This window comes from Thiobacillus thiophilus (assembly GCF_055378705.1).
The window spans coordinates 2370865-2426810 of record NZ_AP042404.1; the positions used below are offsets into that span (position 1 = coordinate 2370865).

Consider the following 55946-nt stretch of genomic DNA (forward strand, 5'->3'; position numbering starts at 1 on the left):
AGTGGCCGAACAGCGCGGTGACGCCGCGGCCGGGCAGGTCGAGATCGACATCGAGGGTGAAGTCCGGGTATTGCAGGAAGAATCCGGCTTGAATGTTGTCGTTCATGGTTTCTGGCTTCAATGTGCGTGCTGGAACACTTTGACGGCGGCGATCGGCAGGATGATCCCTGGTCCGGCCAGCAGCAGTCGGGTCGGCACCCAGCCCAGCAACAGGTCGCCGATGCCGGCGCCGACACGGTCGGTTTGTCCGGGGGTGACTTGGGTCATGGCGTGCCCCGGAGCTTGTTGGGCTTGAAAGTGTAAAGCGCCAGCAGCACCAGAAAGGAGAAGATCACCATGCTGCCGGCCAGCCAGTGTGCTTCGGCATATTCCAGCGCCTCGACGTGATCGTAGATTTGCACTGAAACCACGCGGGTGACGCCGGGGATGTTGCCGCCGATCATCAGCACAACGCCGAATTCGCCCACGGTATGGGTAAAGCCGAGGATGCTGGCGGTGAGAAAGCCGGGCCGGGCAAGCGGCACCACCACGCTCCAGAAACTGTCCCAGGGGCTCGCGCGCAGGGTGGCGGCCACCTCCAGCGGGCGCGTGCCCAGGGCTTCGATGGCGTTCTGGATCGGCAGCACCACGAAGGGCATGGAATAGAGCACCGAGGCCACCACCAGCCCCCAGAAAGTGAACGGCAGGACACCCAGCCCGAGCGACTGGGTCAAGTGGCCGATGGGACCGTTCGGCCCCATCGCCACCAGCAGATAAAACCCCAGCACAGTGGGCGGCAATACCAGCGGTAGCGCCACCACTGCGCCGACGGGCGCTTTCCACTTCGAGCGGGTTCTGGCCAACCACCAGGCGATCGGCGTGCCGATGACGAGCAGCAGAATCGTGACCAGACCGGCCAGTCGCAGGGTCAGCCAAATCGCGGTGAGGTCGGTATCGGAAAAGCCCATGATCCTGGATCAGATTTCGTAACCATAGGATTTGATGATGGCCTTGGCCTTGTCGCCCTGCAGATAGGTCATCAGCGCCTCGGCGGCGGCATTGCCCTTGCCGCTGGTCAGGATTACCGCGTCCTGGCGAATCGGGGTATGCATCTTACCGGGCACGACCCAAGCCGAACCGCTGGTAATCTTGCCGTCCTTCATGACCTGCGAAAGCGCGACGAAACCCAGATCGGCGTTACCCGTCATCACGAATTGGTAGGTCTGGGCGATGTTTTCTCCTTGCACGAACTTGGGCGTGAGTCGATCGAGCAGTCCCATGCCGGCCAGTACCTCGACGGCGGCCTGGCCGTAGGGAGCAAGCTTGGGGTTGGCGAGGGCAAGTTTGTTGAACTGGCCGTTCTTCAGTACTGCGCCATTGGCGTCGACCCAGTCCGCCCTGGCCGACCACAGCACGAGCGTTCCAATGGCGTAGGTGAAGCGGCTGGCGGAGATGGCCAGCCCTTCTTCCACCAGCTTGGCAGGTTTTTCAACATCTGCCGAAAGGAAGACCTGGAAGGGCGCGCCGTTCTTGATCTGCGCATAAAACTTGCCGGAAGAGCCGAACGCCAGTTTGGCCTGGTGGCCAGTATCTTTGGCGAATTCAGCGGCGATGGCATTCATGGGTGCGGTGAAATTGGCGGCCACGGCGACCAGAATCTCTTCGGCGAGCGCGCTGGTCGATAGCAGCGAGGCAAGCAAAAATACGAAGAATTTAAACTTCATCACGACCTTGCCGTTGACTGCGCCTTTCTGAACGGTTTTGACGGTACCGGGAAACTGGTTGCGTGCACGGGTTTGCATGGTTGATTTCCTGATGCGGGGTTCAGAGGGAAATGTGCCATCAAGCGGGCAGAGCCGGATGACGGTGGCCGGACGGAAGTTCGGATGGGATATGCGGCGCGGGTCTGTAGCCGGTCGAATAGCCGTCGCAACTCGTGCAGCCGGGTGGCTTGAGATCGTTCAAACCCAGCTGACGTTGTTGCAGCCATTACATGGAAGACCCCAAGTGAGTGAAGCGTGGGAATTGAAATTTTTTCGATGTAGCCATTGTGTCATATCGAAAATAAAATCTGCAAGCTTTGAATTAACCTGACAGCGGCAGTAGCAGGCGCGCACCGCCAAAACCCGCCGCGTCAGAAATGGCCACCGCAGCAAAGGCGCACAGAAAAGCAGCAGGGCCGCCATCATGGCGACGATCAATGACGTTGGATCAACCCTCGGGGGAATGAGGCAAGGATCCGGGACTCAGGACGAATCGGTATGCGTCGCCAGATGCCGGCTCAATTGGGCCATCTCGGCATCGGTCGCCTTGTGTGCGCGGGCTTCCAGACGGTGATACAGGGCGATGACCTCCAAAGCCAGCGGGGACAGCGCCGCGCCGCCGCCGTGGGCGCCGCCCTTGCTGGCCTCGACCAGCGGACTTTTGAAGCAGCGGTTCATCGTGTCGACCAGATGCCAGGCACGCTTGTAGCTCATACCCATGCTGCGACCGGCAGCGGCGATGGAGCCGGTGTCATGAATGGCTTCGAGCAGTTGCACCTTGCCGGGGCCGAGCGCGATGTCGTCGCCGAGGATGAGGCGGAAGCTGAGGCGGGGCGTCATGCTGCGATGATAGCCGGTTGAATCCCCGGCAGCCGTGCAAAGCTGTCGCGTTTCACGGTTTCGATGAAGTCGGTGACATAGGTGCGCGCCGCGTCGGCTTCACGCACCGCGACGTGCAGTTCGGCCCACAGACCGTGCTTCCCGATACGGCGCGCGGCGACATAGCCACGCTCAAGGTAGGGCGCGACCGCCCACGCCGGCAGCGCGGCCAGGCCGCGACGGCTGGCGACGAGCTGCAGGATGGCCACCGTCAATTGCGCCTCGCGCCGCGCCGGCTTGATCCCGGCCGGTGCGAGCACGCACCGGATCAGATCCAGCCGGTCTTCCGGCACCGGATAGGTGATCAGGGTGTGATCGGCAAAGTCGGCTGGCAGCAGCCATTTTTTTGCCGTGAGCGGGTGGCCCGGCGGTAGCAGCGCCAGCATCTCGAAGCCGAACAGGGGTCTATATGCGACGCCCGCACGCGGCACGGTGTCCGAGGTGATGACGAGATCGGCGCGCCGGTCCAGCAGCAGGCCCACGGGGTCGGCCTGGAAGCCGCCCAGCAAGTCGAGCTCCACCCCGGGCCAGACGTCGCGGTAGCTGTCCATTGCCGGCATCAGCCAATCGTAACAGGTGTGGCATTCCACCGCGATCCGCAATTCGCCGGCGTCGCCGTCCTTCAGCTTGGCCAGGTCGCGCAGCGCGGCGTCCACCTGCGGCAGCGCGGCATGCGCCAGCGCCAGCAGGCGACGCCCGGCGGCAGTGAGCTGCGGCGGCCGCGCCGCGCGTTCGACAAGCGGCAACCCCAGCGCGTCTTCCAGCGCTTTCAACTGGTGCGACACCGCCGACTGCGTGAGGTGCAGGCGTTCGGCCGCGGCGGTCAGCCCGCCCGCTTCCGTTACCGCCTGCAACAGCCGCAGATGACGCAACTCGACATGAGATTTATTCATGCAAATGATTAGGAATATTCGTTTGTCTCATGTTATTCGCATTGGCATGATGGTGTCCATCATTACTTGGGAGCACGCACATGGCACTGGCACACGTATTGGGCGTTCCACGCATCGGCCCGAACCGCGAACTGAAATTTGCGCAGGAATCATTCTGGCGCGGCGAGATCGACGAGGCTGCGTTGCAAGCCGTGGCCAGCGGTATCCGCCAGGCGAACTGGCGACGCCAGCATGCGGCCGGGCTGGATTTCGTGACGGTAGGGGACTTCGCGTTCTACGACCAGATGCTCAATCACGTCGCGCTGCTCGGTTGCGCGCCGCAACGCTTCGGCTTCGACGCGACGCTCACACTCCCGCAATATTTCCAGCTGGCGCGCGGCAATGCCGCGTGCCATGCGATGGAAATGACCAAATGGTTCGATACCAATTACCACTATTTGGTGCCCGAGTTTACGCCGGACACGCACTTCGCGCTCGACCCCGGCTGGTTGTTCGACGAGGTGGCCGAGGCGCAGACGGCCGGATTTTCCGCCAAGCCGGTGCTGATCGGTCCGCTGACCTTCCTGTGGCTGGGTAAGGAGAAAGCGGCCGGTTTCAATCGCCTCGACCTGCTCGACCGGCTGCTGCCGGTCTATGCACAGATTCTGGCGCGCCTGCAGGCGCAGGGGGTCGAATGGGTGCAGATCGACGAGCCGATACTCACACTCGATTTGCCCGACGCGTGGCGGTCGGCTTTCGAACGCGCCTATCACGCCCTCAACAGCGCGGGCGTCAAGCTTCTGCTCGCCAGCTATTTCGGGCCGTTGCGCGAGAACCTGCTGGCGGCGCTGAAGCTGCCGGTGGCCGGCGTGCATGTGGATTGTGTGCGCGGCGGGGACGAGCTCGCCCAGGTAGTCGACTGGCTGCCCGCCACCAAGGTGCTGTCGGTTGGCGTAATCGATGGCCGCAATATCTGGAAGACCGACCTGAACGCCGTGTTCGATCGCTTCGAGGCCCTGCATGCCCGCCTGGCCGACCGGCTGTGGTTGGCGCCCTCGTGTTCGCTGTTGCATGTGCCGGCAAGCCTGGCGGGCGAAACCGCACTGGACGCGGAGGTCCGTGACTCGCTGGCATTCGCCGATGAGAAGATCGCGGCCTTGTCCACGCTGAAAACTGCGTTCAATCAGGGGCGTCAGGCGGCGGCTGCTGAACTGTCCGCAAATGCCCGGGCGCTGGCGTCTCGCCGGGATTCATCGCGAGTGCACGACGCGGGAGTCGCTGCGCGACTGGCCGCCCTGACACCCGTTCACAACGGGCGCAACAGCCCGTTCCCGGTTCGCCAGTCCGCACAGCGTGCGCGATTCAAGCTGCCGGATTTTCCGACCACGACCATCGGCTCATTCCCGCAGACGCCGGAGATCCGGCATGCGCGCGCCCGTTTCAAGGCGGATGAACTCAGCGAGGCCGATTACACCGCTGCCATGCAGCACGAGATCAGGCGTGTCATCGAGAAACAGGAAGTGCTGGAGCTCGACGTCCTGGTTCACGGCGAAGCCGAACGCAACGACATGGTCGAGTATTTCGGCGAGTTGCTGGCCGGCTTTGCGTTTACACAGAACGGCTGGGTGCAGTCCTACGGCAGCCGTTGCGTCAAGCCGCCGATCATCTACGGCGACGTATCGCGCCCGCAACCGATGACGGTGGCGTGGGCACGCTATGCGCAGTCGCTGACCGGGAGGCCGGTGAAGGGCATGCTGACCGGTCCGGTCACGCTGCTGCAATGGTCGTTCGTGCGCGACGACCAGCCGCGCGCCACCACCGCGCTGCAGATCGCGCTGGCGATCCGCGATGAGGTGGCCGACCTCGAGACGGCGGGCATCGGCATCATCCAGATCGACGAGCCGGCTTATCGCGAAGGCCTGCCATTGAGAAAGGCGGACTGGGCCGCCTACCTCGACTGGGCGAGCGGCGCGTTCCGCATCAGCGCATCGGGCGTGAACGATTCGACGCAAATCCACACCCACATGTGCTATTCGGAATTCAACGACATCCTGCCCGCGATTGCAGCGATGGATGCCGACGTCATCACCATCGAGACCAGCCGCTCCGACATGGAGCTGCTGCGTGGCTTCGGCGAGTTCAACTATCCCAACGAGATCGGCCCCGGCGTGTACGACATCCACAGCCCGCGCATTCCCGATGTGGCGGACATGACGCGTCTGCTGGAAAAGGCCGCCCAGGTGATCGCGCCCGACAAGCTCTGGGTCAACCCCGATTGCGGACTGAAGACGCGCGGCTGGGCCGAAACCGAGACGGCCCTGCGCAATATGGTGACGGCGGCACAGGTCTTGCGGCAGCCGCATTGATTATGGCGCTGTCGCCCATCGCACGTCAGACGTAGTGCGTCTTCAGCGCAACGATGCGTGCGGATAACCTGTGTCTGCCTGGGCATGAAAGGCCGTAATGGCTGTGCGTGCGGTCTTGCAGTGCGAAACAGAACTCGTTGAGCGGTTCGCCGTCGGGTCGGAGACTCGTTTAGAATCCCCGCACCTTGAAACCCGTTCCGCATTGCCTTCTTTTGTGCGTATCGCTTGTGCTGTGGCCGTCGTGGGCCCAAGCGTCCACGCTCGTCCTGCCCGAGCGTCCCGGTACCTTCTGGTCGCAAGCGGATGAATTGTCCCTGCCGGCTGCGGCGCCCACGGCGCCCACCGGTGTCGTGCGCTTTGCCAGCCTGGCCGCGCTGACCGATCATGCACTGCACGAGCGCGCGGAGACGCGTGCGGCCTGGCTCGGCATCCAGGCCGAGGCGGCGCGGCTGGATGCCGCCAGCGCGGCCAACTGGCCGACGCTCACGGGGCAATTGAGTTTCACCCAGAGCCGCGCACTGTCCAGCTCGGGCGTGCAGGTGCCCACGCTCGAGCGCTACGGCCCCAGTCTCAGTCTGGCCTATGTGCTGGTCGACTTCGGTGCGCGTGCCGCCAGCATCGATGCCCAGCGCTATCAACTCATCGCCAGCCTGCTGACCGGCAACCGTACCCTGCAGGATACGGTCGCCGAAGTGGAGGCCACTTATTTCGCCTTGCTGGCCGCGCGTGCGCAGGTCACCGCCCAGACCCAGCAGGAAACTGCCCTGCGCGCCAGCCTCGACGCCGTCGATGCGCGGCTGCGGGGTGGGCTGGCGTCGCGTGCCGACCAGTTGCGCGCACGCGCTGCGCTGATTGAGGCCGAGCTGGCACGCCAGGCTACGGAGCGCGACCGGGCCAAGGCGGAAGCCGCGTTGAAACAGGCTGCGGGTATTGCCCAGACGCAAACGCTGGAACTGGGCTGGCAGGCGGTGCCGCCGGATCCCCTGGCGACCAATACCCTGTTGGGCGATCTGTTGCAGGAGGCGCAGCGCAATCGACCCGATCTGCAAGCCCTGCTGGCTGCCGCGACCAGTGCCCACTTCGAGGCCGAGCGTGCACGCGCGGCCTACTGGCCGAGTCTGTCGCTGACGGCCAACACCGGGCGCACACTTTTTTTGGACAGCGACCGCTCGCCGTCGACCACCTATAGCCTCGGCATGAATGTGACGATACCGCTGTTCGATGGCGGGCGACTGGCGGCGCAGGCACGCGCCGCCGAGCGCGACGCCGAACGCCTGCAGGCCGATGCCGAGGCGCAGCGCAGCCAGGTTGCGCTGGCGGTGGCGGAAGCCTATTACGATGTGCGCCAGGCTCAAGCCCAGCGCGAAGGGGTGGGGGCGCAGTTCGACAGCGCCAGCGAATCGGTGCAGGCAGCCGAAGCGCGCTACAAGACCGGCGTCGGCAGCCTGCTCGAATGGCTGACCGCCCAGGCCGATCTGGCGCGCGCGCAGCAGGCGCAGGCCCAGGCCGACAGCGATTGGCTGGCGGCATTTTCCCGTTTGAACTACGCGCTGGGCCGCCTGCCCGTCGTCTCTTCTGCGAGCCCGCCATGAAATTACGCATCCTGTTGATCGTCGTCGCACTTGGATTGATTGTGGGGGTGGCCTATCGTATCCAGCAATCGACGACAGGCGACAAGAAGGGCGGCGGCGATCGCGCACTCAGCGTCAGGACGGTCCCGGTGGCGGTGCGCGACTTTCCACGGGTGATCGATCTGCCCGGTACGCTGGAGGCAGCGCAGCAGGTCGCCATCGTCGCCCAGACCGGCGGCACCGTGCTGCGCCAGCAGGTGCAGGAAGGCGACGCCGTGCGTGCGGGGCAGGTACTTTTTACCCTGGATACCCGTCCGGCGCAGGCGCGTATCGCACAAAGCCAGGCCACGCTGGACGGTGCCCGCGCCGAAACGGCCGATGCCGTTCTGAAACTCGATCGCCTCAGCCCGCTGATGGAATCGGGTTATATCAGCCATCAGGAGTTTGCCGATGCCCAACTGGCGCTGGAATCCGCCCGTGCGCGCGCCGGTACCGCGCGCGCCGAACTGGAGGCGGCGCAACTGGATGTGGCCTACGGACAGATTCGTGCTCCGATCGACGGGCGCGTCGGACGCATCGCCGTACGCCCCGGCACGCTGGTGCAGGCGGGCGGGACGCCGCTCACGACGATCCTGGCGCCCGGTACGCTTGACGTGCGGGCCAGCGTGTCGCAGCAGGACTGGCCCGATCTTGCGGCCGCACGTACGCACGGCAAGGTGACGGCCAGGGTGTTCCGGGATGCGGACCGCATCGCACAGGCGCGGGGCGAACTCGTGTTTGTCGATTCGCAGATCGATGCCACTACCGGTGCGGTACCGGTCAAAGTGCGGCTGGCCGGGACGCCGGCCAGCCTGCTGTCGGGGCAGGGCGTGCGGGTGCGTCTGCTGCTGGGGGTCGAGCCGAACGCCAAAGTGGTACCGGAAGCCGCGCTGCAGCACGCGCAGGACGGCACGTATGTCTATGTGGTACGCGGCGGCAAGGCCGTGGTGCAACCGGTGAGCGTGACGCGCAGTCTCGACGGCGAGGAGGTGGTCGAAGGTGAACTGCGTGCCGGCGAGCCGGTGCTGATCGAGATTCCGCAACGCCTCAAGGCGGGCAGCAAGGTCAGGCTCGAAGGCACGCAGCAATGAATCTGTCGCGGATCTTCATCGAGCGCCCGGTCGCCACGCTGATGCTGGTGCTGGCAATGGCGCTGTTCGGCGCGATCGCCTACAGTCAGCTGCCGGTGAACGATCTGCCGCAGGTGGATTTCCCGACCTTGCGTATCAGCGCCTCCTTGCCCGGCGCCAATCCCGGGACCATGGCCAACACCGTGGCGACGCCGCTGGAGCGGCAACTGGCGACCGTGGCGGGAATCGAGTCGATGAGCTCGCAGTCGGGCCAGGGCTCGACCAGCATCACGCTGCAGTTCGAGCTCGGGCGCGATATCGATGCCGCCGCGCAGGACGTGCAGACCGCCCTCGCGCAGGCGGCGCGCAACCTGCCGCAAGGCATGGACCCGCCCCAGCTGAGGAAGATCAACCCGGCCGATTCGCCCATCATGTATCTGGCCCTGTCGGCCGAACGCCTGCCCTTGACCGAACTCGACGCCATCGCCGATTCGCGCGTGGCGCAAAAGCTGTCCGGTCTGTCCGGCGTGGCGCAGGTGCTGGTGTTCGGCTCGCAGAAATACGCGCTGCGCCTGTATCTCGATCCCGCCAGGCTGCAGCAACGCGGACTGACTTTTGCCGACGTGATCCAGGCGGTACAGGATGCCAATGCCAATCTGCCGTCCGGCGCGCTCGACGGGGCCAGCCGCGCCTATACGGTGAAAGCGCCGGTGGCGCTGGCCAATGCGGCGGACTTCGGCGATATCGTCGTCGCCTATCACGACGGCACCGCGCTACGGGTGAAAGACCTTGGCCGGGCCGAGGATGGCGTCGAGAACGACAAGCGCAAGACCTGGTACAACGGCACCCGCGCCATCGTGCTGGCGGTACAGCGCCAGCCGGGGGCGAACACGGTCGCGGTTGCCGACCGCATTCGCGCGATGCTGCCGCAGATCGAGGCGGAACTGCCAGACGGCATTCGCCTGCAGGTCCATTTCGACCGCTCGCGCTTCGTCAAGGATTCGCTGCACGAGGTGAATTTCACGCTGCTGCTCGCACTGGGGCTGGTGATCCTCGTCATCTTCGCCTTCCTGCACAACCTGCGTGCGACGCTGATCGCGGCGCTGGTGCTGCCCAGCTCGCTGCTGGGGACCTTTGCCTTCATGCAGCTGCTGGGCTACAGCCTCAACAACCTGAGCCTGATGGCGATCACGCTGGCGATCGGCTTCGTTGTCGACGACGCGGTGGTGGTCATCGAGAACATCTCGCGCCATCTTGAAATGGGTAAATCGCGCATGCAGGCTGCGCTCGACGGCGCGCAGGAGATCGGCTTCACCGTGCTGTCGATGACGCTCTCGCTTGCTGCCGTCTTCCTGCCCATCCTCTTTATGGGCGGCATGATCGGGCGGCTGTTCCAGGAATTCGCAGTCAGCATCGGCGTCGCCGTGCTGCTTTCCGGCGTGGTGGCGCTGACGCTCACGCCGATGCTGTGCGCGCGGGGGCTGGTCAACCAGCCGCTCGACAACCGTCTGTCGCGCCTGTTCGATGGCGGCTTCAATCGCTTCCGCGATTTCTACGGAGACACCCTGCGCGCCTCGATGCGCCACCGGGGGGGCATGTTGCTGCTCTCGGTCGTCGTGCTTGCTGCGATGGTGTGGCTGGCCGGTCACGTCAAGCAGGGGTTCATTCCGCGCGTCGACTCGGGGATGATTTTTGCCAGCGTGCAGTATCCGGAAGGTATTCCGTTCGACGAGCTGAGTAAGCGCCAGCAGACACTCGCCGCGCTCGTGCAGAAGCACCCGGCGGTCGAAGGCCTGATGTCGAGCGCCGGTCAGGGTGGCGGCGGGGTGACCGGCGGCAACATCGGACGCCTGGTGATACGGCTGGCCCCGCGCGGCACGCGCAAAAGCGCGGATGAGGTGATCGACGAACTACGCGCGATCACGCGTAAAGTCAGCGGCGTCAACGTCACTCTGCAGAACCCCGCATCGATCAATGTCGGTGCGCTGTCCTCCAGCAGCGATTACCAGCTGACGCTCACCTCGGGCGATTTCGAGGCACTGAAAACGGCGTCGGCCGAGGTCGAAAAGCGGCTGGAAGCACTCCCCCAGATCGAGGACGTCGACAGCAATCTCGAACTGCGCAACCCCGAACTGCGCGTCACGCTCGATTCGCTGGAAGCCGCCCGGCTCGGCATCACCTCCCAGCAGGTCCAGCAAGCACTGTACGACGCGCTGGGCGGACGCCGCATCAGCGAAATCTACGGTACGAGCGATCAGTACGAGGTGAGCGTCAAGGCGCTGCCCGAAGCGCAGCTGGATCCGGCGGTCATCGGCCAGCTGCCCTTGAAAACGGCGGCGGGGGAAATCACGCGGCTGGATGCCGTGGCCCGGGTCGATCCGGGCGTGGGCCCGGTCGCGGTCTATCACTACGGCCAGCAGCCGGCGGTCACCCTGTCGTTCAATCTCACCCCGGGCGCTTCGCTCGATGCCGCGCTGGCCGCGGCATACGATGCCGCCAGCGAAGTCGTGCCGTCCGAGGTGGCACTGGAATTCACCGGCGCCGCCCAGAAGTTTCAGGAATCGACCGTCCAGCTGCCCTTGTTGCTGCTGTTCACCGTGGTCATCATCTACATGGTGCTGGCGGTGCTGTACGAGCATCTCGGCCATCCCCTGACCATCCTCACCGCGCTGCCGCTGGCTGGGTTCGGCGCGTTGCTGGTGCTGCTGCTGACCAATAACGAACTCAATATTTTCAGTTTCGTCGGCATCATCCTGCTGGTCGGTCTGGTGAAAAAGAACGGCATCATGATGATCGACTTCGCGCTGGCCCGGCAGCGCGCCGGACTGAGTGCCGAGGATGCCATCGTCGAGGCCTGCCTGGTGCGCCTGCGGCCGATCATGATGACCACCTTTGCCGCCATCTTTGCCACCCTGCCGATCGCCATCGGCTTCGGCGCGGGTGGCGAGGCACGTCGTCCGCTCGGTATTGCCGTGGTCGGCGGCCTGTTCTTTTCGCAGTTCCTCACGCTTTACATCACGCCCACGTTCTATGTCAGCATGGCGCGGGCGGAAGCGGCGCTGCGGCGCTGGCGTACACGCGTTGTCTGAATGCGGAGTATTTGACCGGAAGGGAAGTGGCTTGAGTACGGGTACATCCGACCATGATCGTGAATCCATGATCAGGAATGAACGGGACTGGTTGAATGGCCTCAAAAGCATCGCGGATGGTCATGAGGGGTACGGCTTCGTAACACGAGCAGTCACGTTGTCCGCCGAGCGGTTAATGTGGGAGGTGAAGGGGCCAATCCGGATGCCGTTTCCATTACGCGTGGCTTGCCGTTCGCCGACGAGCAGAACACCTTGTGGGACAGCCGCTACAAGTCCTCACTGGTCCAGGCCGAAACCTACCTGCTTGCTTGCCAGCGATACATTGAACTCAACCCCGGAATCAAAGGGGCCGGGCCCTGAGGTTTCCCCACGAATCACACAGCCATAGCGCATTGATTGCGGCACTCGCCTGACTTCGCAGCACATGCCAGCCTGGCCAAGCGCTTTTGAGTTTTCGCAACAACGTGGGCGAATCGATCACGCGCTTTGCCAGCATCATCACCGATAGTTCCGCCCGGCCTTTACGGCATGTGCTCGTCAATTGCAGATACAGTTGCGCGCTCTTTGGGGCCTCACCGATCAGTCGTTTAGCCACTTGCGCGATATGACCGATCGGGAGCAGTGCTTGCAAACGCTGCTGTCCATGGCTACGCGACAACGCCAATCCCGCACCCAAGACGGCATTCTTCGTGTCACGAAACGCCTCCTCAATGCGCATGCGCTGGGTATAGAGTCTGATCACAGCCTCAGCGCTTAAATGTCCAAGGCTCGGGGCGCTGCTCAACAGCCAGGGCTCACGGTAGCGGGATGCGATTTTCCGGGCAGTGCTGTTGTTCTTTACCTTGCCGCTGGCGTAGCGATGTTTGCGGCCTTTGGGCGCATGCCTGACCAGAATCAGACGGCACTTGAGCGGACTGTTTCGTACGGTTTCAAACGCGCCCAAATCTGCTGCTACGGTACACGCTTGTTGATACAGAAGCTTTGCGGGTTGCCAGTCTTCCGCCTCGGTCTTGCGCACGAAATCGCGGTTACGCACCCGCCCCAGCCATTGCCAGCCTTGCGCTGCGATCAGTCGAAACCATGTGTTGCGAAATCCGGCATCGGTCATGACGATTGGGGGATGCGTACTCTTGCCAGGCGCTTGATGAAGCGCTTAATCGCGAACCCTGTTTCTTCGGCGAAGAAGACTACCCATTCTTCCATAAATGTTGCATTTGGTTTTTGAGTACGGCCTTCCTATACTTCACCCGCCACCGCGTTCTCAACTCACGTGACGGCCGACAGGCCGTGGAGTCTTGTCCGCTCACACGACCGGGCCTGCGTCCAGCGCGCATTCTCTTCGTACCGCTGGGTGCTCCCATCGGCCACCTCTTGCGCCAAGGAGCCTCGGGATGGACTTGCCGCCGCCTTCGATCACCACGCACAAAGACGAAAACGCCGCGCCCGACACCTCGGTGACGTGGGCTAAGGGGATCTGCGGTATCTGTCCCGCAGGATGTTGGGTGGAGGTGGGTGTCCGGGACGGGCAGCTCGTAGACATCAAGCCGGACACAGGACACCCGCTCGGCATGATCTGCCGGCGCGGATCGCACGCTCCCGAGATCGTCCATTCCGAGCACCGATTGCAATACCCCATGAAGCGCATCGGCCCGAAAGGTTCGCACAAGTTTGAGCGCATCTCGTGGGACGAGGCGTACGAGCTGATCGTCGAGAATCTCAACCGCATCAAGTCCGAGTCCGGGCCCGAGGCAGTCTCGATCTACACGGGCCGAGGCGCGTTCGAGCTGTCACTCTGCGACATGTTCCAGCCCAGGGACGTTGCGGTCTCTTCCGCCACCAACGTGCTGTTTCCGTTCGGCTCGCCCAACACGATGGGCGTCGGCGCGCTCTGCTACGTGTCGTTCGCGATGATCGCCCCGCACGTCACGATGGGCCGCATGCTCATCAACATGTTCGCCGACATGGAGAACGCCGAGCTGCTCGTGGTGTGGGGCGCGAACCCGGCGACCGATTCTCCGCCGCTCGATATGCACCGGCTGGAAGCCGCCGCCAGGCGCGGTGCCAAGATCATCGTGATCGACCCGCGATACACGGACACTGCCAAGCGCACCGGCGCCGAGTGGATCCCGATCCGTCCCGGAACGGATGGTGCGCTGGCCCTGGGCGTGATCGAGGTGATGCTCGACGAGGAGCTGTACGACGAACCGTTCGCCGAGCGCTGGTGCCACGGGTTCGACGAGCTGCGCACCTACGCGCAGCACTTTCAGCCAGACGTGGTCGAAGAGATCACCGGCGTGCCGGCCGACACCGTGCGCTCGCTGGCGCGGCGAATCGCGCAAGCCACCGGCGCCTGCCCGGTCATGTACACCGGGCTCGAATACTCGAACAGCGGCATCCAGGCCATTCGCGGAGTGCAGATGCTGTTCGCGCTCGCGGGCCATCTGGACGTGCCGGGCGGGATCGGGCTCGCGATGCTCGACACCCACTTCCCCATCAACCGCTCGTGCAACCAGCCGAATCCCGATCTTGACCTCGCGATCGCGCGCCAGAAGTTTCCGGTCTACTCCAACTACCGGGGTGAATCGCATGCCAGCGGCCTGGTGCAGTCCGTGCTGAAGGGCGACCCCTACCGAACGCGCGGGCTCATCGTGCACGGTGCGTCGCTGCTCACGTCCTGGCCGCAGACGCCCATCTGGCGCGAGACGCTCTCCCAGCTGGATTTCCTGGTCTGCATCGACCGGCAGCTCACCGCCGACTCGGCGTACGCCGACGTCGTGCTCCCCGCCACCACCATGTTCGAGATCGACTCGTACATGACCTACGGCCCGATCTTCCGCCTGCGGGAGAAGATGATCGAGCCGGTGGGCGAGGCGCGCAACGACTACCTCATCATGGCGGAGCTGGCGGACCGGCTCGGCTACGGTCACCTGTACCCGCAGACCGAGGAGGCGCTGGTCCGCTTCACGCTCGAGGGTTCGGGCTACACCCTCGAGGACGTGAAGGCCGCGGGCGGCTGGGTGAAGCTCTCGACGCCGATGATGGAGTACAAGAAGTGGGAGAAGGGTGGCCTGCGCACCGACGGAAAACCGGGGTTCGATACTCCTACGGGCAAGTTCGAGATCTGGTCCACCACGCTGGAAGAGTACGGCTACGAGCCGCTCCCCAAGTACATCGAACCCACCGAAGGCCCACGCGCCGATCCGCAGCAGGCCACTCGATACCCGCTCGTTTTCAACTCCGGCGCGCGTCCCCACACCGATTTCCGCTCGCAGCACCACGGGATCCGCGGTCTGGTGAAGGACAACCTCGAGCCCACCGTCGAGCTTAACGTCCTGGATGCGGAGCAGCGTGGCATCGCGAACGGCGACCTCGTAGAAGTACGCACACCGCGAGGCGCAGTCCCGTTCCGGGCCAAAGTCACGCGCGACATCGTGGCGGGCGCCGTCGAGTGCAACATGGGCGGCGGCGGCCCGGTAGGACCCACGGCGTGGCGCGAGTGGAACGTGAACGAGCTGACGGACCTCGGGAACTACGACGAGATCTCAGGATTCCCGGTGTACAAGGCGCTGCTCTGTGACGTGGTCAAGCTCGAGGCGGGCACCGCGGCGACCCGGCACGCCAAACAGGCCGATCCGGCCGCCGCGTGCGGCTCGGTGGTGGTGCAGACCGCGAAGTCGTCGCCTCCGGTCCGACGGATCTATCTCGACAACAACGCCACCACGCGCATTGCCGATGCGGTACGCGAGGCGATGCTCCCCTTCCTCGACGCCGCGTACGGGAACCCATCGAGCATCCACGGGGCCGGGCGAGAGGCTCACGAGGCGGTGGACAAGGCGCGGGGGCAGGTGGCCGCACTGCTCCACACGCGTCCCCGCCGCATCCTGTTCACAGGCTGCGGGTCGGAAGCGGATAACCTCGCCATCAAAGGCACCGCGTTCGCCCGCAGCGGCGAAGGCAAGCACCTCATCACCAGCACCATCGAGCATCCAGCCGTGCTCCAGACCTGTCGCTTCCTCGAGCGCCAGGGGTACGAGGTCACCTATCTCCCGGTGAGCGGGGACGGCATGATCGCCCCCGACGATCTGCGCCGGGCGCTGCGCGACGACACGATCCTCGTGTCCTTGATGATGGCCAACAACGAGGTGGGCACCATCCAGCCCATTGCGGAGTTGTGCGCGGTGGCGCACGAGCGTGGGGTCACGTTCCATACAGATGCCGTGCAGGCGGCAGGGAAGATCGACGTGAACGTCGAGGAGCTGGGCGTCGACCTGCTCAGCCTGTCGGCCCACAAGCTTCACGGCCCGAAGGGGATCGGTGCGCTCTACGTGCGGAAAGGCGTCCGACTCGAGCCGCTGATCCACGGCGGCAAGCAGGAGAGCGGCCTCCGGGCAGGGACGGAGAACGTTCCCGCAATCGTCGGATTCGGGAAAGCAGCGGAGCTGGGCCGACTGGCCGTGCGCGACGCGGAGACCCTCACGCGCTGCCGTGATCGGCTCGAAGCAGGCATTCGGACCCTGGTGCCGGCGGCGATGCGTAACGGCCACCCCACCGCCCGCCTGCCGAATACCTTGAACCTGACGTTGCCCGGTCTCCGCGGCGAGTCGCTGGTCGTCGCCCTCGACCAGCACGGGATCTCGCTCTCGTCGGGCTCCGCGTGCAAGTCCGGCTCTCCCGAGCCGACGCACGTGCTGCTGGCCATGGGCCGGAGCGACGTCGACGCCCACTGCGCCGTGCGCTTCTCCCTGAGTAAGTTCACGACGCCCGAGGACGTAGACGAAACGGTCCGCGCTCTGGCCCAGGTGCTGACCGAGCTGGAAACGACGGTCCGGTTCCTGCCGTGTAAGTAGGAGCGCCCTCACCACGCGTTGAGTTGCCCACTGCTCCGTTGCCGGCCGTCGCTCTCCCCGTCGCAATCAATCGCGCTATGGCTGTGTGATTCGCGGGGAAACCTCAGAGCCCCTTTAATCCTTTAATCTTCGTTCGCGGATGCCCCCGGTTTTGTAGACACTTGCTGCGACGAAGCTCAGTCGGGGTGGCCGGTCTGGCTTCCAGGGGGATTGCTTCAAGGCAGTTCGTGGCAGCAAGTATCCGGCACGAGTCGCATGCCACCACGGGTAGCGCGCGCAGCGCCAGGCATCCAGTCGCAGCCGTTTTTCGTTTCAACGCGGCAGCGAAGAATGAAAAACCTGTGGCCACTCCAATCAAAAATCCAGGGTTCCGGTTATCAAAATCCGGCCGGCTCCCGGTCGCGGCTGCCTGCCCCCGTTTACTTGCAGGGGCCGAGCCGCTTGGCGCCCATCTTCTGGTTGAATTCAGTGAGACCTTCCATGGCCGGCTCGAAGCGCCCGTTCATCGTGATGTCGTAACCCGTGGCATGGTGGGTGCCGGTGGAATGGCCCACCATGCTGCGACCGCCATCGACAGTGCAGGAAAAGTCATAGCTGACCGCATTGCCGCTTTGCTTGAGATTGCTGATCTTGCAGTCCTTACTGTTCTGACTGCTGGCGTAGGCATTGCCGTCCACGACGTCCTGCGCGGTGATGCAGTGCCGGAACGTCATCACCGGCATCTGCATCGGCATGCCCTTCATCACCATTTGCACGGAAATGTCGTACAGGCCGGGCTGCATGACGGGTGACGCGGCAGCGGCGGGGAGGGCGCTCAGGGAGAGCAGGACGGCGGGGAGCAGGATGCGCATGGCGGGTTCCTTGGATGATGAAAGGATGGCGAAGTGTTGCACAGCACGGGCCCGAAAAACAATGATTGATGTTTTCAATCGATCATATTCAGATTATCCGTTGGATCAATGTATTGATGATCTCTAACATTGCCTACGTACTGATTGACATCGCACACAACCCGCCAGGAGCCGACCATGCAGAATACCCAGTCCCCCACCATCCAGAACCTCGAAGCCGCCTTCGCCGGCGAGTCGATGGCCCACATCAAGTATCTGTGGTTCGCCCGCCAGTGCCGCAAGGCCGGCGACGAAGCGACCGCCAAGGTGTTCGAGGACACCGCCGCACAGGAGATGCAGCACGCCTTCGGCCACGCCGAGCTGCTCTTCGCCGCCGAAACCATGACCCCGGCCAAGTGCCTGCAGTACGCGATCGAGGGCGAAACCTACGAGTACACCGAGATGTATCCGAAGTTCCGCCACGAAGCGATGCAGGAAGGCCATGATGCCGCGGTGGCCGAGATCGACGAGCAGATCGCCGAATCGAAAGAGCATGCCGAGATGTTCAAAAGTGTGCTCGAAAAGGCCGCCAAGCGCTTCGCCGCGCTGGCCAAGGTCGAAGAGAAGCATGCAAAACACTACCAGGCGCAGAAAGACGCGATTACCGCCTGAACGAGTACTCGAAAATCATTCAACTGAAAGGGCACATCATGAAAGCTTGGCAATGCATCGTTTGCGGTTACATCTATGACGAATCAAAAGGCGACCCGGAGCATGGCATCGCCCCCGGCACCCGCTGGGAAGACGTGCCGGAAGGCTGGGAATGCCCGGACTGCGGCGTCTCGAAGGCGGATTTCGAAATGGCCGAAGTGACCGCCGCCTGATCCGTGTCAATCTGAAGAGGCCGCCTGGCGCGGCCTCACCAAGGAGCCTCCATGCACCCCATCGTCATCGTCGGTTCCGGTCTCGCCGGCTACACCCTGCTGAAGGAAATCCGCAAGCGTGACGCGGTCACGCCGGTCACGCTCGTCACCGCGGACGACGGGGCGTTTTATTCCAAGCCCAACCTGTCGAACGCGTTCACCACCGGCAAGACCGCAGCGACCCTGGCAAGCGCCAGCGCGGAGAAGATGGCGGCCGAGCTGAATGCGCGGGTGCTGTCACACACCCGCGTGACGGCGATCGACACGCAGAGACAGTACATTCGCACCGATGGTGGCGAGCTGGAATACGGCAAGCTGGTGCTCGCTCTTGGCGCCGACCCGTTTCCGCATGGCTGCGCCGGCAGCGGGGCAGGCGGCGTGCTGGTGGTGAACGACCGGGCCGATTACGCCGTCTTCCGCAGCGCCATCGACGGCAAGCAGCGCATTGCCGTACTCGGCGGCGGCCTCATCGGCTGCGAGTTCGCCAACGATCTGGTACACGCCGGTTTCGCGGTCGACATGGTGCATCTGGGCGGCTGGCCGCTGGAGCGTCTGCTGCCGGTCGAAGCCGGCCAGCGCCTGGCCGACACCCTCGCCGCACTGGGCGTGCGATGGCATTTCGGACGTAGCGGAAAGAGCGTCGAGCAGACCGCGAACGGCTACCGGGTCGAACTGGACAACGGCGAAACCATCGAAGCCGATACGGTGCTCTCGGCAATCGGCCTGCGGCCCCGCACCCAACTGGCACAGGCGGCCGGCATCCCGGTCGGGCGCGGCATCCAGACCAATGGCCTGCTCGAAACCGGCGCGGCGAACGTTTACGCAATGGGCGACTGCGCCGAGGTCGAAGGCCTCAACCTGCCCTACGTGCAGCCGCTGATGGTGCAGGCGCACGCGCTCGCTGCCACCCTCGCCGGTACACCGACGGCGGTGGTTTATCCGGCGATGCCGGTGATGGTGAAAACTCCGGCGCACCCGGTCGCGGCGCTGCCGCCGAGAATCGGCGCGGCGGGTAGCTGGAAGATCGAATGCGGCGAGGCCGGAATCTGCGCGCTGCACCTCGACGACAACGGCCGTTTGCAGGGCTTCGCGCTCACCGGCAGCGAAACCGGACGCCGCAACGCGCTGGCGAAGGAGATGGCCGCCTGATCTGGCGACACGGGCATCCCGGTCAGCGCTGCACCGGCAGCCAGCGCTTGATCCAGCCCGGCCCGGCGGCACTGCCCGCTGCATGTGCATGCATGGCAGCGATTCAGTTTCCTTGAGGAGTCCAAGCCGTCAAGGAGATCGTGCCATGCATGCAAAAAACGTCGTAACGCAAGTCATGCGATGCTGTTTACCCCTCATGCATGCCGCGCGCTGGCGTGCCCTGCGTGATGTAGTGGTGTTTTCAGTCAACGGACATGCGCTTGGCCTCGTTGCCCCGGCTGTTGGCACCCCCGCACAATCAGCGTGCGCCATCGCGTCAAATGCGTGGATCGGCTGCTGGGCAATCGTCATCTCGACGCGCACCGTTTCGACCTCTATGCCGCGCTCACGCGGCAATGGCTAACGGGCTTGCCGCAGCGCTTGATCGTAGTGGATTGGTCCAGTCTGACGGCGGACATGCAATGGCATTGGCTGCGCGCCTCCGTGGTCTGTGATGGCCGATCGATCACCCTGTATGAAGAGGTTCATGGCCGATGACCCTGCCCACTACCGCTGGACCAGCTATCGCCATAATGCGCTGGGGCAGGTCAACCCTTACCTGACACCATATCCGCTTTATCGGGCGATTGGGCGGGACGACACGGAAAGGCAGGCGGCTTATCGTGACCTGTTTCGGTCGCAGCTGGGCAGCAAAGCCATTGACGACATCCGGCTGGCGCTCAGCCAGAACCAGCCATTGGGCGATTCCCGCTTCTATACAAAGATCGAAGCCATGACGGGCCAGCGGCGGGAAGCCAGGCCGCGCATGCAGCGCGATGAATCCCCTTCGCACGATGCGGGGCAGGGAGAACTGGGATTGTGATCCTGAATGCAGAGAATATGTGAGCCTGGCGACGACACAAGTCGTGCTTGAAGCCCTGGGCGGACATGCCTTGATGCTGCAAGACTGCGAAGGTGAAGCCTTTGCCGATCCGCAACAGCGACCGGACATGGTGCTGGTGCAGGACGGCCAATCGCAGCGCGTCTACGAAGCGCAGGCGCACTCACCTTCTCATGGCAATCTGCCCGAGCTGGATGCCCGTGCAACCGGTACATGGATTGGCAATGTCATGCGCGATCACACGGTTTTGCCCTTGCCTGTTCGCAATCAGCTGGCGGTGTGTCTGTATGCCGCTGGCCACACCGAAGACCTCAATCAGACGCGCGCGATCACCGCAATCAACGGCTTTGGCCGGGCGGCTGCGTGAATTCGGTGCACGTCATTCATCGCAGCACCTTGATGGTGCACGTAGAGCTGTCCCGCTTCCGGCCTGAGCATTAAGTTGACGTAAAAACAAATGCTTGGATGAGTACTTCAAGCTGGCACAGCCGTTGCTGAGTACAGATTTAAGTATTTTCTGGGCATCATTTTTAAGCGTTTATGTTTGGAGTAACGGGATGGATATGAGTGCCTCCATGGACAAGGGTCCCAGGATGAAGCTGGTGATGGTCGGCAATGGCATGGCCGGTGTGCGCACACTGGAAGAGCTGCTGAAGCTGGCCCCCAAACTCTACGACATCACCGTGTTTGGTTCCGAGCCGCACCCCAACTACAACCGCATTCTGTTGTCACCGGTGCTCGCGGGCGAGCAGACGATGAATGACATCGTGCTGAATCCGCTCGACTGGTACAGCGAAAACAATATCACCCTGCACATGGGCAAGAAGGTGGTGAAAATCGACCGCCGTGCGCGTGTGGTCGAAGCCGAAGACGGCACCCGTGCCGAATACGACCGTCTGTTGCTCGCCACCGGTTCCAATCCTTTCCTGCTGCCGGTGCCGGGCGCCGACCTGCCGGGCGTGATCAGCTTTCGCGATATTGCCGACGTCGATGCCATGGTGCAGGCCTCCAGCCAGTATCGGCATGCCGTCATCATCGGCGGCGGCCTGCTCGGGCTGGAGGCCGCCAATGGCCTGATGAAGCGTGGCATGGACGTAACCGTGGTGCACCTCGGTCCGTGGCTGATGGAGCGCCAGCTTGACGAGCCCGCCGCGCGCCTGTTGCAGAAGAGCCTGGAAGAAAAGGGCATGAAGTTCCTGCTACAGAAGCAGACGGCCGAACTGGTTGCGGGTGCGTCGGGTCGCGTCGCCGCAATCACGTTCAGGGACGGCGATTCCGCCCCCGCCGAGCTGGCGGTGATGGCGGTCGGCATCCGCCCCAACACCGATCTTGCCGAATCCGCCGGGCTGCACTGCAATCGCGGCATCGTGGTCAACGACACCATGCAGACCTTCGACCCGCGCATCTATTCCGTCGGTGAATGTGTCGCGCATCGCGGCATCGCCTACGGCCTGGTCGCGCCCTTGTTCGAGCAGGCCAAGGTGTGCGCCAACCACCTGGCGCAGTACGGCATCGGCCGCTACCAGGGTTCGATCACCTCGACCAAGCTCAAGGTCACCGGCATCGACCTGTTTTCCGCCGGCGACTTCAGCGGCGGTGAGGGCACCGAGGCGATCCTCTATTCCGACCCGCTCGGCGGCGTCTACAAGAAACTCGTCATCAAGGACGACAAGCTGGTCGGCGGCGTGATGGTCGGCGACACCGTCGACGGCGCCTGGTACTTCTCGTTGCTGCGCGACGGCAAGAACGTCAGCGAATTGCGCGACCATCTGATGTTCGGTCAGGACCATTGCGGCAACCTCGGCCACGGTGGCGTCAACAAGGCCGCCACGATGACCGACGACATGGAGGTGTGTGGCTGCAACGGCGTGTGCAAGGGCGACATCGTCAAGGCGATTCGTGAGAAGGGCCTGTTCACGCTGGAAGACGTGCGCAAGCACACCAAGGCCTCCGCTTCGTGCGGTTCGTGTACCGGCCTGGTCGAGCAGATTCTGGCGGTTACCGTGGGCGGCGATTATTCTCCCGCCACCAAGGCCAAGTCGATGTGTGGCTGTTCCGACTACACCCATGAAGAAGCCCGCGCGGCAATCCGGCAAAACAAGCTGCTGACGATTCCCCAGGTGATGACCTTCATGGAATGGCGCACGCCCAACGGTTGTGCCAGCTGCCGGCCGGCGCTCAACTATTACCTGATCTCCACCTGGCCGGGCGAGGCCGAGGATGATCCGCAGTCGCGCTTCATCAACGAACGTGCCCACGCCAACATCCAGAAAGACGGCACCTATTCGGTGATCCCGCGCATGTGGGGCGGCAACACGACGCCGGCCGAGTTGCGCCGCATCGCCGATGTGGCGGACAAATACAAGGTGCCGGCGGTGCATGTCACCGGCGGCCAGCGGATCGACCTGCTCGGCATCAAGAAGGAAGACCTGCCCAAGATCTGGGCCGATCTCGACATGCCTTCCGGCCATGCCTACGGCAAGGCGCTGCGCACGGTGAAGACCTGCGTCGGTTCGGAATGGTGTCGTTTCGGCACGCAGAATTCGACCCAGATGGGCATCGACCTGGAAAAGGCGTTTTTCAAGATGTGGGCACCGCACAAGGTCAAGCTCGCGGTGTCCGGTTGCCCGCGCAACTGTGCCGAAGTCGCGATCAAGGACATCGGCATCATCGGTGTGGATTCAGGCTGGGAAATCTACGTCGGCGGCAACGGCGGCATCAAGACCGAAGTCGCGCAGTTCCTGGTCAAGCTCAAAACTGCCGACGAGGTGCTGGAATACACCGGCGCCTTCCTGCAGCTGTACCGCGAGGAAGCGCGCTACCTCGACCGCACCGTGCACTTCATCGAGCGTGTGGGTCTTGACTACGTGAAGAAGAAAATCCTCGACGACGCCGACAACCGCCGCGCGCTGTACGAGCATCTGTTGTTCGCGCTGTCGGTCGAGCGCGACCCGTGGGTCGAGCGCGCCAGGGACGGCAAGCTCAAGCATGAATTCGAAACCGTCACCGCCTGAAGAACCTGAAGAAAGAGCAGAACATGAATAACTGGACCGACATCCTGGATGTGAACGACATCCCCCCCCTCGGCGCCCGCGTGGTGCGCCACGGCAGCCTGGACATTGCCGTGTTCCGCACCGACGACGACGAAATCTTCGCGCTGGAAGACCGCTGCCCGCACAAGGGCGGACCGCTGTCGCAGGGCATCGTGCACGGCCGCAGGGTGACCTGCCCGATGCACGGCTGGAACGTCGAGCTCGATTCCGGGCAGGCGGTGGCGCCCGACCTGGGCTGCGCGCGCGAATTCCCCGTGCGGGTCGAGAACGGCCGCGTGTGGCTGGACTTCGCCGGCGGCGTGCAGCGCCCCGCCTGTTCCTGCAGCGCCTGAAACCCTACGGAGACAACCATGACACGCGACTTCTGGAAGGCGGGACATCCGCCGACGCTTCTCGTGAATCAAAGGGGGTTTCACCCGCAAATAATTATTGAGAATCAACTGGTTGTCTAGTATTTTCGGCAAAAACAGTGCGTGCATGGCAGTGATCGACAGCAGCATCAGTGCGGCGGCGGCGGTCAGGCGTTGCATCAACACGGAAACTCCAGAAACGCGAATGGAACGGAATGTCCAATTATTTAATCGGATAGAAGTTCAGGTCCGCTCTGACCGGCAATGCCCACCAGCGAGAACCGACACGGTTCGCAAACTTATGTTTGGCATGGCATTCGCGCAGCGATGCATTCGCCCCCACGCCTGCTTGCGGGGCCTTTTCCCCCGACATTTGTTACATTCCGGTTAACTCAAAAAAGCGGAAGCCGGTAGCAGCATGGAACTCGACAAATTCTTGGAGCTGGAACAGGCCGCCAACAAGGGGCGGCGGGAAAGACTCCGGATGGGCACAGCCCTGCTTTTCCTGGTGGGGATCATCCTGTTCATCGCCATGCGCGGCGGCGAAATCAATTACTCCCTGATGGTCGCGGCGATGATCGGCGGCTACATGGCGCTCAACATCGGCGCCAACGACGTGGCCAACAACATTGGCCCGGCAGTGGGTTCCAGGGCGCTCACCCTCACCGGTGCGATCTTTATCGCGGCCATCTTCGAGGCGGCCGGCGCCATCATCGCGGGCGGTGACGTGGTGAGCACCATCAAAAGCGGGATCATCAACCCCGAGGTTATCGCCGACATAGATGTCTTCATCTGGCTGATGACCGCGGCCCTGCTCGCCGGCGCGCTCTGGCTCAACATCGCTACGGCAGCCGGGGCGCCGGTCTCCACCACCCATTCCATCGTCGGTGGGGTGCTGGGCGCCGGCGTCGCCGCCGGTGGACCGGGCATCGCCAACTGGGGCGAGGTGGGACAGATCGTCGCAAGCTGGGTCATTTCTCCGGCACTGGGCGGGGTGATCGCCGCCGGCTTTCTCTACCTGATCAAGCGTACCATCACCTATAAGCCCGACATGCTGCAGGCCGCCAGGAAAATAGTGCCTCTCCTGCTGGCGCTGATGGCCTGGGCCTTCAGCACCTATCTGGTGATGAAGGGGCTGAAGCAGATATGGAAAGTGGGCTTTGGCACAGCTGCGCTGATCGGGACCGGTTTCGCCGTGGTCACCTATGCCATCACGCGATCGAGCGTGGCAACCGTCTCCGTGCGTCTGGAAAACAAAAAGCAGGGGGTGAACACGCTTTTCACCCTCCCAATGATCTTTTCTGCAGCCATGCTGAGTTTCGCGCATGGCGCCAACGACGTCGCCAACGCGATTGGTCCCCTGGCCGCCATCAATGAAGCGATCGAGCACGGGGCGGTCGTCGCCAAGGCCGCCATTCCCCTCTGGGTACTGCTGGTGGGCGCCATCGGCATTTCGCTCGGCCTGGCGCTGTATGGCCCCAAACTGGTTAAAACCGTGGGGTCGGGTATTACCGAACTGGATCAGATGCGCGGTTTCTGTATTGCCATGGCAGCGGCCATTACCGTCATTCTCGCCTCGCAACTGGGGCTGCCGGTCAGTTCCACCCACGTCGCGGTGGGCGCGATATTCGGCGTCGGCTTCCTGCGCGAATACATCAAGGCGAATTACGGGCGGATGATCGAAACCATCGAGGAACACCACGAAGGGCGTGACCGGAAAGTCGTGGAGGCCTATCTGGAAAAATTCCACGCCGCCGATTTCGAGGAGAAGGGCGCCATGCTCGCGCGACTGAAGGCAAGCAAACAGGCCGTCGAAGAAAGCCACCTGACCAAGAAGGAGCGCAAGGGTCTGAAAAACATCTACCGCCAGGAGCTGGTCAAGCGTTCCGCACTGATGCGCATCGTGGCCGCGTGGCTGATTACGGTGCCGGTTTCCGCCCTTATGGCCGCCATACTGTTCTACACCATCCGCGGCATGATGCTTCCCTGATGGCTGTTCAATAGGCAGCCTGCTTGTGTCCGGAACGGCTCACCCGACAATCATGATGTCGCACGCACTGTTGTGCAGGACGTGCCTGACAACGCTGCCCAGTCGCCCGCCATGCTTGCCCATCACAATGAGGTCGAAATGGAGCTTCTCCGTCCAGCGCCGGATCATGGCCGGCGGGTAGTCCATTTCAATCACCCGCGAAATACGGCTGCTTTCCCATTCGTCGGCCAGTTTGCTGACTTCCTGAACGGCATGATCGTAGAATTCCGAACGGGAACGCTTGATCTGCTCCTCGGACGCGCCGAGCTGGCGGAGCTGCTCGGGATTCGGTGCCTGAAAGGCGTGCAACAGGCTGATCGTTGCATTCGGCGCCAGTTCATCCGCCTTGCGGATCGTGACGGCCGACCGCTCGGTGAGGTCTACGGCGACACCGATCTTGGCATAGGGCGCGTCGGCTTTTTGCTTGGCGATCAAAACCGGCCGCGTTTCCCTGGCGAGGATATTCTCCGCAGTCGTCCCAACAAACAGTTCATTGGCAAAATGTTCGCCGTGGCTTCCGAGGACAATCAGATCCGCATTGCAGGACGCCGCCGCTTCGATAATGCCAGCTTCGACTTCGGCGACCTTGACGCGGGGCAGGATCGTTATGGGTCGCTCCGAATCCACCCGGTCGACAAAATCGTAAAGCTGCGAATAAAAGGAATTGGTGAGATTTTCTTCGACGGCCTGACGAGAGTCGGGCAAGAAATTGCAGAGCGCGTCTACCGATGCCGGCGTGATGATATGAAGGATTTCAAGCGCCGCCTGATGCTCGATCGCCAGCAGCACTGCCCGGTCGAGTGCGATGTTCGCGTATCGAGAGAAGTCTGTTGCCACCAAAATTTGTTTCATTTTCTGAATGACACATCTCGTTCACGTTGAAAATCAGCAATCCTGCTAGGGATGTCTCTGGGCAGACGCACAAAACGAGTATGGAATAATTGCGCGCGTCCAGCAACCTACAATGCCGCGCCTGGCTTGATGTCCGCCCGGGGCGTCGAATATTACGGAGACCCGTTGTCGGCCGGTTTCGTGGTGCTTGAAGTTTCAGGGTCGAACAGACAGACTGCCGCGGCACGACGCTCCGGACTTTCCGCACCGGATTTGCGGTGCTTGTTTTGCATGCGCTATATCAATAGAAAGTGGTCCGATCCCGACCGCGGCCAGGCAGAGCGGAGTGGTGCCGAAAGCAGAGGGCGGTGTGGTAGCATCATGGTCATACATTGCGGCACCGAAGAAAACGAGCGGTGCCTACCCATGTTGTCAATGTTTTCAGCCCAGTACGCCGTCCAGACCGGCGAAACCAGCCGCGATACACTGACGGATCACTCCTATACCACTGCAAAAATCCGGATTACGAAGCGCATCCATGCGGGCGCGGGCTTTGGTCAGGCTGGCTGAATCGGGTCGCCTGAAATGAACCCATTAAATAGAGAGACCATCTGATGGAAAAACGACCAGGAATTATTTTGACGTCACTGGACCTCGATCGCCTGGAGACGATTCTGGATACGCTGCCGGAGGAGACTTTTCCGGGGAAGAAAGAGTTGCTGGCGGAACTCGATCGCGCCGAAGTCGTCGAGCCAGAGGATGTGCCGTCCGATGTGGTGACCATGAACAGCAAGGTGCGTTTTGTCCTCGAATCGGGGGAGGAATTTTGCCTGACGCTGGTCTACCCGCAGGACATCGATGGCAGCGCCGACCGTATTTCGATCCTCGCCCCGGTCGGCAGCGCGTTGTTGGGACTGTCCGCGGGCGAACAAATCGAGTGGCCCAGGCCGGGAGGCGGCGTGATGAAGGTGCGCCTCGTGGAGGTCGTCTACCAGCCTGAGCGCGCTGGCGAATTCCGCCGCTAAAGCGCAACCCGGATACATCCATGCGCGACATGTCGGAACAGTTGGCCCATCGCTCGATGCTAAGTTACGACACGGGTGGTCGCCAGCGATCCAGCAAAATCTCTCGTCCGGGCGATGCGAAATCTGCAAGTGACCTGATCGTGCTGGGTCCCGGCAGCACGAGCCTGGTCCGGCGGGCGCTGCTTGGCAGCGTCGCACAGCGGGTACTGCAAACTGCGGCCTGCGACGTCCTGATCTGCCACCCACAGGGTGTCAGAGAATAGTCTGAATCCGGGATACGGCACAGTGACCGCAATCGGGAAATGGATCCGTATACCGATTGCATCCGATAGCGTTTGACCGGCGTCCCACGCCTGGATCACGGCGCGTTGTCGCAGCGCCGAGAAGACACATTGCCATGTGGAACTCGTGGCCTATACTCGAGAAATCATGAGTATTGCGATGTGATCGCGTTGCGAAATACCGGGATACACAGACGCCCTGCAGGCCGGTCATTGCCCCACAGATATCGAGCAGAATGGACAGTCTCTCCCAACCGCCGGCCCCGGAGAAAAACACGGCCGATTTGCCCGCGCGTATCCACCGGGGGATTCTGATTGCCCTCCAGGCCATCATGGCGGTGGAACTGCTGCTGGTATTCCGCGAGAGACAGTGGATGAATGCGTTTCTGGTGATGGCGATCATGGCGGTCATGTTTTCGCCTGCGGTGATCGGCCGCCGCTTCCATGTGCATATCCCGCCAGAGTTTCAGGTGCTGGCTGTGCTATTCGCCTTCGCGGCGCTGTTTCTGGGGGAAATCCACAGCTACTACATGCGGTTCTGGTGGTGGGATATCGCCCTGCACACCAGTTCGGGTCTGTTGATGGGGATTCTCGGTTTTCTGCTGGTTTACGTGCTCAATGCGGACGAACGCATCGATATCCATATGCGACCGCGTTTCATGGCCTTGTTCGCGTTTTTATTCGCCGTGACGGTCGGCACGCTGTGGGAGGTCTTTGAATTCGCGATGGACCAGATCGTGGGAACCAACATGCAAAAGCCCATGCTCGGCGATCCATCGGGCCTGACCGACACGATGTGGGACATGATCGTCAATGCGCTGGGTGCCCTGACAATCAGCGCTTTGGGCGGGTGGCACATGACGCAGCGCGAGCAATCGTTCATCGAAGCCTGGATACGCAAATTCATCGAACGTAACCCACGCTTGTTCCCTCATTGAACCGGCGTGCAGCACTAGCGGCATCGCCTTGCAGCAGCTTATTGGAGGTGCCACGACCATGAATTCACTTGCACAGGATTACCCGGCCATTCTTTCCGGCAGCCATGAAGCGCCTTGTCTGTCCCTGTATCAACCGACACACAGACAACATCCGGACAATACACAGGATCCCATCCGCTTTCGCAACCTCGTGAAAACGATGGAGGAATCGTTGCGTCAAAAATATCCGAAGCGGGAAATCAAACCGCTTCTGCAGCCATTCGAGGCCCTGGCCGAAAACCGGGCTTTCTGGAATCACACCGCGGACGGACTCGCGGTGCTGAGCGCGCCCGGGCTGTTCCGCGTGTACCGGCTGCAACGCCCGGTTGTCGAACTGGTGGTTGTCGCCGACAGTTTCCATACCAAACCGCTGATGCGCATCGCGCAGTCGGCCGACCGCTATCAGGTCCTTGCACTGAGCCGCAACGCGTTCAAGGTTTACGAGGGCAATCGCGACGCGCTGGACGAGATATTGCCGATCGAGGGGGTACCGCAAACGGCAGGCGAACTGCCGGGCAAGGACGCCGATGGCCGTGAAGGCGCCCATCGCGCGTATGGCCCTGCCGGAGGCGCCACATGGCACGGCACCGATGTCAAGCAGGATGCCGCAGCCCGGGACATCGATCGGTTCTTCCGTGCGGTTGACCAGGCGGTATTGCAGCATTGTTCGCAACCCTCGGGAATGCGCCTGATACTGGCGGCACTGCCCGAGCACCATCATCGGTTTCGCAGCATCAGCCGCAACCCGTTTTTGATGAAAGAGGCGATCGACGTTCACCCGGATGACTTGTCGATCGATGCGCTGCGTGAACGCGCATGGCAGCTGGTGCAACCGTATTACCTCGAGCGGCTGGCCGGTTTTGTGGAAGCATATGGCACGGCAGCAGCAAATGGCCTGGGGGCGGATGAGCTTGGCGAGCTTGCCAAGGCCGCCATCGCCGGGCGAATCGCAACGCTGCTGATCGAAGCCGACCGCTTGATTCCCGGAAGCATCGATGCGACAAGCGGCAGAATCACCGCCGGCGATCTGGATCACCCGGAAGTTGACGATGTGCTCGACGATCTCGGCGAGCGCGTGCTCAAGACCGGCGGCGAAGTCGTGATCGTTCCGGCCGAACGGATGCCAACGCAAACCGGCGCCGCCGCGATCTATCGTTTTTGATGCGCCTCCGCAAAGCGTTCAACGACGGTTTTCGAGGCTACTCCGGCAGCGTGTAACGGGCATTTATCAATTCTTCGATCATCTGCCGTGTTTGCCACGGTTCGAGATCGGCGCGATGTTCGAGGCGCGCCGTCTCGTCGGCGAGAAAATCGTCCTTGATCGCGTAGCGGAACCAGCGCGAGTAATCGCCGCAGTGCAGATGGTACAGCCAGGTCGGCTCGTCGATACCCTGCGCGATCTGGCGGAAAACGACGAGGTTCTGCGCTTTCAGGTTATGACGGTTGTCGGGGCCGCGGAAATAGAAACTGTGCCAACGCAAGTTGCCTTCCGCGTACTTGCGGTGGTGACGGATCCGCTCGGCCCGCCCGCGGCGTGCCTGCATCGCGAACGGTGGCAGCCCGTCCTCGCCGAGCCACACGACACGCGATCCGCCTGGTAGACCAGATCCACGGGCCAGACAATCGTTTGTCCCGTCGCTCGGGCAAATTCCTCCAGGGTCTGTTCGGGCGTATCGCCGATAGCCACAACGACGTCGATCGGCGCGAGAATGGCCGGGGCCACATGTTCGGGATGCACGGTGACCAGGAGGGTCTCGTGGAGTCGTTGCGGCAGTACGGATGCTGCGTGTCCCCAAGTGCCGGGTAGCATGTGGTGCGCCTCGTCCACGACCAGCCAGTGCGGCCGCCCGGTTCGGGCGCGCATGGCCTGCAGGTTCGGAATGAGTTGCGCGAAAAAATCCGGCCGGTCGTCCAGCGGGATGCCGAGCAGATTGACGGAGAGATTGATCTTGGGATCCTCGAGGATCGACAGCACCTCGTTGACGTTCGGCGCGCGCCACTGGTTGCCGAGCGCCACGACGTCGCGCAGGGTTCCGTAATCGCCTTCCGGGTCGACGATACAGACCTGATAATCTTTGTCGATGAGCCGCTCGATGATACCGGCGGCGCGCGTCGACTTGCCGCTGCCGGAAGGGCCGGCTACGAGTATGTTGTGGCCGTAGGGAGAAAGCTGCACGGCGCTGCCGTCCGTGCGTTTCCCGAGCAGAATCCAGTGTCGCGGAAGCGCACCATGCAGTCGGCGCAAATCGTTGGCGATCAGCTCGTCTATCAGTTCGACGACGCCGTTGCCGTTCGTGGCCGCCGTCACGAAGGCAGCGATCTGTTTGATGGACGGCGCCGCATTGGCCACCGCCACGGCGCATTCGCAGCGTTCCAGAAACGAATGATCGTTTTCCGCGTCGCCGACGCCCACCACCTCGTGGCGCGAAAGCCCCAGTTCGCGCAGTGCGTACTCGAGCCCCGTCGCCTTGTTGACGCCGGCCGGAAGCACCATCACCGCGCCGCGATTGCCGATCACCTGGGCCTCCAGGCCGAGTTCCCAGATGACGTCCTGGACGGTCGCGCGATGCGACGCATGGGTTGCAACCAGCACCTGTCCGATCTCAAGCGGCGTGACGCCGCGCGCCTGCAGGTTCTGTATCGGCAGTTTGAACGGCGGATTGGCGAGTCGCGTTTCTTCCCTGCTTGCGGGATCATAGACGATCGCACCGTTTCGGCGACGAGGTCGAACAGTTGCGCGCAGGGACAGACCGTCAGCAGATCGTCGAGCTGGCGACCCGTGACCAGGATCGCCCGCCTGCCGGATACCCTCAGGCGCTCCAGGGCACTTACCCCCTCCTCCGACAGCCGGTCATCCGGCTGCCAGGTGTCGTCGGCGTCGAGAAAGGCGATGTAGTTGCCGTTGGCGTGGGCGAGCGCTGCATTGCGCACGGCAAAAGGCCACTGTCGTTCTGGTAGATGAGGGTGATGCGCTCGGAGTTTTCGGCAGCCAGACGTTGCAGGATTTCGGTCGAGCCAGCGGTCGAGCCGTCGTCCGCCGCGATGAGTTCCATCTGCGGGTGGCGCTGCCCGAGCACGCCTGCACCCCCATTCCGGTAACGGCAGAAATCGCCGTTCAATCTTTCTGCAAACTGTGGCGGAATGAAAGATGCCGGTCGTTTCGGTGCCGCTGTGAATGTGTAGATGGCTCCCGGTCAAGTGCAGTGCGGCAACAGCGATAGTCGTCCAGCTTTGGTTACAATCAACCGTCACGCTCACTTGTCCGAAATTCATGCAAACGCTTACCGTCGACCTCGGCGACCGCTCCTACCCCATCCACATCGGTGCTGGCCTGTTGAATCGGGCCGAGTTGATCCTGCCGCATCTGGCGCAAAAACGTGTGATGGTGGTGACCAACACCACGGTGGCGCCGCTGTACCTGGCGCACCTGACGGCAACGCTGGAGAGCGGCGGGGTGACCGTGGCACAGGTGGTGCTGCCGGACGGCGAGGCCTACAAGAACTGGGAAACGCTGAACCTGATTTTCGATGCGCTCCTGACCGACCGCGCCGAGCGCAAGACCACGCTGATCGCGCTGGGCGGCGGGGTGATCGGCGACATGACCGGCTTCGCGGCGGCGAGCTACCAGCGCGGCGTGCCCTTCATCCAGATTCCGACTACGCTGCTGTCGCAGGTCGATTCGTCGGTGGGCGGCAAGACCGGAATCAACCATCCGCTCGGCAAGAACATGATCGGTGCGTTCTACCAGCCGAAGCTGGTGCTGGCCGATACCGACACGCTGAAGACGCTGCCGCCGCGCGAACTGTCGGCGGGGCTGGCCGAAGTCATCAAATATGGCCTGATCCGGGACGTGAAATTCCTGGCCTGGCTGGAAGCCAACATGGAGCAACTGCGCGCGCTCGACCCGGCGGCGATCACCCATGCAATCTACCGTTCGTGCGAAATCAAGGCGCAGGTGGTGGGGCAGGACGAGCGCGAAGGCGGCATCCGCGCCATTCTCAATCTTGGACATACCTTCGGCCACGCGATCGAGACCGGCATGGGGTACGGCAACTGGCTGCACGGCGAGGCGGTGGCCGCGGGCATGGTGATGGCGGCGCAAACGTCGCAGCGCATGGGCTGGCTGACTGAGGCGGACGTCACACGCACCCGCGCGCTGATCCGTGTCGCCGGGCTGCCGGACGTGGCGCCGGATCTGGGCGTCGACACGTATCTGGAATACATGGGCCACGACAAGAAGGTCGAGGGCGGGAAAATGCGCTTCGTGCTGCTGAAGAAGCTTGGCGAGGCGGTGATCACCGGCGATGTGCCGACCGGCGTGCTGGCCGGCGTGCTGACTGCGCCACAATAAAGGAACGTTGATGGATTCGCTTGCGCCCTACGCCGCGCACTCCAGCCAGACCCGTGGACGTCTGCATCCTGAGGCGCCCGCCACGCCGCGCTCCGAATTTCAGCGCGACCGCGACCGCATCGTTCATTCCGCCGCGTTCCGGCGGCTGGAATACAAGACCCAGGTGTTCGTCAACCACGAGGGCGACCTGTTTCGCACGCGGCTTACCCACAGCCTCGAAGTGGCGCAGATCACCCGCACCATTGCCCGCCTGCTGAGCCTCAACGAAGACCTGGCGGAGGCAGTGGCGCTGGCGCACGACCTCGGCCACACGCCGTTCGGCCACGCCGGACAGGATGCGCTGAACGCCTGCATGCACGAGCACGGCGGCTTCGAGCACAACCTGCAATCGTTGCGCGTGGTCGATTTGCTGGAAGAGCGCTACGCCGAGTTCGACGGCCTGAACCTCACCTTCGAGGCGCGCGAGGGCATTCTCAAGCATTGCTCGCTCACCAATGCCGAAAAGCTCGGGGACCTCGGCGCGCGCTTTCTGAACAAGCAGCAGCCCTCGCTCGAAGCGCAGATTACCAACCTGGCCGACGAGATCGCCTACAACAACCACGACGTCGACGACGGCCTGCGCTCGGGCCTGATCACGCTGGAGCAGCTATCCGGCGTGCAGATCTTCACCCGCCACCTGAATGAGGTCCGCGCCAGATACCCGGCGCTGAATGGCCGCCGTGAGGTGACCGAAACCGTGCGCCGCATCATCAACACGCTGGTTCTCGACCTGGTGAGTACCACGCGAACGAACATCGAGCGCAGCGGCGTGCAGACCTTGGCCGAGGTGCGCGCCGCGCCGCCGCTGGCGGCGTTCAGTCCGGCGCTGCTTGACGAGCACCGTGAACTCAAGCGCTTTCTGCTGCATCACCTGTACCGCCATTACAAGGTGGCGCGCATGAGCAGCAAGGCGGGGCGCATCATTACCGACCTCTACACCGCCTTCATCGGCGATGCGCGCCTGCTGCCGCCCGAACACCAGGCGCGTGAATCGCTCGAAGGCGCGCGCGCGGTGGCCGATTACATCGCCGGTATGACCGACCGCTACGCCATGCGCGAACACCGGCGGATTTTCGCAGTGGAAGAGATTTACGACTGAGCGTATCTGCACGATAGCCGTTCCCGGCTGGCGGAGCACCCGCAAGGGGGTTGCGCACGAAGCCGCTAACGCGGCAACCACCATGCAGCGGCGCCCTCACCGCGAGTTTTTCCTCTCGGTTATGGGCTTCAGGCGGCCTCGCCCGGCGCTAGGGTTCGCGCCACCACCCAGGTTTCCACTTCCAGCGCGCCAGCCTGTTTCAGGGTTTTTGCCAGCTCGTCGAGACTGGTTCCGGTGGTCATCACGTCGTCGATCAGGGCGATGCGCCGCCCGCGAACGTCGCCCGTGCAGACGAACGCGCCGCGCACGTTGTGTCGCCGCGCATCGTGTTTCAGGCCCGTCTGCGGCGGGGTGTCGCGGATGCGCTGACAGCTGTCGGTGTCGAGCGGGAGATCGAGCCGCTTCGCCACCTCGCGTGCGATCTCGGTGGCGTGGTTGAAGCCGCGCTCGCGGATGCGTTTTGCATGCAGCGGCATGGGGATCAGGCAGTCTGGCCTGGGGCCGGAGGCCACGCTCGCCGCAAGACATTCGCCCAGTGCCGGGGCGATGGCGAGCCGGCCGCTGTATTTCAGGCGCGGGATCAGGCGGTCGAGCGGAAACGCATAGGCCAGCGCGACATGGCTGCGGTCGAACGCGGGCGGATGCTTGAGGCAGGCGCCGCACACCTGGCCGTCGGGCGTGGGAATGGCGCAGCGCGGGCACTGCGGCTGCCGGTGCCAGGGCAGGTCGGCCAGGCAGGCGTTGCACAGGGGGCCGGTTCCCGCTGTCACGCCGCACAGCAGGCAGGTGGAAGGGACGAGCTGCCTAAAAATTAATCCGATGTTCAATTTTGGGGCCTCCCCAATTTGACAGGGGCGGTGCCTCCCGCGAAAATCCGGGCCATGAATGTAAAACGCGTCATCTCCGCTTCGTCCTCCCGTTTTGCCGCACAGCTGTTCAACCTCATCACCGTCGCGGCGATGCTGATTTCGCTGACCGCGTTGCTGCTGGGCAAGCTGCTCGCCAGCCAGAAAGTCGGTTTTTTGCCCATCGTGATGTCGCTGCCGCCACTGATGATCTGGCTGGCCGGATCGATTTTTGTCTATGCCGGCATCGCCCATCACCCCAACCCGCGTACGGTGCATTTCAACAAGTGGGCAGGCTACCGGTTTTATGGCGTGATGGGCAGCCTGCTGGTGATCGGCCCGGCGATCTACGGCCTGCTTGATGGCTGGCTGGGGCTGATGCTGGTGCTGGGGCTGGCGGTAGCAATCATCGTGCCGTGGGCGCTGTTTGATATTTACAAGGCCGCGCGCGAACCGTGGCAGGACATGACCATCGAGGTGGAAGGAAATGAATGATATGACTCAGCCCGCTGCGCGGCTGTCGATGGCGGGGATCGAGGCGCTATTCGCCTTGCCGTTTGCCGACCTGATGTACCAGGCGCAGAAAGTGCATCGCGACCGCTTCGATCCCAACAAGATTCAGCTCTCCACGCTGCTGTCGATCAAGACCGGAGGCTGTTCCGAGAATTGCGGCTACTGCCCGCAGTCGGCGCACCACGACGCCGGGGTGGACAAGCAGCCGATGATGAAGCTGGATGACGTGCGGGCGGCCGCCAGCGCCGCCAGGGCCGCCGGCGCTTCGCGCTTCTGCATGGGCGCGGCCTGGCGCGGACCGAAACCGCGCGACCTCGAATCGGTGGTCGAAATGGTACGCGAGGTGAAGGCGCTGGGGCTGGAGACGTGCGCCACGCTGGGGATGCTGAAGGATGGGCAGGCCGAGCAGCTGAAGGCGGCCGGCCTCGACTACTACAACCACAACCTCGACACCGCGCCCGATTTCTATGGCGACGTCATCACCACTCGCGACTACCAGGATCGGCTCGACACGCTTGAACGCGTGCGCCAGGCTGGCCTCAACGTGTGCTGCGGCGGGATCGTCGGCATGGGCGAGTCGCGCACCCAGCGCGCCGGCCTGATCGCGCAGCTGGCCGCGCTCGACCCGCAGCCTGAATCGGTTCCGATCAACCTGCTGGTGCGGGTCGAGGGCACTCCGCTCGCCGATGCCGAGGCGCTCGAACCGCTGGAATTCGTGCGCACCATCGCGGTGGCCCGCATCGCCCTGCCGAAAAGCCTGGTGCGACTGTCTGCCGGGCGCCAGCAGATGAGCGACGTGATGCAGGCGCTGTGCTTCCTCGCCGGCGCCAATTCGATTTTCTACGGCGACAAGCTGCTCACCACCGGCAACCCCGAATGGGAACGCGACCAGCGTCTGTTCGAAGCGCTGGGACTGACCTCGTTGTGAGCTTCGCCGCGCTGAGCCGCCTGCAGCAGGGGCTGGCGGCGTTGCAGGACGATCATCTCGAACGGCGGCGCTTGGTGCTCGACGGCACGCAGGGCGTGCATGTCACCATCGACGGCCAGCACGTCATTTCTTTCTGCAGCAACGACTACCTCGGCCTGGCCGCCGATGCGGCGCTGGTTGCCGCCGCGCACGCCGCGCTCGATGCGTGCGGCGTCGGCGCGGGCGCGGCGCATCTCATTACCGGTCACCACCGTTTCCACCACGACTTCGAGACCGCATTCGCGCGCTTCGTCGGCAAGCCCGCGGCGCTTTTGTTTTCCACCGGCTACATGGCCAACCTGGGCGTGCTGACTGCGCTGGCAGCCCGCAAAGGCGGAGTGTTCGGCGACAAGCTCAATCACGCCTCGCTGGTCGATGCCGCGCAGCTGTCCGGTGCGAGTTTTGCCCGCTACCGTCACGACGACCTGGCGCAACTCGAGGGCCAACTGGCAGTAAGCCGGGTGCAGGACAAAATTATCGTGTCGGACCTGGTGTTCAGCATGGACGGTGATATTGCGCCGATCGACGCGCTGCTCGATCTGGCCGAGCGCTTCGATGCCTGGCTGTATCTCGACGACGCACACGGCTTCGGCGTGCTGAACGACGGCCGGGGCGGCCTCACGGAGCGTGCCCGTTCCAGCGACCGCGTGATCTATCTGGCCACGCTCGGCAAGGCGGCCGGCGTGGCGGGTGCGGCGGTGGCGGCGCATGAAAATGTGATCGACTGGCTGATCCAGAAGGCACGTCCCTATATCTACACCACCGCCTCACCGCCGCTGCTGGCCGCGTGCCTGATCGAGAGTCTGCGCCAGATCGGGACGGGCGACGCGCGGCGCGAGCGCTTGCGCAGCCGCATAGCGCAGCTGCGCGAAGGGCTGGCCGGCTTGAAGCACGGCTCGCTGATGCCGTCGGATACGCCGATCCAGCCGCTGCTGATCGGTACCAATGCGGGCGCGGTGCAGCTGTCGCAGGCCCTGCGCGCGCGCGGCCTGCTGGTGCCCGCGATCCGCACGCCGACGGTGCCGGCCGACACGGCGCGGCTGCGCATCACCCTGTCGGCCGCGCACAGCGCCGGCGATGTCGATCAATTGATCGGGGCGCTGCATGACCTCGTCTAAACCCATCCTCGCGCTGGTGCACGGCTGGGGCATGAATGCCCGCGTGTTCGACGCGCTGGCCGTTTTGCTGGCTGACACGTTCGACGTGCGTGCGCTCGACCTGCCGGGACACGGCGGACGCGCTGACGCGGTCGACAACACCCTGCAGGGCTGGGCCGACGATCTGGCGCAACGCTTGCCGGAGGGCACCACGCTGCTCGGCTGGTCGCTCGGCGGCCAGGTGGCGATGCGCGCGGCGCTTGACCATCCGCACAAGATCGCGCGCCTGGTGCTGCTGGCAGCGACCCCGAAATTCGTTGTGGCGGAGGACTGGCCGTGCGGGTTGGCGCCTGCCGACCTGCAGGATTTCGGTGCGGCGCTGCTGGCCGATCCGCAGACCACGCTGCTGCGCTTCTTGAGCCTGCAGACGCGCGGCATGAACGGGCAGAAGCCGCTGCTGCAGCAACTGCGGCAGTCGCTGCTGGCGGCGCCCGCCGCCAGCAGCTCGGCACTGGCAGGCGGGCTGGCGATCCTGCGCGACACCGATCTGCGCGCGGAACTGCCGCAGCTGACGTCGCCGACCCTGGTGCTGCACGGCGCCCTCGACACGCTGACCCCGCCGGCCGCCGGCACCTGGCTGGCCGAGGCCTTGCCAGCCGCGCAGCACATCGGGTTTCCCCGCGCCGCGCATGCGCCGCACTTGTCGCACGGCGAAGAGGTGGCGGTGGCGATCGGACGCTTTGCCCATGGTTGATCCAAACGCAATGCCCAAACCGGCAGGCGAACTCGATTTCGCCGAAGTGCGGCGCGCCTTCGGCCATGCCGCCGCCAGCTACGATGCGCACGCGGTGCTGCAGCGCGAGGTATGCGACCGCCTGCTTGAGCGGCTTGATTACATGACCCTGCAGCCGGGCCGCGTGCTCGATGTCGGCAGCGGCACCGGCTATGGTCTGGCACATCTGCGGTCGCGCTATGCGGAGGCCGAATGCTGCGCCCTCGACGTCGCCCCGGCCATGCTTTTCGCGACGCGTGCGCGCCTGCCGCAACCGACCTGGACGCAGCGTGCCCTGCAACGTCTGAGCCCCGATTCCTCAAGCCTCACCCACCTGCTGTGCGCCGACATGGAACGACTTCCGCTGGCGCCCAACAGCATGAACCTCGTCTGGTCGAGCCTGGCGCTGCAGTGGGCGCACGATCTTGAGGCCACCCTCAAGGGCTTCCACCAGGTGCTGGCGCCGGGCGGCCTGCTGATCTTCGCCACCTTCGGCCCCGACACGCTGAAGGAATTGCGCGCGGCATTCACGGCCATCGACGATGCGCCGCATGTCAATCGCTTCGTCGACCTGCACGACATCGGCGACATGCTGATCCACGCCGGCTTCGCCAGCCCGGTGATGGAAATGGACATGCTGACGCTGACCTACGCCGACCTCAAAAGCCTGATGCGCGACCTCAAGGGCATCGGTGCGCACAATGCCGCGGCGGCGCGCCGGCGTGGCCTGTTCGGCAAATCGGCATGGGCGCGGCTGGAGCAGGCGTATGAATCGCAACGGCTGGAAGGCCGCCTGCCGGCTACCTTCGAAGTGGTCTATGGCCATGCCTGGGCAGGCGACAAGACGCGGCGCGAAGACGGACGTCAGGTGATCGAGTTCGCCATCGGTGAACGTAAAAAGAAATTGGGCCGGGGGTGAAAGGCCTGTTCGTCACTGGCACCGATACCGGCGTCGGCAAGACGCGGGTGGCGCTCGCGCTGATTCATGCCCTGCGCGCGCGCGGCCTGCGCGTGGCGGCGATGAAGCCGGTGTCGGCAGGCAGCGCGCCGGGCGAACTGAACGGGGATGTGACTGCGCTGCTGCGGGCGGCCAACGTCGATGCCGACCTGCGCGATGTCAATCCCTATGCCTTTGCCGAACCGGTTGCGCCGCATATTGCCGCAGAGCGGGCCGGTGTGCGGATCGATCTGGATGTCATCGACGCGGCGTATGGGCGGCTTGCTGCTGCGGCAGACGTGGTGGTGGTCGAAGGTGCGGGCGGCTGGCGGGTGCCGTTGAACGCGTGCGACGACATGGCGGACCTGGCGCAGCGCCTGAGCCTGCCGGTCGTGCTGGTGGTGGGCCTGCGTCTGGGCGGCCTCAACCATGCGCTGCTGACTGCGGAGTCGATTGCCCGGCGGCAGCTGCCGTGGGCCGGCTGGGTGGGCAATCACATCGACCCGGCAATGGCCCGCCAGACCGAGAATATTGCCGCGCTGCGCGCGCGGCTGCCCGATCCGTGTCTGGGTGTACAGCGCTTTCTTCATGAAGAAAGCGCTTCAGGGGCGGCGCTGCAATGGCTGAGTTTGCCTGAATAGCCGACGATGACCCGAACCTGATTCGGGCTGCATGGGTTCTCGTGCCGCTGGTCGTCAGCGCGCGCCACGGCGGCGCAGGCGATGGGAACGAAGTCATTTGCCCGTGCATTGCGGCCAATATCCATTTGATTTGTATGGGGAAATCAGGTCTCTAACTGGATATTCGGACAGGATTGTTTTATATTGAGCCAATTCACTCGCAAGAGCACGAGATGATCCTCTCCCGAACCAGTCAATATGCCGTACAGGCACTGATCTATATGGCCACCCAGTCGAGCACCACGCCCGTGCTGAACAAGGATGTCGCCGCGCAGCTCGGCGTGCCCGCGCCGTATCTCGCCAAAATCCTGCAGGGATTGGCCAAGGGCAACCTGCTGATTTCCTCCCGTGGCCGTCTGGGGGGTTTTTGCCTGCGCGAAAATGGCGACAACATCACGCTCATGCAAATCCTGCTGCTGACCGAAGGCCCGACGTTCACCGAAAATTGCATGCTGGGACTCAAGAAATGCAGCGATGAAACCGCCTGCCCGCTGCATTTCCGCTGGGTGCCGGTGAAGATGAAGATCATCGAAATGCTGCAGGACACCACGCTGGGAAAACTGGCCCAGGCGGTCGAAACCGGCAAGTACCGCCTCGCCGACGTTCCCGGGATGCTGTTCGAGCAGGCCAACATATGAAAGGCCAACGTATGAAAAGCTGGCTCCTTGCCGCCTGCGTCATGGCGGCCTTCACGCTGGCCGGCTGCCAGCCCGCCTCGCAGCCCCCGTCATTTTTGGCGACCGACATCACCGGGGCTACCTTCGCGCGGGACTTCAGGCTGACCGACCATCATGGGCAGGTGCGGACTCTGGCGGATTTCAAAGGAAAGGCGGTGGCCATTTTCTTTGGCTACATCCATTGCCCGGACGTCTGCCCCACCACACTGTCGGATTTTGCGGCAGCACTGCAGCAACTCGGACCGCAGGCCGAACAGGTGCAGGTGATCTTCGTTACGGTGGACCCGCAACGCGACACCCCGGAGTTGCTGAAGCAGTTCGTGCCGGCCTTCAATCCGGGCTTTCTAGGGATGTATACCGATGAGGCGGCGCTGAAACAGCTGGTGAAAGAGTACAAAGTGGTCTATCAAAAGACCGCGGTGAAGGCTGCGGACGACTATTTGATCGACCACAGCGCCGGCACCTATGTTTATGACCGGAAAGGGAATTTACGGCTGCTTATACCTTATGGCAGCGGCCCTGACGCCATCGCCCAGGATTTGAGGACCTTGCTGGCGGCGTCCTGATCCGTGCCGGCCTGCTTGCGGGCGGAGAGTGGCTTCCTTATAATGCGACGCTTTCGCGATTTATACCAAGTACAGTTACTGGTTTAAAGACAGTCACTATTTCGGGTACAACAGGAGCGGTCGATGGCGGTCACAACGTATTCCGGTGCAGAGCAGTACAACTTTGACATCGTTAAAAAGTTTGCCGTCATGTCGCTTGTCTGGGCGGTCATCGGCATGTCTGTCGGCGTATACATCGCCTCCGAACTGGCCTGGCCATTTCTGAATTTCGACAGCCCGTATTTCTCGTTCGGGCGCTTCCGTCCGGTACACACCACCTCGGTGATCTTCGGCTTCGGCGGCTCGGCGCTGTTTGCCACCTCCTATTACGTCGTCCAGCGCACCTGCCAGACCCGCCTGATTTCGGACGGCATGGCCAGCTTCACTTTCTGGGGCTGGATGGCGATCATCGCGCTGGCCGACATCAGCTACATGCTGGGCTATACCCAGGCGCGCGAATATGCCGAAATGGAGTGGCCGATCGACATCCTGATCGAGGTCGTGTGGGTTGCTTATCTCGTGGTGTTCGTCGGCACCATCATGCGCCGCAAGCAGCCGCACATCTATGTGGCCAACTGGTTCTATCTGGCTTTCATTCTGGCGACCGCGCTGCTGCATACCTTCAACAACCTGGCGATGCCCATCAACCTGTTCTCGATGAAGTCCTACAGCCTGTTTGCCGGCACCCAGGACGCGATGACCCAGTGGTGGTATGGCCACAACGCGGTAGGGTTCTTCCTGACCGTGGCCTTCCTCGGCATGATGTATTACTTTGTGCCCAAGCAGGCTGGCCGCCCGATTTATTCCTATCGTCTGTCCATCGTCCACTTCTGGGCGCTGGCCTTCATGTACATGTGGGTGGGCGCACACCACCTGCACTGGACTGCACTGCCGGACTGGACTTCCTCGCTGGCGGCCGCGTTCTCCATCCTGCTGCTGATGCCCTCGTGGGGCGGCATGATCAACGGCATCATGACCCTGTCGGGCGCCTGGGACAAACTTCGAACCGACCCGATCATGCGTTTCATGATCGTGGCGCTGTCGTTCTACGGCATGTCGACCTTCGAAGGCCCGATGATGTCGTTGAAGGAAGTCAACGCGCTGTCGCACTACACCGACTGGACGGTGGGCCATGTCCATTCCGGCACGTTGGGTTGGCTGTCGATGATCACCTTCGGCTCGCTGTACCACATGATTCCGCGCTTGTGGGGCACCCGGATCTACAGCAACAAAATGGTTGAAGCGCACTTCTGGCTCGCCACCATCGGCATCGTCCTGTACATCGTTGCGATGTGGATTTCCGGCATCACCCAGGGCCTGATGTGGCGCTCATTCGACGAGTTCGGCAACCTGCAATACTCGTTCGTCGAATCGGTGGTGGCGATGATGCCCTTCTACGCGATGCGCGCTATTGGCGGCATGTTCTTCCTCACCGGCACTGTGCTGATGATGGTCAACATGTTCATGACCATCCGCCAGGGCAAGCGCGAAAGTGCCGTGCTGGATGCCGGGCTGGCCGCCAGGATGGCACAAGCCTGATTCGGGGACGATTAAAAAATGAACATCAACTTCAAACACGAATGGATCGAAACCAACATCGGCCTGATGGCGGTGCTGACCGTGCTGGCGATCAGCGTCGGTGGCCTGGTGGAGATCGCACCGCTGTTCTTCATCGACAAGACCATCGAGAAGGTCGAGGGCGTGCGCCCCTACACGCCGCTGGAGCAGCGCGGCCGCGACATCTTTATGCGCGAGGGCTGCTACGCGTGCCATTCGCAGATGATCCGCCCCTTCCGCGACGAAAAGCTGCGTTACGGCCATTATTCGCTGGCGGCGGAATCGCAATACGACCATCCCTTCCAGTGGGGATCCAAGCGAACCGGTCCAGACCTGGCGCGGGTCGGCGGCAAGTACTCGAACGAGTGGCACGTGCAGCACCTGACGGCGCCGCGTTCGATGGTGGCTGAATCGGTCATGCCGAATTACCCATGGCTGCTGTCGGCGCCGCTGGATATTTCCGATATGGCGGCTCGCATGAAGGCCCTGCGTAAGGTGGGCGTGCCGTATTCGCTGTCGCAGGCCGAGTACGACGCCAACGTGACCCGGTTCGGCGAGACGGTGGCCAGGCAGCTCCACATTCCCGATGCGCAGAAGAATCTGGTCGAGCAGGCCAACTTCGGCAACTATGACGGCGATCGTTCCGGAATTTCTGAAATGGATGCCTTGGTGGCCTATCTGCAAATGCTGGGCACCATGGTCGATTTCAGCAAATATGCCGACGACGCGTTCGTCAAGACCCGCTGAGTGACGGAGGCCCGGCAATGGAATGGTTAATGTGGTTTTCCAAACCCGAAAACACCAAGCCCCTGGCTTTGATCATTTTTTTCGTCACCTTTATCGGCATCGTGATTTACGTCTACGGTAGCAAAAAGCGGAGCGCGCAACTGGAGTCCTACCGCGACATTCCGTTTCTCGACGACCAGCCAGGCGATCAAGACGACACGAAGGACAAGCAATGAGCGAGCAAAAGCCACAAACGGTTCCGACCACGGGTCATGTCTGGGACGGCGATCTGCAGGAATACAATAATCCGCTGCCGGTGTGGTGGGTCTACACGTTCTACGCCACGGTGATCTTCGCCCTCGTCTACTGGACGATCTATCCATCGTGGCCGTTTGGTAAAGGCTGGATCGGCGGAGTTTCGAAAATCGCCTACGTCAACAGCGAAGGCGAAGCTAAAACGCACAGCTGGAACACGCGTGCACTATTGCTGGCAGATCTGAACAAGGCCGCGATCGCGCAAAAGCCCTACTTCGACAAGGTGGAGGCGATGTCTTACGAGCAGATTGCCAAAGATCCGGAAATGAGCGGCTTTATTCTTTCCGCGGGCAAGTCGCTGTTTGCGGACAACTGCGCACCCTGCCACCAGGCAGGCGGCCAGGGCATGCTCGGCTTCTTCCCCAACCTGACCGACGACGACTGGCTGTACGGCGGATCGTACGAAAAGGTTCATGAAACCTTGATGAGCGGCCGCCGCGGCTACATGCCTGCCTTCAGCGAAGTGTTGAATGGTGGGCAGATCGACCAGCTGGCGAATTACGTGGCCAGCCTGTCGGGCATCGGCCATGACTCCGCCAAGGCCGCTGCCGGCGACGCGCTGTTCCATGGCGATGCCGCGGGCTGTTACGTTTGCCACGGCAGCGGTGCCAAGGGACGTCAGGAACTGGGCGCCCCCAACCTGACCGACAACATCTGGCTGTGGGCCAACGTGCCGGCAGCCGGTTCGCCCGAGGGCAAGATCGCTGCAATACGCGGCGTCATCGCCAGCGGCCTCAACAAGGGCGTGATGCCGGCGTGGTCCGCTCGACTGACCCCCGAACAAATCAAGGTTTTGACAGTCTACGTTCATGAACTGGGCGGTGGGCAGTAGGCCTTCGGATGACGGGATGAGCAAAGCCCCCGCTCGCGGGGGCTTTTGTTTCCCATCCATTTAAGCGATCGCACCATGCAAACAGGTCAAGAAGACCCGCCCGAGTTTTACCAGAAGCGCATTCCCATTTTCACCCGTTCGGTGAAGGGACGTTTTCGGCGTTTCAAGACATCGGTTGTGGCGCTGGCCTATGCGATTTACTTTCTGCTGCCGTGGCTGCCATGGTCGCGCCTGGATGCCCCGGCGCAGGCGGTCCTGTTCGATCTGCCGGGGCGCCGGTTTTTGATCTTCGGGCTGACGGTCTATCCGCAGGATGTCATCTGGCTGGCGCTGCTGCTTTTCATCGCCGCCATTCTGCTGTTCTTCGTCACCGGGCTGGTCGGACGTGCGTTCTGCGGCTACTTCTGCTTCCAGACCCTGTGGACCGACTTCTTCATCTGGATCGAGCACCTGGTTCAGGGCGAGCGCCCGGCGCGGATGCGACTCTACCGTCAGCCGTGGAATGCCGAAAAGCTGGTCAAGATCGGCGGCACCCATGCCTTGTGGATACTGGCTTCGTTCTGGACGGGCCTCACCTTTGTCGCCTATTTCACCTATGCGCCGCAACTGGTGCTGGATTTCTTCAGCGGCCAGGCCGCACCCGCCGCCTACATCACGACGGGTGTGCTGACCTTGTCGACCTACGCCGCGGCCGGCCTGATGCGCGAGCAGATCTGCACCTATGTCTGCCCGTATGGCCGCTTCCAGAGCGTGATGTACGAGCCCGAGACCCTGGCCGTGCATTACGACGCCCGGCGCGGCGAAGCGGCGCACGGACGGGCCCCCGCGCGTGCCGGCCAGCGCACCCTGGCGGAGCGCCACGAAAGGGGGCTGGGCGACTGCGTCGATTGCGGCCTGTGCGTGCAGGTCTGCCCGGTCGGCATCGATATCCGCGAGGGCCTGCAATACAAGTGCATCTCGTGCGGGCTGTGCATCGACGCCTGCAATAACGTCATGGATTCGTTCGGTTTTCCGCACGGCCTGATCCGCTACGATTCGGAAAAGAATCTGGCATCTTCCGTGCCGACTGCGCCGAAGGTGCAATGGAGAAACCTGAAAACCATCGGCTATGGCTTGGCACTGGTACTGATGGCCACCTATCTCGGCTACAGCGTGGCTACTCGCGGCAGCTTCGAACGTGCGGTCAACCAGATCCGCCAGCCGCTTTATGTCGTGCTGTCGAATGGAGACATCCGCAACCGCTATCAGATCCGCATCACCAACAAGGCCGCGCATGACCAGACCTATGTCATCAGCGCACGCGGCATTCCGGCGGGTGCGATCGACCTCGGCAATTTCCGCGAAGTCACCATCAAGTCGGGTCATAGCGGGCTGCTGCAGGCGAGCGTGCGGCTGTCGCCACTCGTTGCGGCGCAAACGCAGCGCTTCGAACTGGTCATCACGCCGCAGGGCAAGCCTGAAGAGGCACGAGTCGAAAGCGTCCGCTTCGACATTCCAGGGAAACGTTCATGAATACGATGACCTCCCTGCTTGGCGGCCTGGCCGCAGTGATTGTCCTCTACCTGGCGGGGGGCGCCATCCGTAACCTGCCGCCGATCCTGCGCGCACTGCTGGCGGGGCTGATCCCGCTGCTCGCGTATTTCGTTCTCATCGTCGGCCGCTGGCCGGGGCTGGACGTGGTGGCCATGCACATCTCGGTATTTCTCGCGGCGGGGCTGGTGCTGTTTGCGGTGACCCAGTTTCGCCGGCACAGTGTCGGGCGCATGCACTGGGCGCCCAAGCTCCTGACGGCATTTTTCCTCGGCCTTATCGTGATCAATGGCAGCCTGCTCTACATTGCCGGCAAAGGGCTGCCTGAACCGCTTGCGGGCTGGTGGCTGGGCAGCAAAGGGAATGCGGTTTACAGCGGTTTTTCCGGCGTGGTCGCGCATGACCAGGCGGCAGCGAAAGCGGTTTCGTCCGAGCTCTCCCAGACCCGGCGCGAGTCGGAACTCGGCTGGCAGGTCGAAGTAAGCGGCCTCGACGGCAATGCCCCCGTGCGCGCGGTCCAGGTTCGCATCAAGGACCGCACCGGCCTGCCCGTCGATCGCATCGAGGGTGAATTGCGCCTGCTGCGGCCTGGCGCCACCCAGGCCGCGCTCACTGTGCCGCTCGGTGCACTCGACGCCGGCACCTATGGCGGGGTGCTGCGCCTGCCCGCCAGCGGGCGCTGGCTGGTCGAGGTGCGCCTGCTGCGCGAGCACAAGCTGCATTATCGGAACACGCAGGAACTGGTCGCGCCATGAGCGGCATCATGGGGTTTTTATTTCTGCTGTCCGGCATATTCGTGCTGCTGATTGTCGTGGGCGTGTTCTGGTCGATCAAAAGCGGCCAGTTCGACGATCTGGAAGGACCGGCCGAACGCATCCTGATGGATGACGATGACCCCTTACTGCCGACCCGCCGCCTGAGCGGTCAGGGCGAATGCCCGGACGCGCGCAAGTATCCAAATGGCCGCAAGTAAACTAGAATTTATCAACTTTTATGGAGTCCGTACGATGAAACAGCTTTTCACTTTTCAGGGTTTTCCCATGGTGGTGGTGGTCGCGCTGATCGTCTGGTCATGGATCAGTATCTTCTCGGTTTTGATCGCCGCTTTTTTCTGACTCGGCTCCCTCAAAACGACAAAGCCCCGCAATGCGGGGCTTTGTCGTTTTGAGCATAGGTATGGCTTACACCGGAATCAGGGCGCGCATTTTCTGCAGGGCGCGCGCTTCGATCTGGCGAATGCGTTCGGCAGAGATGCCGTATTGGGCGGCCAGTTCATGCAAAGTCGCCGCTTCGCCTTCGGTCAGCCAGCGCGCCTTGATGATATGGCGGCTGCGCTCGTCGAGGTTTTCCAGCGCGGTGGCCAGGCCGGTATGGCGCAGACGCTCGGTCTGCTCGCGCTCCAGCAGCTGGGCCGGGTTTTCGTCCGGGCTCGCGAGGAAAGCCAGCGGGCTGTAACTTTCCTCGCCGTCGTCCACCGTCGGGTCGATGGAAACGTCATGGCCCGACATGCGGGTTTCCATTTCCAGCACATCCTTGCGGCTGACGTTAAGCTCGCTTGCCATGGCGTCGGCTTCCTTGAACGTCAGGGCGTTGAGCGATTGCTTCAGGCTGCGCAGGTTGAAGAACAGCTTGCGCTGCGCCTTGGTGGTGGCGACCTTGACCAGGCGCCAGTTTTTCAGTACGTATTCGTGGATTTCGGCGCGAATCCAGTGCAGCGCGAACGATACCAGGCGTACACCCCGTTCCGGGTCGAAACGCTTCACGGCCTTCATCAGGCCGACATTGCCTTCCTGGATGAGGTCGGCCTGGGGCAGGCCATAGCCCACATAGCGGCGCGCCACACTGACCACCACGCGCAGGTGCGACACCACCAGCTGACGCGCGGCCTCGACATCCTGCTTGTTGTGCCAGATGCGCGCCAGACGCTGCTCCTCTTCCAGTGTGAGCATAGGGTAGCGGTTGACGGTCTGGATATAGTTATCCAGGCTGTACGCCGCCGGGACGGGTAAAGATATCGTTTGGTTCATGCTTGTAAAAACCCCCTTTGAAACATATTTTAACACTAGCACTCACGGAGTAAGAGTGCCAAGGTGAAGCAGGGTTCCCCGATGGTTTCCATAAAACCGGGACAAATCAGCGCGCCACCTCGACCTGCCGCAGCGCTCGCGTCACCGAGAGCCAGGCGCCGAGCCAGCCGAACAGGACGGTCAGGCCGAGTACGGCGACGATCTCGATCGTGGTCGGCGGCAGCAGGTGGAAGGCCGATCCGTACAAGCCGGCCAGCCGCTCGACCGGTGCGCGCAATATCACGCTGGCGATGGCCAGCACGCCGCCCGCCGCCAGTCCGCCCAGCAGACCCTGCAGCGCGCCCACGTAGAGGAAGGGGCGGCGGATGTAGCGGTCGGTGGCGCCGATCAGCCGGCTGACCAGGATTTCGTCGCGCCGTGCCAGCACCTGCGCGCGGATGGCGTTGCCCGAGATGGCGACGAGCGCGATGGCAAACAGCCCGGCCAGCAGCCAGACGCCGGTGCGTCCGATGGCGAGGGCGGCCTGCAGACGGTCTGCCCACTGGCTGTCGAGGTGGGTTTCCGCCACACCGGGCAGTTTGCCCAGAGCGACCGCGACCCGTACCAGTTCCTCGCGCGATGCCGTTTTCGGCCGCACCACCCAGGCGTCCGGCAGCGGATTCTGCGTCAGGCCGGCGGTGATGTCGGCCAGATCCTGGGCGCTGCTGAGCGCCGCCAGCGCCTCGTCTTTGGGAACGTAACGGGCTTCGGCGATGTCGGTCTGCCGCAGGCGTTCGGTGATGGTCTGTTTCTGCGCGGTCGACGCCCCGGCGTCGAGGAATACGCTGATTTCCGGCTGCGCGGGCAGGTCGCCGGCCAGCCGGTCCAGGTTGCCGAGCGCCAGGTAAAGCCCGCCCGGCAGGCTGATGGCTACCCCCATCGCCAGCGCGGTGAGGAGGGACGCGACCGGTTGCGCGCCGAGGCGGCGCAGTGCGGCAGTGAACGCATGCTTCTGATGGCGCAGCCAGCCGATCATGCCGAGCCCACCTGAACCTTGCCATGATCCAGATGCAGCGTGCGGCCGCCCAGCGCGGCGATGGCGCGGTCGTCGTGGGTGGCGATCACCAGCGTGGTGCCGACCTGATGGAAGTCGCGGAACATCGCCATGATGTCGGCGGCATAGCCGGCATCGAGGTTGCCGGTGGGCTCGTCGGCCAGCAAGAGGGCGGGGCGGCTGACCAACGCACGGGCGATGCACAGCCGTTGCTGTTCGCCGCCGGAGAGGCTGATGGGGTTGGCTTTTTCGCGCTTGAGCAGGCCGACCTTGTCGATCACCGCGCGTGCGCGTTTCAGCGACTCGCGGCGGTCGAGCCCGGCGATGTCGAGCGGCAGCACCACATTTTCGATCACGTTGCGATCGAACAGCAGTTTGTGATCCTGGAAGATCAGGCCGATGTTGCGGCGCAGATAGGGAATGGCGCGCTGCGGCAGGCGTCCGACGTTCTGGCCGCTGACCGATACCACCCCGCTGGTGGGGCGCTCGATGGCGGCAACGAGTTTCAGCAGGGTGCTTTTTCCGGCACCGGAATGTCCGGTCAGAAAAATCAGTTCGCCTTTTTCGATGGAAAGATCGATGCCGGTCAGGGCTTCATACCCGCCGGGATAGCGCTTGGTGACCTGGCTGAATTGGATCATGCGCTGAGCTGTTTTAAGCAGGGAAAATGGCTTCGACGAACTCGCGCGCATCGAACGGCCGCAGGTCGTCGACAGTTTCGCCGACGCCGATGTAGCGCACCGGGATCGGCCGCGCCTTTGCGATCGCCGCGATGGCGCCGCCCCTGGCGGTGCCGTCGAGCTTGGTCAGCACCAGCCCGGTGACACCGAGCGCGTCGTCGAAGGCCTTGACCTGGGCGACGGCGTTCTGCCCGGTGTTGGCGTCGAGCACCAGCAGCACCTCGTGCGGTGCGCCGGGGATAGCCTTCTCGATTACCCGCTTGACCTTCCTGATCTCCTCCATCAGGTGCAGTTGGGTCGGCAGGCGGCCGGCGGTGTCGGCCAGCACCACGTCGATGCCGCGCGCCTGTGCGGCCTGGATGGCGTCGAAAATCACTGCGGCCGAATCGCCCTTTTCCTGGCTGATCACCGTTACCTTGTTGCGCTCGCCCCAGACCTGCAGCTGCTCGCGCGCCGCCGCGCGGAAGGTGTCGCCTGCCGCCAGCAGCACCGACAGGCCCTGCGCCTGGTATAGCTTGGCGAGCTTGCCGATGGTGGTGGTCTTGCCGGCGCCGTTGACGCCGGCCAGCATCAGGATGAAAGGCTTGTGCGGGGTGACGTCGAGCGGTGCCTGCAGCGGGGACAGCAGATCGACCAGCGCCTGTTTCAGCCCTTCCTGCAGGTCGGATGCCTCGGTGAGATTCTCGCGCCGCACTTTTTTCTGCAGGGTGTCGAGCAGCGACTCGGTCGCGTCGACGCCAATATCTGCGGTAATGAGGATGGTTTCGAGCTCCTCGAACAGCTCGGCGTCGATCTTGCGGCCGACGCCGAACAGGCCGGACAGCTGGCCGCCGAACCGGTCGCGGGTTTTGGCGAGCCCCTGCTTCAGCCGTTGCGCCCAGCCCGGACGCGGCGGGGCAGCAGCCGGTTCGGCGGGTGGCGGCGGCGTGATGGCTTGCGCCTCCGGCTGCTCGGAGGTGGGCGGTTCCGGTGCGGGAGCAGGTTTGGACTTGAAGAAACTAAACACGGATTGGGGCGGTCAGCACAACATGTTTGACGGACGCTGTATCTTATCATCCTGAAAACCGCAGTCGACCGCTTGCGGTTTGCGGAATTACAAACTCATGCAATCAGAGGCGAATATCATGCGCAAGCTATGGGCAATCGGTCTGGCGCTGCTGGCGGGCAGCGCACAGGCGGCTTTGACGGACGTCACGCTGGACAATGGAATGCGGGTGATCGTGCATGAGGATCACCGCGCGCCGGTGATGGTGTCGCAGGTGTGGTACCGCGTCGGCTCGATGGATGAGTTCAACGGCACCAGCGGGGTGGCGCACGTACTCGAGCACATGATGTTCAAGGGGACGGAAACGGTGCCGCCGGGCGAGTTTTCAAAACGCATCGCTGCCGCCGGCGGGCGCGAGAATGCCTTCACCAGCCGCGACTACACGGCGTATTTCCAGCAAATGCAGAAGGACCGGCTGGCATTGTCGATGCAACTGGAGGCCGACCGCATGGCCAATCTCGTCATCAGCGACGAACTGTTCGCCAAGGAGGTCCAGGTGGTAATGGAAGAGCGCCGGCTGCGCACCGACGACCAGCCGCAGTCGGTCGTCTACGAACGCCTGATGGCGACGGCTTTGCAGGTGCACCCGTACCGCCGCCCCATTATCGGCTGGATGGACGATCTGCAGAACATGAGCGCGCAGGATGCGCGTGACTGGTATGCGCGATGGTATGCCCCCAACAACGCCACTCTGGTGGTGGTGGGCGACGTCAAGGCCGACGAGGTGATCGCATTGGCCAAACGCCATTTCGGCGCGCTGCCGGCGCGCGCCCTGCCGGAACGCAAGCCGCAGGCCGAGCCCGTGCAACTCGGCGAGAAGCGCATCGTGGTGAAGGCGCCGGCGCAGCTGCCCTATCTGCTGATGGTCTGGCATGCACCCACCCTCAAGGACTGGGCGCAGGACACCACACCTTACGCGCTGCAGATACTGGCCGGGGTGCTCTCGGGCAACGACTCGGCGCGGCTGCAGAAATCGCTGGTCAAGACGCAGCAGATCGCGGTGGACGCGAGCGCCGGCTACGACGCCGTCGCGCGCGGGCCGGGCCTGTTCATGGTCGACGCGACGCCGATGCCGGGCAAGTCGGTGGCCGCGCTGGAAAAAGCCATCCGCGGCGAGCTCGAACGTCTCCGGCGCGAAGGCATCAGCGAGGCGGAACTCGCGCGGGTCAAGGCGCAGGTGATCGCGGCCGACGTCTACCAGCGCGATTCGCTGTTTTACCAGGCCATGCAGCTGGGCGAATACGCGACTGTCGGACTGCCGCCCGCGGCGCTGGCGGGCCGGGTCGACAAGCTGCGCGCGGTGACCGCCGCCGAGGTGCAGGCCGTCGCCCGCCAATGGCTGCAGGATGAGCGGCTGAGCGTGGCCGAACTCGACCCGCAACCGCTGGACGCGCAGCCGGCTCGTGCCAGGGTACCGGGGGTGCGTCATGCCAATTAAAGCCTTTTCAAATAAAACTATGTCAATCAAGTCTTGTTTTATCGCCCTGTTGCTGAGCCTGCCGCTGTCGGCGCAGGCCGCGCTCGCCATCCAGCACTGGCAGACGCCGCAGGGCGCGCGGGTGTTCTTTGTCGAAAGCCATGAACTGCCGATGCTGGATGTCGCGGTGGACTTTTCCGCCGGCAGCGCCCGCGATCCCGCCGGCAAGGCCGGTCTCGCCCGGCTGACCCACGGCCTGCTCGACCAGGGCGCGGGCGGCCTCTCGGACACCGCCATCGCGCATCGCCTGGCCGATGTCGGCGCGGAGCTGTCGGGGCGCTTCGACCGCGACCGTACCGGGGTGACGTTGCGCACCCTGTCGTCGGCCGCCGAAAAGGACAAGGCGCTCGATATCCTCGCACGCGTGCTGCAGCGTCCCGATTTCCCGCAGGCGGTGGTCAAGCGCGAAAAGCAGCGCCTGATCTCGTCGATCCGCGAGGCCGAGGCCGACCCCGGGGAGGTTGCCGGCAAGGCGTTTTACCGCGCGCTGTATGGCGGGCATCCCTATGCGCACGACGAAGCGGGCGATCCCGCTGCCATCGCGCGGCTGACGCGGGGCGACCTGCAGGCGTTTTATCGCATGCATTACAGCGTGCCCAACGTGGTGATTTCGCTGATGGGCGACGTCACGCGCGCCGAGGCCGAAGCCATCGCGGTGCGGTTGACGGCCGGCCTGTCGCGGGCGGCGGCACTGCCGGCGCTGCCGAAGCCGGTGCCGGCGGCGGCCTCCGGCACGCGCATCGCCCATCCCTCCACGCAAAGCCACGTGCTGATGGGGACGGTGGGGATGGCGCGCAACGACCCCGACTTCTTCCCGCTGTTTGTCGGCAACTATGTGTTGGGCGGCGGCGGCTTCGATTCGCAGCTGATGCGCGAGGTGCGCGACAAGCGCGGCTACGCCTACAGCGTCTATAGCTATTTCCTGCCAATGCAGGTGGCCGGGCCGTTCCAGCTGGGGCTGCAGACCAAACTGGAGCAGACCGACGACGCATTGAAAGTGGCGCAGGCGACGCTGCGGCAGTTCATCGCCGACGGTCCCTCCGAAGCCGAGCTCACCCAGGCCAAATCCAATCTCACCGGCGGGTTTCCGCTGCGCATCGACAGCAACCGGAAAATTCTCGATTACCTGTCGCTGATCGGCTTCTACAACTTGCCGCTGGACTATCTGGACACCTGGGTCGATCGGGTGAACGCGGTCGACGTTGCAACGGTGAAGCAGGCGTTTGCCCGCCGCATCGACCCCGACAGGCTGGTGACCGTGGTGGTGGGGGGGCGCGGCCATGCTCGCTAAGCGCGCGGCGCCCGGGCGGGCGCACGGTGCGGCCAACCGCGTGCGCATCATCGGCGGCCAGTATCGCCGCCGGCTGCTGGACTTTCCCGACAGCGCCGGTCTGCGCCCCACGCCCGACCGCGTGCGCGAGACGTTGTTCAACTGGCTGGGGCAGGACCTGCCGGGCTGGGCTTGCCTCGACCTGTTTGCCGGCAGCGGCGCGCTCGGCTTCGAGGCCGCCTCGCGCGGCGCCGGGCGCGTCATCATGATCGAACGCGACCGCGCCGCGATCGACGCGCTGGAAAAAAACCGTGCCGTGCTCGGCGCAAACCAGGTCGACATCCATCGTGCCGACGCGCTGGCCTGGCTGGCGAACAGCCGCGAGACCTTCGATCTGGTTTTTGTCGATCCGCCTTTCGACAGCGGACTGGCCGCGGCGGCGCTCGCCGACCTCGCCCGCCATCTCAAATCCGGCGGCCAGGCGTATGTCGAGCAGGGCTCGGAAGTGCTGCCCATTCCAGGGTTTATCATCCACCGCAGCGGACGCGCGGGACGCTCGCATTTCGCACTGCTGATAAAGGAATAAGCGATGCTGACCGCTGTCTATCCCGGCACCTTCGACCCCATCACCCGCGGCCACGAGGACCTTGTGCGGCGCGCGGTGCGGCTGTTCGATCGCGTCATCGTCGCGGTGGCGGCGTCGCGCAACAAGCAGCCGTTTTTCAGCATGGAGGAGCGGGTGGCGATGACGCGCGACGTGCTGGCCGATGTGCCGAAGGTGCGGGTGGAAGGATTCTCCGGCCTGCTGATCGACTTCGTCGCAGAGCAGGGCGCGATCGCCGTGCTGCGGGGATTGCGCGCGGCGTCCGACTTCGAATACGAATTCCAGCTGGCGGGGATGAACCGCAACCTCAAGCCCGATATCGAAACCCTGTTTCTCACACCGTCCGATCAATACATGTTCATCTCCGCCAGCATGATCCGCGAAATCGCGCAGTTGGGCGGCAACGTGACGCCCTTCGTCCACCCATTGGTGGCGCGGCGATTAAGTGAGAAAATAAGCAAAACCTGATTGACCGGAGAACCCATGGCCCTGATGATCACGGACGAATGCATCAATTGCGACGTCTGCCTGCCCGAATGCCCCAACGAAGCCATTTCCCAGGGCGACGAGATTTACATCATCGACCCCAACAAGTGCACCGAATGCGTCGGTCACTTCGATACGCCGCAGTGTGTGGAAGTGTGCCCGGTCGACTGCATTCCGCATAATCCGGACTACCCGGAAACCCGCGAACAACTGCAGGAAAAATTCCTGCGCCTGTCTGCCGACAAGTAATCGTTCAGGCCGTCTTGGCCAGTCGCGCCCCGGTCAGGTCGTCGGACAGGTCGTCGGACAGGGCATCGACGATGCGCGTGTTGATGCGCGCCAGCTGGTCCAGCTGATCGCTCACGCTTCCGATTGACGCATCGAGCTCGTCGATGCGGTCATCCAGCGTTTCGGTCGCGGCATGGATGCGGCTGACGCTTTCCAGCCGGCGCTTCAGCTGGATCTTGTGCTCGCGTACCTGGGTTTCCATCGGCGCGATCAGCGCCTTCAGCCAGGCTTCGGTTTCGCTGTTGGCGAGTTCGAACACCTGCACCACCTTGCTCGCCAGCGTTTCAAAGAAACGTGCGGTTAGCTGGTGCTGGCCCAGCGTCAGCATCTTGAAGACCGTGTTGAAACGTTCATCGAAAACTTGTTCCAGTCGCGCCATTTCCTTGCGGTACTTGTTCAGGCTGTGATCGGGCGGGTTGACCGCCGCCAGCCCGTGTTCGTCGCTGAACTTCTGGTACATCGCCGTCATCATGGAGCGGATTTCATAGATGATCGCCGCCGATGCCTTCAAATTGCCGTCTATTTCGCGGAAGAAGCCACCCATCGCCTCGCGCAAGCCGACGCTGAAGCGGCTTTTTTCCATCGCCTGCCGGGTCTGGCGCACTTCGCTGCGCAGCGCCTGCATTCCCAGCCGCCGGCGCAGCGTCTCGACTTGTGAGGCGAACACGTTGCGTAGCGCATTGAACTGCCG

The 55946-nt window shown here is 63.3% G+C and carries 58 protein-coding genes and 1 pseudogene (2 of these 59 only partly in view); 41 read left to right on the forward strand and 18 right to left on the reverse strand.

Going from position 1 to position 55946, the window contains the following annotated elements:
• The 6 genes from modC to ACZ41T_RS11705 all read right to left on the reverse strand — a co-directional run.
• On the reverse strand, positions 1-106 hold the 5' portion of the coding sequence (gene modC / locus ACZ41T_RS11680; protein ID WP_464921565.1) for a molybdenum ABC transporter ATP-binding protein. The gene continues 971 nt to the left of window position 1, outside the view; 106 of the gene's 1077 nt are visible here — the first part of the coding sequence; its start codon is at positions 104-106; the stop codon falls past the left edge of the window.
• Positions 107-117: 11 nt separating this feature from the next.
• Positions 118-267 carry a hypothetical protein gene (locus tag ACZ41T_RS11685; RefSeq protein WP_464921566.1) on the reverse strand — a complete coding sequence of 50 codons (150 nt, stop codon included), beginning with the start codon at positions 265-267 and terminating at the stop codon, positions 118-120.
• A complete protein-coding gene (gene modB, locus ACZ41T_RS11690) occupies positions 264-947 on the reverse strand; it encodes a molybdate ABC transporter permease subunit (protein WP_464921567.1) in 684 nt (227 codons plus the stop codon). Before modB ends, ACZ41T_RS11685 begins: the two co-directional genes overlap by 4 nt.
• A gap of 9 nt (positions 948-956) precedes the next feature.
• Positions 957-1781 carry a molybdate ABC transporter substrate-binding protein gene (gene modA / locus ACZ41T_RS11695; RefSeq protein ID WP_464921568.1) on the reverse strand — a complete coding sequence of 275 codons (825 nt, stop codon included), beginning with the start codon at positions 1779-1781 and terminating at the stop codon, positions 957-959.
• Positions 1782-2225: 444 nt separating this feature from the next.
• A complete protein-coding gene (locus tag ACZ41T_RS11700; protein WP_464921569.1) occupies positions 2226-2582 on the reverse strand; it encodes a winged helix-turn-helix domain-containing protein in 357 nt (118 codons plus the stop codon).
• A complete protein-coding gene (locus tag ACZ41T_RS11705; protein WP_464921570.1) occupies positions 2579-3514 on the reverse strand; it encodes a LysR family transcriptional regulator in 936 nt (311 codons plus the stop codon). The genes ACZ41T_RS11700 and ACZ41T_RS11705 overlap by 4 nt, the downstream gene beginning before the upstream one ends.
• An 80-nt stretch (positions 3515-3594) precedes the next feature.
• Between ACZ41T_RS11705 and metE the strand changes: the two genes are divergently transcribed.
• The 4 genes from metE (at position 3595) to ACZ41T_RS11725 (ending at position 11628) form a co-directional block, all read left to right on the forward strand.
• On the forward strand, positions 3595-5859 hold the full coding sequence (gene metE / locus ACZ41T_RS11710) for a 5-methyltetrahydropteroyltriglutamate--homocysteine S-methyltransferase (RefSeq protein ID WP_464921571.1): 2265 nt from the start codon (positions 3595-3597) through the stop codon (positions 5857-5859).
• 212 nt (positions 5860-6071) lie between these two features.
• Complete coding sequence (locus ACZ41T_RS11715; RefSeq protein ID WP_464921572.1) at positions 6072-7451, forward strand: TolC family protein; 1380 nt, start codon at positions 6072-6074, stop codon at positions 7449-7451.
• Positions 7448-8560: an efflux RND transporter periplasmic adaptor subunit gene (locus ACZ41T_RS11720; RefSeq protein WP_464921573.1), complete on the forward strand. Its 1113-nt coding sequence runs from the start codon at positions 7448-7450 to the stop codon at positions 8558-8560. The genes ACZ41T_RS11715 and ACZ41T_RS11720 overlap by 4 nt, the downstream gene beginning before the upstream one ends.
• Positions 8557-11628 carry an efflux RND transporter permease subunit gene (locus ACZ41T_RS11725; protein WP_464921574.1) on the forward strand — a complete coding sequence of 1024 codons (3072 nt, stop codon included), beginning with the start codon at positions 8557-8559 and terminating at the stop codon, positions 11626-11628. The genes ACZ41T_RS11720 and ACZ41T_RS11725 overlap by 4 nt, the downstream gene beginning before the upstream one ends.
• A gap of 340 nt (positions 11629-11968) precedes the next feature.
• Here the strand turns inward: ACZ41T_RS11725 and ACZ41T_RS11730 are convergent, their stop codons facing one another.
• Positions 11969-12736, reverse strand: coding sequence for a transposase (locus ACZ41T_RS11730; RefSeq protein ID WP_464921575.1), 768 nt, complete (start codon positions 12734-12736; stop codon positions 11969-11971).
• Positions 12737-13019: 283 nt separating this feature from the next.
• On the opposite strand from ACZ41T_RS11730, the gene ACZ41T_RS11735 reads away from it, so the two are divergent.
• Positions 13020-16475 (forward strand): IscS subfamily cysteine desulfurase, encoded by a 3456-nt coding sequence (locus ACZ41T_RS11735; RefSeq protein ID WP_464921576.1) that lies wholly within the window; start codon positions 13020-13022, stop codon positions 16473-16475.
• 419 nt (positions 16476-16894) lie between these two features.
• Here the strand turns inward: ACZ41T_RS11735 and ACZ41T_RS11740 are convergent, their stop codons facing one another.
• Positions 16895-17326 carry a DUF3617 domain-containing protein gene (locus ACZ41T_RS11740; protein WP_464921577.1) on the reverse strand — a complete coding sequence of 144 codons (432 nt, stop codon included), beginning with the start codon at positions 17324-17326 and terminating at the stop codon, positions 16895-16897.
• 177 nt (positions 17327-17503) lie between these two features.
• On the opposite strand from ACZ41T_RS11740, the gene ACZ41T_RS11745 reads away from it, so the two are divergent.
• From ACZ41T_RS11745 to ACZ41T_RS11785, 9 genes are all read left to right on the forward strand, one after another.
• Positions 17504-17977 (forward strand): rubrerythrin family protein, encoded by a 474-nt coding sequence (locus ACZ41T_RS11745; RefSeq protein WP_464921578.1) that lies wholly within the window; start codon positions 17504-17506, stop codon positions 17975-17977.
• A 38-nt stretch (positions 17978-18015) separates the two neighbouring features.
• Positions 18016-18189, forward strand: a complete 174-nt coding sequence (locus ACZ41T_RS11750) for a rubredoxin (RefSeq protein ID WP_464921579.1) — start codon at positions 18016-18018, stop codon at positions 18187-18189.
• Between the two features lie 51 nt (positions 18190-18240).
• Entirely contained in the window at positions 18241-19377 is a 1137-nt protein-coding gene (locus tag ACZ41T_RS11755; protein ID WP_464921580.1) for an FAD-dependent oxidoreductase, read from the forward strand.
• Between the two features lie 303 nt (positions 19378-19680).
• A complete protein-coding gene (locus tag ACZ41T_RS11760; RefSeq protein WP_464921581.1) occupies positions 19681-19914 on the forward strand; it encodes a hypothetical protein in 234 nt (77 codons plus the stop codon).
• On the forward strand, positions 19904-20239 hold the full coding sequence (locus ACZ41T_RS11765) for a hypothetical protein (RefSeq protein ID WP_464921582.1): 336 nt from the start codon (positions 19904-19906) through the stop codon (positions 20237-20239). The genes ACZ41T_RS11760 and ACZ41T_RS11765 overlap by 11 nt, the downstream gene beginning before the upstream one ends.
• 19 nt (positions 20240-20258) lie before the next feature.
• A complete protein-coding gene (locus ACZ41T_RS11770; protein WP_464921583.1) occupies positions 20259-20624 on the forward strand; it encodes a hypothetical protein in 366 nt (121 codons plus the stop codon).
• Positions 20625-20814: 190 nt separating this feature from the next.
• Positions 20815-23271: a nitrite reductase large subunit NirB gene (gene nirB / locus ACZ41T_RS11775; RefSeq protein WP_464921584.1), complete on the forward strand. Its 2457-nt coding sequence runs from the start codon at positions 20815-20817 to the stop codon at positions 23269-23271.
• A 23-nt stretch (positions 23272-23294) separates the two neighbouring features.
• A complete protein-coding gene (gene nirD / locus ACZ41T_RS11780; RefSeq protein ID WP_464921585.1) occupies positions 23295-23642 on the forward strand; it encodes a nitrite reductase small subunit NirD in 348 nt (115 codons plus the stop codon).
• A gap of 436 nt (positions 23643-24078) precedes the next feature.
• Positions 24079-25650, forward strand: coding sequence for an inorganic phosphate transporter (locus ACZ41T_RS11785; RefSeq protein WP_464921586.1), 1572 nt, complete (start codon positions 24079-24081; stop codon positions 25648-25650).
• Between the two features lie 39 nt (positions 25651-25689).
• Here the strand turns inward: ACZ41T_RS11785 and ACZ41T_RS11790 are convergent, their stop codons facing one another.
• Entirely contained in the window at positions 25690-26541 is an 852-nt protein-coding gene (locus tag ACZ41T_RS11790) for a universal stress protein (protein WP_464921587.1), read from the reverse strand.
• Between the two features lie 405 nt (positions 26542-26946).
• Here ACZ41T_RS11790 and ACZ41T_RS11795 point away from each other — a divergent pair, with 405 nt between their 5' ends.
• From ACZ41T_RS11795 to ACZ41T_RS11815, 5 genes are all read left to right on the forward strand, one after another.
• Positions 26947-27090, forward strand: a complete 144-nt coding sequence (locus ACZ41T_RS11795; RefSeq protein WP_464921588.1) for a hypothetical protein — start codon at positions 26947-26949, stop codon at positions 27088-27090.
• Positions 27091-27158: 68 nt separating this feature from the next.
• Positions 27159-27545 carry a nucleoside diphosphate kinase regulator gene (rnk, locus tag ACZ41T_RS11800; RefSeq protein WP_464921589.1) on the forward strand — a complete coding sequence of 129 codons (387 nt, stop codon included), beginning with the start codon at positions 27159-27161 and terminating at the stop codon, positions 27543-27545.
• 20 nt (positions 27546-27565) lie between these two features.
• Positions 27566-27808, forward strand: a complete 243-nt coding sequence (locus tag ACZ41T_RS11805) for a universal stress protein (protein WP_464921590.1) — start codon at positions 27566-27568, stop codon at positions 27806-27808.
• Between the two features lie 254 nt (positions 27809-28062).
• On the forward strand, positions 28063-28764 hold the full coding sequence (locus tag ACZ41T_RS11810) for a DUF2238 domain-containing protein (protein ID WP_464921591.1): 702 nt from the start codon (positions 28063-28065) through the stop codon (positions 28762-28764).
• 58 nt (positions 28765-28822) lie between these two features.
• Positions 28823-29965: a baeRF3 domain-containing protein gene (locus tag ACZ41T_RS11815; RefSeq protein ID WP_464921592.1), complete on the forward strand. Its 1143-nt coding sequence runs from the start codon at positions 28823-28825 to the stop codon at positions 29963-29965.
• Positions 29966-30002: 37 nt separating this feature from the next.
• Here ACZ41T_RS11815 and ACZ41T_RS11820 read toward each other — a convergent pair whose 3' ends face one another.
• The 3 genes and pseudogenes from ACZ41T_RS11820 to ACZ41T_RS11830 all read right to left on the reverse strand — a co-directional run bounded on the left by ACZ41T_RS11820 (position 30003) and on the right by ACZ41T_RS11830 (position 31856).
• A complete protein-coding gene (locus ACZ41T_RS11820) occupies positions 30003-30284 on the reverse strand; it encodes a hypothetical protein (protein ID WP_464921593.1) in 282 nt (93 codons plus the stop codon).
• Entirely contained in the window at positions 30233-31396 is a 1164-nt protein-coding gene (locus tag ACZ41T_RS11825; RefSeq protein ID WP_464921594.1) for an HAD-IIB family hydrolase, read from the reverse strand. Before ACZ41T_RS11825 ends, ACZ41T_RS11820 begins: the two co-directional genes overlap by 52 nt.
• Positions 31318-31856: pseudogene (locus ACZ41T_RS11830) on the reverse strand (glycosyltransferase family A protein). Before ACZ41T_RS11830 ends, ACZ41T_RS11825 begins: the two are co-directional and overlap by 79 nt.
• A gap of 218 nt (positions 31857-32074) precedes the next feature.
• Here ACZ41T_RS11830 and aroB point away from each other — a divergent pair.
• Positions 32075-33154: a 3-dehydroquinate synthase gene (gene aroB / locus ACZ41T_RS11835; RefSeq protein ID WP_464921595.1), complete on the forward strand. Its 1080-nt coding sequence runs from the start codon at positions 32075-32077 to the stop codon at positions 33152-33154.
• Positions 33155-33164: 10 nt separating this feature from the next.
• On the forward strand, positions 33165-34292 hold the full coding sequence (locus ACZ41T_RS11840) for a deoxyguanosinetriphosphate triphosphohydrolase (RefSeq protein WP_464921596.1): 1128 nt from the start codon (positions 33165-33167) through the stop codon (positions 34290-34292).
• Between the two features lie 128 nt (positions 34293-34420).
• On the opposite strand, the gene ACZ41T_RS11845 is transcribed toward ACZ41T_RS11840, so the two are convergent.
• On the reverse strand, positions 34421-35119 hold the full coding sequence (locus tag ACZ41T_RS11845) for a double zinc ribbon domain-containing protein (RefSeq protein ID WP_464921597.1): 699 nt from the start codon (positions 35117-35119) through the stop codon (positions 34421-34423).
• 54 nt (positions 35120-35173) lie between these two features.
• On the opposite strand from ACZ41T_RS11845, the gene ACZ41T_RS11850 reads away from it, so the two are divergent.
• From ACZ41T_RS11850 to ccoS, 15 genes are all read left to right on the forward strand, one after another.
• A complete protein-coding gene (locus ACZ41T_RS11850) occupies positions 35174-35632 on the forward strand; it encodes a hypothetical protein (protein ID WP_464921598.1) in 459 nt (152 codons plus the stop codon).
• Positions 35625-36578: a biotin synthase BioB gene (bioB, locus tag ACZ41T_RS11855; RefSeq protein ID WP_464921599.1), complete on the forward strand. Its 954-nt coding sequence runs from the start codon at positions 35625-35627 to the stop codon at positions 36576-36578. Before ACZ41T_RS11850 ends, bioB begins: the two co-directional genes overlap by 8 nt.
• Positions 36575-37735 carry an aminotransferase class I/II-fold pyridoxal phosphate-dependent enzyme gene (locus ACZ41T_RS11860; RefSeq protein ID WP_464921600.1) on the forward strand — a complete coding sequence of 387 codons (1161 nt, stop codon included), beginning with the start codon at positions 36575-36577 and terminating at the stop codon, positions 37733-37735. The genes bioB and ACZ41T_RS11860 overlap by 4 nt, the downstream gene beginning before the upstream one ends.
• On the forward strand, positions 37722-38468 hold the full coding sequence (bioH, locus tag ACZ41T_RS11865; protein WP_464921601.1) for a pimeloyl-ACP methyl ester esterase BioH: 747 nt from the start codon (positions 37722-37724) through the stop codon (positions 38466-38468). Before ACZ41T_RS11860 ends, bioH begins: the two co-directional genes overlap by 14 nt.
• Positions 38469-38478: 10 nt before the next feature.
• Positions 38479-39405: a malonyl-ACP O-methyltransferase BioC gene (gene bioC / locus ACZ41T_RS11870; RefSeq protein WP_464921602.1), complete on the forward strand. Its 927-nt coding sequence runs from the start codon at positions 38479-38481 to the stop codon at positions 39403-39405.
• Entirely contained in the window at positions 39402-40064 is a 663-nt protein-coding gene (bioD, locus tag ACZ41T_RS11875; protein WP_464921603.1) for a dethiobiotin synthase, read from the forward strand. Before bioC ends, bioD begins: the two co-directional genes overlap by 4 nt.
• A 212-nt stretch (positions 40065-40276) precedes the next feature.
• Entirely contained in the window at positions 40277-40741 is a 465-nt protein-coding gene (locus ACZ41T_RS11880) for an RrF2 family transcriptional regulator (RefSeq protein WP_464921604.1), read from the forward strand.
• A gap of 11 nt (positions 40742-40752) precedes the next feature.
• Positions 40753-41346, forward strand: a complete 594-nt coding sequence (locus tag ACZ41T_RS11885) for an SCO family protein (RefSeq protein ID WP_464921605.1) — start codon at positions 40753-40755, stop codon at positions 41344-41346.
• A gap of 123 nt (positions 41347-41469) precedes the next feature.
• Positions 41470-42924, forward strand: coding sequence for a cytochrome-c oxidase, cbb3-type subunit I (ccoN, locus tag ACZ41T_RS11890; protein WP_464921606.1), 1455 nt, complete (start codon positions 41470-41472; stop codon positions 42922-42924).
• Positions 42925-42942: 18 nt separating this feature from the next.
• On the forward strand, positions 42943-43689 hold the full coding sequence (gene ccoO / locus ACZ41T_RS11895) for a cytochrome-c oxidase, cbb3-type subunit II (RefSeq protein WP_464921607.1): 747 nt from the start codon (positions 42943-42945) through the stop codon (positions 43687-43689).
• A 17-nt stretch (positions 43690-43706) separates the two neighbouring features.
• Positions 43707-43904 carry a cbb3-type cytochrome oxidase subunit 3 gene (locus tag ACZ41T_RS11900; protein WP_464921608.1) on the forward strand — a complete coding sequence of 66 codons (198 nt, stop codon included), beginning with the start codon at positions 43707-43709 and terminating at the stop codon, positions 43902-43904.
• The gene (gene ccoP, locus ACZ41T_RS11905; protein WP_464921609.1) at positions 43901-44815 is read left to right on the forward strand and encodes a cytochrome-c oxidase, cbb3-type subunit III; all 915 of its coding nucleotides are present in this window, start codon (positions 43901-43903) and stop codon (positions 44813-44815) included. Before ACZ41T_RS11900 ends, ccoP begins: the two co-directional genes overlap by 4 nt.
• A gap of 75 nt (positions 44816-44890) precedes the next feature.
• On the forward strand, positions 44891-46327 hold the full coding sequence (gene ccoG / locus ACZ41T_RS11910; protein WP_464921610.1) for a cytochrome c oxidase accessory protein CcoG: 1437 nt from the start codon (positions 44891-44893) through the stop codon (positions 46325-46327).
• Positions 46324-47100: a FixH family protein gene (locus ACZ41T_RS11915; RefSeq protein ID WP_464921611.1), complete on the forward strand. Its 777-nt coding sequence runs from the start codon at positions 46324-46326 to the stop codon at positions 47098-47100. Before ccoG ends, ACZ41T_RS11915 begins: the two co-directional genes overlap by 4 nt.
• Complete coding sequence (gene ccoS / locus ACZ41T_RS11920; protein WP_464921612.1) at positions 47097-47318, forward strand: cbb3-type cytochrome oxidase assembly protein CcoS; 222 nt, start codon at positions 47097-47099, stop codon at positions 47316-47318. Before ACZ41T_RS11915 ends, ccoS begins: the two co-directional genes overlap by 4 nt.
• A gap of 208 nt (positions 47319-47526) precedes the next feature.
• Here the strand turns inward: ccoS and rpoH are convergent, their stop codons facing one another.
• The 4 genes from rpoH to ftsY form a co-directional block, all read right to left on the reverse strand.
• Positions 47527-48372 carry an RNA polymerase sigma factor RpoH gene (gene rpoH / locus ACZ41T_RS11925; protein WP_464921613.1) on the reverse strand — a complete coding sequence of 282 codons (846 nt, stop codon included), beginning with the start codon at positions 48370-48372 and terminating at the stop codon, positions 47527-47529.
• A gap of 106 nt (positions 48373-48478) precedes the next feature.
• Positions 48479-49387 carry a permease-like cell division protein FtsX gene (ftsX, locus tag ACZ41T_RS11930; RefSeq protein WP_464921614.1) on the reverse strand — a complete coding sequence of 303 codons (909 nt, stop codon included), beginning with the start codon at positions 49385-49387 and terminating at the stop codon, positions 48479-48481.
• On the reverse strand, positions 49384-50046 hold the full coding sequence (gene ftsE, locus ACZ41T_RS11935; protein WP_464921615.1) for a cell division ATP-binding protein FtsE: 663 nt from the start codon (positions 50044-50046) through the stop codon (positions 49384-49386). Before ftsE ends, ftsX begins: the two co-directional genes overlap by 4 nt.
• A 13-nt stretch (positions 50047-50059) precedes the next feature.
• Positions 50060-51091, reverse strand: a complete 1032-nt coding sequence (ftsY, locus tag ACZ41T_RS11940; protein WP_464921616.1) for a signal recognition particle-docking protein FtsY — start codon at positions 51089-51091, stop codon at positions 50060-50062.
• A 118-nt stretch (positions 51092-51209) separates the two neighbouring features.
• On the opposite strand from ftsY, the gene ACZ41T_RS11945 reads away from it, so the two are divergent.
• From ACZ41T_RS11945 to ACZ41T_RS11965, 5 genes are read left to right on the forward strand one after another with little or no spacing between them, the layout of a single operon-like run.
• Positions 51210-52568, forward strand: coding sequence for a M16 family metallopeptidase (locus tag ACZ41T_RS11945; RefSeq protein ID WP_464921617.1), 1359 nt, complete (start codon positions 51210-51212; stop codon positions 52566-52568).
• A 19-nt stretch (positions 52569-52587) separates the two neighbouring features.
• Positions 52588-53898, forward strand: a complete 1311-nt coding sequence (locus tag ACZ41T_RS11950) for a M16 family metallopeptidase (protein WP_464921618.1) — start codon at positions 52588-52590, stop codon at positions 53896-53898.
• Positions 53888-54463, forward strand: coding sequence for a 16S rRNA (guanine(966)-N(2))-methyltransferase RsmD (gene rsmD, locus ACZ41T_RS11955; protein WP_464921619.1), 576 nt, complete (start codon positions 53888-53890; stop codon positions 54461-54463). The genes ACZ41T_RS11950 and rsmD overlap by 11 nt, the downstream gene beginning before the upstream one ends.
• A 3-nt stretch (positions 54464-54466) precedes the next feature.
• Positions 54467-54949, forward strand: a complete 483-nt coding sequence (gene coaD / locus ACZ41T_RS11960; RefSeq protein ID WP_464921620.1) for a pantetheine-phosphate adenylyltransferase — start codon at positions 54467-54469, stop codon at positions 54947-54949.
• 15 nt (positions 54950-54964) lie between these two features.
• Positions 54965-55216 (forward strand): YfhL family 4Fe-4S dicluster ferredoxin, encoded by a 252-nt coding sequence (locus tag ACZ41T_RS11965; RefSeq protein ID WP_464921621.1) that lies wholly within the window; start codon positions 54965-54967, stop codon positions 55214-55216.
• Positions 55217-55220: 4 nt separating this feature from the next.
• On the opposite strand, the gene ACZ41T_RS11970 is transcribed toward ACZ41T_RS11965, so the two are convergent.
• Positions 55221-55946, reverse strand: the 3' portion of a protein-coding gene (locus ACZ41T_RS11970; protein ID WP_464921622.1) for a dynamin family protein. The gene runs 1251 nt beyond the window's last position; 726 of the gene's 1977 nt are visible here — the last part of the coding sequence; its start codon lies off the right edge, out of view; its stop codon occupies positions 55221-55223.

Excerpts from the sequence above, each read along its gene's own strand:
- ACZ41T_RS11900 (WP_464921608.1), top strand. The coding sequence starts at position 43,707 with ATGGAATGGTTAATGTGGTTTTCCAAACCCGAAAACACCAAGCCCCTG.
- ACZ41T_RS11740 (WP_464921577.1), bottom strand. The coding sequence starts at position 17,326 with ATGCGCATCCTGCTCCCCGCCGTCCTGCTCTCCCTGAGCGCCCTCCCC.
- ccoP (WP_464921609.1), top strand. The coding sequence starts at position 43,901 with ATGAGCGAGCAAAAGCCACAAACGGTTCCGACCACGGGTCATGTCTGG.
- ACZ41T_RS11815 (WP_464921592.1), top strand. The coding sequence starts at position 28,823 with ATGAATTCACTTGCACAGGATTACCCGGCCATTCTTTCCGGCAGCCAT.
- nirB (WP_464921584.1), top strand. The coding sequence starts at position 20,815 with ATGGATATGAGTGCCTCCATGGACAAGGGTCCCAGGATGAAGCTGGTG.
- ccoN (WP_464921606.1), top strand. The coding sequence starts at position 41,470 with ATGGCGGTCACAACGTATTCCGGTGCAGAGCAGTACAACTTTGACATC.
- ACZ41T_RS11810 (WP_464921591.1), top strand. The coding sequence starts at position 28,063 with ATGGACAGTCTCTCCCAACCGCCGGCCCCGGAGAAAAACACGGCCGAT.
- ACZ41T_RS11885 (WP_464921605.1), top strand. The coding sequence starts at position 40,753 with ATGAAAAGCTGGCTCCTTGCCGCCTGCGTCATGGCGGCCTTCACGCTG.
- ACZ41T_RS11840 (WP_464921596.1), top strand. The coding sequence starts at position 33,165 with ATGGATTCGCTTGCGCCCTACGCCGCGCACTCCAGCCAGACCCGTGGA.
- ACZ41T_RS11950 (WP_464921618.1), top strand. The coding sequence starts at position 52,588 with ATGTCAATCAAGTCTTGTTTTATCGCCCTGTTGCTGAGCCTGCCGCTG.
- ACZ41T_RS11795 (WP_464921588.1), top strand. The coding sequence starts at position 26,947 with ATGTTGTCAATGTTTTCAGCCCAGTACGCCGTCCAGACCGGCGAAACC.
- ACZ41T_RS11790 (WP_464921587.1), bottom strand. The coding sequence starts at position 26,541 with ATGAAACAAATTTTGGTGGCAACAGACTTCTCTCGATACGCGAACATC.
- ACZ41T_RS11700 (WP_464921569.1), bottom strand. The coding sequence starts at position 2,582 with ATGACGCCCCGCCTCAGCTTCCGCCTCATCCTCGGCGACGACATCGCG.
- ACZ41T_RS11850 (WP_464921598.1), top strand. The coding sequence starts at position 35,174 with ATGAATGTAAAACGCGTCATCTCCGCTTCGTCCTCCCGTTTTGCCGCA.
- bioB (WP_464921599.1), top strand. The coding sequence starts at position 35,625 with ATGAATGATATGACTCAGCCCGCTGCGCGGCTGTCGATGGCGGGGATC.
- ACZ41T_RS11785 (WP_464921586.1), top strand. The coding sequence starts at position 24,079 with ATGGAACTCGACAAATTCTTGGAGCTGGAACAGGCCGCCAACAAGGGG.
- ACZ41T_RS11880 (WP_464921604.1), top strand. The coding sequence starts at position 40,277 with ATGATCCTCTCCCGAACCAGTCAATATGCCGTACAGGCACTGATCTAT.
- modB (WP_464921567.1), bottom strand. The coding sequence starts at position 947 with ATGGGCTTTTCCGATACCGACCTCACCGCGATTTGGCTGACCCTGCGA.
- ACZ41T_RS11725 (WP_464921574.1), top strand. The coding sequence starts at position 8,557 with ATGAATCTGTCGCGGATCTTCATCGAGCGCCCGGTCGCCACGCTGATG.
- bioC (WP_464921602.1), top strand. The coding sequence starts at position 38,479 with ATGCCCAAACCGGCAGGCGAACTCGATTTCGCCGAAGTGCGGCGCGCC.
- ACZ41T_RS11735 (WP_464921576.1), top strand. The coding sequence starts at position 13,020 with ATGGACTTGCCGCCGCCTTCGATCACCACGCACAAAGACGAAAACGCC.
- bioH (WP_464921601.1), top strand. The coding sequence starts at position 37,722 with ATGACCTCGTCTAAACCCATCCTCGCGCTGGTGCACGGCTGGGGCATG.
- ACZ41T_RS11805 (WP_464921590.1), top strand. The coding sequence starts at position 27,566 with ATGCGCGACATGTCGGAACAGTTGGCCCATCGCTCGATGCTAAGTTAC.
- coaD (WP_464921620.1), top strand. The coding sequence starts at position 54,467 with ATGCTGACCGCTGTCTATCCCGGCACCTTCGACCCCATCACCCGCGGC.
- ftsX (WP_464921614.1), bottom strand. The coding sequence starts at position 49,387 with ATGATCGGCTGGCTGCGCCATCAGAAGCATGCGTTCACTGCCGCACTG.
- metE (WP_464921571.1), top strand. The coding sequence starts at position 3,595 with ATGGCACTGGCACACGTATTGGGCGTTCCACGCATCGGCCCGAACCGC.
- ACZ41T_RS11750 (WP_464921579.1), top strand. The coding sequence starts at position 18,016 with ATGAAAGCTTGGCAATGCATCGTTTGCGGTTACATCTATGACGAATCA.
- ACZ41T_RS11745 (WP_464921578.1), top strand. The coding sequence starts at position 17,504 with ATGCAGAATACCCAGTCCCCCACCATCCAGAACCTCGAAGCCGCCTTC.
- ACZ41T_RS11765 (WP_464921582.1), top strand. The coding sequence starts at position 19,904 with ATGGCCGATGACCCTGCCCACTACCGCTGGACCAGCTATCGCCATAAT.
- rsmD (WP_464921619.1), top strand. The coding sequence starts at position 53,888 with ATGCTCGCTAAGCGCGCGGCGCCCGGGCGGGCGCACGGTGCGGCCAAC.
- nirD (WP_464921585.1), top strand. The coding sequence starts at position 23,295 with ATGAATAACTGGACCGACATCCTGGATGTGAACGACATCCCCCCCCTC.
- rpoH (WP_464921613.1), bottom strand. The coding sequence starts at position 48,372 with ATGAACCAAACGATATCTTTACCCGTCCCGGCGGCGTACAGCCTGGAT.
- ACZ41T_RS11965 (WP_464921621.1), top strand. The coding sequence starts at position 54,965 with ATGGCCCTGATGATCACGGACGAATGCATCAATTGCGACGTCTGCCTG.
- ACZ41T_RS11730 (WP_464921575.1), bottom strand. The coding sequence starts at position 12,736 with ATGACCGATGCCGGATTTCGCAACACATGGTTTCGACTGATCGCAGCG.
- aroB (WP_464921595.1), top strand. The coding sequence starts at position 32,075 with ATGCAAACGCTTACCGTCGACCTCGGCGACCGCTCCTACCCCATCCAC.
- ACZ41T_RS11945 (WP_464921617.1), top strand. The coding sequence starts at position 51,210 with ATGCGCAAGCTATGGGCAATCGGTCTGGCGCTGCTGGCGGGCAGCGCA.
- ccoS (WP_464921612.1), top strand. The coding sequence starts at position 47,097 with ATGAGCGGCATCATGGGGTTTTTATTTCTGCTGTCCGGCATATTCGTG.
- ccoG (WP_464921610.1), top strand. The coding sequence starts at position 44,891 with ATGCAAACAGGTCAAGAAGACCCGCCCGAGTTTTACCAGAAGCGCATT.
- ACZ41T_RS11915 (WP_464921611.1), top strand. The coding sequence starts at position 46,324 with ATGAATACGATGACCTCCCTGCTTGGCGGCCTGGCCGCAGTGATTGTC.
- ACZ41T_RS11720 (WP_464921573.1), top strand. The coding sequence starts at position 7,448 with ATGAAATTACGCATCCTGTTGATCGTCGTCGCACTTGGATTGATTGTG.
- modA (WP_464921568.1), bottom strand. The coding sequence starts at position 1,781 with ATGCAAACCCGTGCACGCAACCAGTTTCCCGGTACCGTCAAAACCGTT.
- ccoO (WP_464921607.1), top strand. The coding sequence starts at position 42,943 with ATGAACATCAACTTCAAACACGAATGGATCGAAACCAACATCGGCCTG.
- ACZ41T_RS11755 (WP_464921580.1), top strand. The coding sequence starts at position 18,241 with ATGCACCCCATCGTCATCGTCGGTTCCGGTCTCGCCGGCTACACCCTG.
- ftsE (WP_464921615.1), bottom strand. The coding sequence starts at position 50,046 with ATGATCCAATTCAGCCAGGTCACCAAGCGCTATCCCGGCGGGTATGAA.
- ACZ41T_RS11685 (WP_464921566.1), bottom strand. The coding sequence starts at position 267 with ATGACCCAAGTCACCCCCGGACAAACCGACCGTGTCGGCGCCGGCATC.
- ACZ41T_RS11705 (WP_464921570.1), bottom strand. The coding sequence starts at position 3,514 with ATGAATAAATCTCATGTCGAGTTGCGTCATCTGCGGCTGTTGCAGGCG.